The sequence below is a fragment of the Microbacterium sp. MMO-35 genome (assembly GCF_037147555.1).
Classification (GTDB): Bacteria; Actinomycetota; Actinomycetes; order Actinomycetales; family Microbacteriaceae; genus Microbacterium.
The window spans coordinates 56,482-114,152 of record NZ_JBBCVH010000004.1; the positions used below are offsets into that span (position 1 = coordinate 56,482).

General features: G+C 72.1%; 47 protein-coding genes (2 of these 47 only partly in view). 27 read left to right on the top strand and 20 right to left on the bottom strand.

Annotated elements, in window-relative coordinates; all coding sequences use genetic code 11:
• From WFJ01_RS10015 to WFJ01_RS10030, 4 genes are all read right to left on the bottom strand, one after another.
• Positions 1-329, bottom strand: the beginning of a protein-coding gene (locus WFJ01_RS10015) for a glycosyltransferase (RefSeq protein ID WP_336628933.1). It extends 1,039 nt beyond the left edge of the window; the window shows 329 of its 1,368 coding nt (coding positions 1-329); it begins with the start codon at positions 327-329; its stop codon lies off the left edge, out of view.
• On the bottom strand, positions 326-1,225 hold the full coding sequence (locus tag WFJ01_RS10020; RefSeq protein ID WP_336629079.1) for an ATP-grasp domain-containing protein: 900 nt from the start codon (positions 1,223-1,225) through the stop codon (positions 326-328). Before WFJ01_RS10020 ends, WFJ01_RS10015 begins: the two co-directional genes overlap by 4 nt.
• A gap of 2 nt (positions 1,226-1,227) precedes the next feature.
• Positions 1,228-2,157 (bottom strand): PIG-L deacetylase family protein, encoded by a 930-nt coding sequence (locus WFJ01_RS10025; RefSeq protein ID WP_336628934.1) that lies wholly within the window; start codon positions 2,155-2,157, stop codon positions 1,228-1,230.
• Positions 2,158-2,549: 392 nt separating this feature from the next.
• Complete coding sequence (locus tag WFJ01_RS10030; RefSeq protein ID WP_251445179.1) at positions 2,550-3,158, bottom strand: response regulator transcription factor; 609 nt, start codon at positions 3,156-3,158, stop codon at positions 2,550-2,552.
• A gap of 302 nt (positions 3,159-3,460) precedes the next feature.
• On the opposite strand from WFJ01_RS10030, the gene WFJ01_RS10035 reads away from it, so the two are divergent.
• From WFJ01_RS10035 to WFJ01_RS10045, 3 genes are all read left to right on the top strand, one after another.
• Positions 3,461-4,057, top strand: a complete 597-nt coding sequence (locus WFJ01_RS10035; protein ID WP_336628935.1) for a gamma carbonic anhydrase family protein — start codon at positions 3,461-3,463, stop codon at positions 4,055-4,057.
• A gap of 44 nt (positions 4,058-4,101) precedes the next feature.
• A complete protein-coding gene (locus WFJ01_RS10040; RefSeq protein ID WP_336628936.1) occupies positions 4,102-7,083 on the top strand; it encodes an aminotransferase in 2,982 nt (993 codons plus the stop codon).
• A gap of 197 nt (positions 7,084-7,280) precedes the next feature.
• Positions 7,281-8,753 (top strand): APC family permease, encoded by a 1,473-nt coding sequence (locus WFJ01_RS10045; protein ID WP_336628937.1) that lies wholly within the window; start codon positions 7,281-7,283, stop codon positions 8,751-8,753.
• A gap of 67 nt (positions 8,754-8,820) precedes the next feature.
• Here WFJ01_RS10045 and gdhA read toward each other — a convergent pair whose 3' ends face one another.
• Both gdhA and WFJ01_RS10055 read right to left on the bottom strand, forming a co-directional pair.
• Positions 8,821-10,191, bottom strand: coding sequence for an NADP-specific glutamate dehydrogenase (gene gdhA, locus WFJ01_RS10050; protein WP_292881907.1), 1,371 nt, complete (start codon positions 10,189-10,191; stop codon positions 8,821-8,823).
• A gap of 166 nt (positions 10,192-10,357) precedes the next feature.
• Complete coding sequence (locus WFJ01_RS10055; protein ID WP_336629080.1) at positions 10,358-13,027, bottom strand: phosphoenolpyruvate carboxylase; 2,670 nt, start codon at positions 13,025-13,027, stop codon at positions 10,358-10,360.
• Positions 13,028-13,190: 163 nt separating this feature from the next.
• Here WFJ01_RS10055 and nhaA point away from each other — a divergent pair, with 163 nt between their 5' ends.
• From nhaA to WFJ01_RS10075, 4 genes are all read left to right on the top strand, one after another.
• On the top strand, positions 13,191-14,405 hold the full coding sequence (gene nhaA, locus WFJ01_RS10060) for a Na+/H+ antiporter NhaA (protein WP_336628938.1): 1,215 nt from the start codon (positions 13,191-13,193) through the stop codon (positions 14,403-14,405).
• Between the two features lie 49 nt (positions 14,406-14,454).
• On the top strand, positions 14,455-15,126 hold the full coding sequence (locus tag WFJ01_RS10065) for a MazG family protein (RefSeq protein WP_336629081.1): 672 nt from the start codon (positions 14,455-14,457) through the stop codon (positions 15,124-15,126).
• Between the two features lie 48 nt (positions 15,127-15,174).
• On the top strand, positions 15,175-16,443 hold the full coding sequence (locus WFJ01_RS10070) for a histidine--tRNA ligase (protein WP_336629082.1): 1,269 nt from the start codon (positions 15,175-15,177) through the stop codon (positions 16,441-16,443).
• Between the two features lie 83 nt (positions 16,444-16,526).
• Positions 16,527-17,399 (top strand): SGNH/GDSL hydrolase family protein, encoded by an 873-nt coding sequence (locus WFJ01_RS10075; protein WP_336628939.1) that lies wholly within the window; start codon positions 16,527-16,529, stop codon positions 17,397-17,399.
• Here WFJ01_RS10075 and WFJ01_RS10080 read toward each other — a convergent pair.
• Positions 17,380-17,904 (bottom strand): VOC family protein, encoded by a 525-nt coding sequence (locus WFJ01_RS10080; protein ID WP_251445159.1) that lies wholly within the window; start codon positions 17,902-17,904, stop codon positions 17,380-17,382. The two genes, WFJ01_RS10075 and WFJ01_RS10080, sit on opposite strands and share 20 nt — an antisense overlap.
• 112 nt (positions 17,905-18,016) lie before the next feature.
• On the opposite strand from WFJ01_RS10080, the gene WFJ01_RS10085 reads away from it, so the two are divergent.
• Positions 18,017-18,805 carry a helix-turn-helix domain-containing protein gene (locus WFJ01_RS10085; RefSeq protein ID WP_336628940.1) on the top strand — a complete coding sequence of 263 codons (789 nt, stop codon included), beginning with the start codon at positions 18,017-18,019 and terminating at the stop codon, positions 18,803-18,805.
• Here WFJ01_RS10085 and WFJ01_RS10090 read toward each other — a convergent pair.
• The 5 genes from WFJ01_RS10090 to WFJ01_RS10110 are packed head-to-tail and all read right to left on the bottom strand — an operon-like array spanning position 18,759 to position 24,990.
• Positions 18,759-20,027 (bottom strand): APC family permease, encoded by a 1,269-nt coding sequence (locus tag WFJ01_RS10090; RefSeq protein WP_336628941.1) that lies wholly within the window; start codon positions 20,025-20,027, stop codon positions 18,759-18,761. The genes WFJ01_RS10085 and WFJ01_RS10090 overlap by 47 nt on opposite strands.
• 4 nt (positions 20,028-20,031) lie before the next feature.
• Positions 20,032-21,696: a CocE/NonD family hydrolase gene (locus WFJ01_RS10095; protein ID WP_336628942.1), complete on the bottom strand. Its 1,665-nt coding sequence runs from the start codon at positions 21,694-21,696 to the stop codon at positions 20,032-20,034.
• Positions 21,693-22,994: an MFS transporter gene (locus tag WFJ01_RS10100; protein WP_336628943.1), complete on the bottom strand. Its 1,302-nt coding sequence runs from the start codon at positions 22,992-22,994 to the stop codon at positions 21,693-21,695. Before WFJ01_RS10100 ends, WFJ01_RS10095 begins: the two co-directional genes overlap by 4 nt.
• Positions 22,991-23,992, bottom strand: a complete 1,002-nt coding sequence (locus WFJ01_RS10105) for an alpha/beta hydrolase fold domain-containing protein (protein WP_336628944.1) — start codon at positions 23,990-23,992, stop codon at positions 22,991-22,993. The genes WFJ01_RS10100 and WFJ01_RS10105 overlap by 4 nt, the downstream gene beginning before the upstream one ends.
• The gene (locus tag WFJ01_RS10110; protein ID WP_336628945.1) at positions 23,989-24,990 is read right to left on the bottom strand and encodes an alpha/beta hydrolase; all 1,002 of its coding nucleotides are present in this window, start codon (positions 24,988-24,990) and stop codon (positions 23,989-23,991) included. The genes WFJ01_RS10105 and WFJ01_RS10110 overlap by 4 nt, the downstream gene beginning before the upstream one ends.
• A gap of 73 nt (positions 24,991-25,063) precedes the next feature.
• Between WFJ01_RS10110 and WFJ01_RS10115 the strand changes: the two genes are divergently transcribed.
• Entirely contained in the window at positions 25,064-26,065 is a 1,002-nt protein-coding gene (locus tag WFJ01_RS10115; protein WP_336628946.1) for a LacI family DNA-binding transcriptional regulator, read from the top strand.
• Here WFJ01_RS10115 and WFJ01_RS10120 read toward each other — a convergent pair.
• Positions 26,046-26,516: a DUF4442 domain-containing protein gene (locus WFJ01_RS10120; protein WP_292881388.1), complete on the bottom strand. Its 471-nt coding sequence runs from the start codon at positions 26,514-26,516 to the stop codon at positions 26,046-26,048. The genes WFJ01_RS10115 and WFJ01_RS10120 overlap by 20 nt on opposite strands.
• Before the next feature lie 131 nt (positions 26,517-26,647).
• Between WFJ01_RS10120 and WFJ01_RS10125 the strand changes: the two genes are divergently transcribed.
• The 10 genes from WFJ01_RS10125 (at position 26,648) to WFJ01_RS10170 (ending at position 37,134) form a co-directional block, all read left to right on the top strand.
• Positions 26,648-27,013 (top strand): GntR family transcriptional regulator, encoded by a 366-nt coding sequence (locus WFJ01_RS10125; protein WP_251445135.1) that lies wholly within the window; start codon positions 26,648-26,650, stop codon positions 27,011-27,013.
• A 37-nt stretch (positions 27,014-27,050) separates the two neighbouring features.
• The gene (locus WFJ01_RS10130) at positions 27,051-28,121 is read left to right on the top strand and encodes a DUF1648 domain-containing protein (RefSeq protein ID WP_336628947.1); all 1,071 of its coding nucleotides are present in this window, start codon (positions 27,051-27,053) and stop codon (positions 28,119-28,121) included.
• 11 nt (positions 28,122-28,132) lie between these two features.
• Positions 28,133-29,194 (top strand): CPBP family intramembrane glutamic endopeptidase, encoded by a 1,062-nt coding sequence (locus WFJ01_RS10135; RefSeq protein WP_336628948.1) that lies wholly within the window; start codon positions 28,133-28,135, stop codon positions 29,192-29,194.
• A 31-nt stretch (positions 29,195-29,225) separates the two neighbouring features.
• The gene (locus tag WFJ01_RS10140; protein WP_292881376.1) at positions 29,226-29,894 is read left to right on the top strand and encodes an O-methyltransferase; all 669 of its coding nucleotides are present in this window, start codon (positions 29,226-29,228) and stop codon (positions 29,892-29,894) included.
• Between the two features lie 65 nt (positions 29,895-29,959).
• Positions 29,960-30,517, top strand: coding sequence for a PH domain-containing protein (locus WFJ01_RS10145; RefSeq protein ID WP_292881373.1), 558 nt, complete (start codon positions 29,960-29,962; stop codon positions 30,515-30,517).
• A 71-nt stretch (positions 30,518-30,588) separates the two neighbouring features.
• A complete protein-coding gene (locus WFJ01_RS10150) occupies positions 30,589-31,713 on the top strand; it encodes a 5-(carboxyamino)imidazole ribonucleotide synthase (protein ID WP_336628949.1) in 1,125 nt (374 codons plus the stop codon).
• A gap of 113 nt (positions 31,714-31,826) precedes the next feature.
• Complete coding sequence (gene purE, locus WFJ01_RS10155; protein WP_336629083.1) at positions 31,827-32,294, top strand: 5-(carboxyamino)imidazole ribonucleotide mutase; 468 nt, start codon at positions 31,827-31,829, stop codon at positions 32,292-32,294.
• Positions 32,291-33,748, top strand: coding sequence for an LCP family glycopolymer transferase (locus WFJ01_RS10160; protein WP_442928034.1), 1,458 nt, complete (start codon positions 32,291-32,293; stop codon positions 33,746-33,748). The genes purE and WFJ01_RS10160 overlap by 4 nt, the downstream gene beginning before the upstream one ends.
• Positions 33,749-33,807: 59 nt before the next feature.
• The gene (locus tag WFJ01_RS10165) at positions 33,808-34,878 is read left to right on the top strand and encodes a glycosyltransferase (protein ID WP_336628950.1); all 1,071 of its coding nucleotides are present in this window, start codon (positions 33,808-33,810) and stop codon (positions 34,876-34,878) included.
• Positions 34,879-34,959: 81 nt separating this feature from the next.
• Positions 34,960-37,134: a hypothetical protein gene (locus WFJ01_RS10170; protein ID WP_251445115.1), complete on the top strand. Its 2,175-nt coding sequence runs from the start codon at positions 34,960-34,962 to the stop codon at positions 37,132-37,134.
• Between the two features lie 90 nt (positions 37,135-37,224).
• Here WFJ01_RS10170 and WFJ01_RS10175 read toward each other — a convergent pair whose 3' ends face one another.
• Positions 37,225-38,637 (bottom strand): bifunctional dTDP-4-dehydrorhamnose 3,5-epimerase family protein/NAD(P)-dependent oxidoreductase, encoded by a 1,413-nt coding sequence (locus WFJ01_RS10175; protein ID WP_336628951.1) that lies wholly within the window; start codon positions 38,635-38,637, stop codon positions 37,225-37,227.
• Complete coding sequence (rfbB, locus tag WFJ01_RS10180) at positions 38,637-39,635, bottom strand: dTDP-glucose 4,6-dehydratase (protein ID WP_292881358.1); 999 nt, start codon at positions 39,633-39,635, stop codon at positions 38,637-38,639. The genes WFJ01_RS10175 and rfbB overlap by 1 nt, the downstream gene beginning before the upstream one ends.
• A gap of 92 nt (positions 39,636-39,727) precedes the next feature.
• Here rfbB and rfbA point away from each other — a divergent pair, with 92 nt between their 5' ends.
• From rfbA to WFJ01_RS10205, 5 genes are all read left to right on the top strand, one after another.
• On the top strand, positions 39,728-40,597 hold the full coding sequence (rfbA, locus tag WFJ01_RS10185) for a glucose-1-phosphate thymidylyltransferase RfbA (protein WP_251445107.1): 870 nt from the start codon (positions 39,728-39,730) through the stop codon (positions 40,595-40,597).
• An 87-nt stretch (positions 40,598-40,684) separates the two neighbouring features.
• Positions 40,685-42,616, top strand: a complete 1,932-nt coding sequence (locus tag WFJ01_RS10190; RefSeq protein ID WP_285814265.1) for a rhamnan synthesis F family protein — start codon at positions 40,685-40,687, stop codon at positions 42,614-42,616.
• Entirely contained in the window at positions 42,609-44,537 is a 1,929-nt protein-coding gene (locus WFJ01_RS10195) for a rhamnan synthesis F family protein (protein WP_336628952.1), read from the top strand. Before WFJ01_RS10190 ends, WFJ01_RS10195 begins: the two co-directional genes overlap by 8 nt.
• 52 nt (positions 44,538-44,589) lie before the next feature.
• The gene (locus WFJ01_RS10200) at positions 44,590-45,504 is read left to right on the top strand and encodes an ABC transporter permease (protein ID WP_251445098.1); all 915 of its coding nucleotides are present in this window, start codon (positions 44,590-44,592) and stop codon (positions 45,502-45,504) included.
• A complete protein-coding gene (locus tag WFJ01_RS10205) occupies positions 45,504-46,694 on the top strand; it encodes an ABC transporter ATP-binding protein (protein WP_336628953.1) in 1,191 nt (396 codons plus the stop codon). The genes WFJ01_RS10200 and WFJ01_RS10205 overlap by 1 nt, the downstream gene beginning before the upstream one ends.
• 9 nt (positions 46,695-46,703) lie before the next feature.
• Here the strand turns inward: WFJ01_RS10205 and galE are convergent, their stop codons facing one another.
• The 3 genes from galE to WFJ01_RS10220 form a co-directional block, all read right to left on the bottom strand.
• Positions 46,704-47,726 carry a UDP-glucose 4-epimerase GalE gene (gene galE / locus WFJ01_RS10210; protein WP_336628954.1) on the bottom strand — a complete coding sequence of 341 codons (1,023 nt, stop codon included), beginning with the start codon at positions 47,724-47,726 and terminating at the stop codon, positions 46,704-46,706.
• A gap of 90 nt (positions 47,727-47,816) precedes the next feature.
• Positions 47,817-49,949, bottom strand: a complete 2,133-nt coding sequence (locus WFJ01_RS10215; RefSeq protein WP_336628955.1) for a glycosyltransferase — start codon at positions 49,947-49,949, stop codon at positions 47,817-47,819.
• 9 nt (positions 49,950-49,958) lie between these two features.
• Positions 49,959-51,569, bottom strand: a complete 1,611-nt coding sequence (locus WFJ01_RS10220; protein ID WP_336628956.1) for a DUF2142 domain-containing protein — start codon at positions 51,567-51,569, stop codon at positions 49,959-49,961.
• 208 nt (positions 51,570-51,777) lie between these two features.
• Between WFJ01_RS10220 and WFJ01_RS10225 the strand changes: the two genes are divergently transcribed.
• Genes WFJ01_RS10225 through WFJ01_RS10235 form a run of 3 tightly spaced genes read left to right on the top strand, consistent with a single transcriptional unit; the run spans position 51,778 to position 55,720 of the window.
• A complete protein-coding gene (locus WFJ01_RS10225; protein WP_251445083.1) occupies positions 51,778-52,677 on the top strand; it encodes a glycosyltransferase family 2 protein in 900 nt (299 codons plus the stop codon).
• The gene (locus WFJ01_RS10230) at positions 52,674-54,500 is read left to right on the top strand and encodes a glycosyltransferase (RefSeq protein WP_336628957.1); all 1,827 of its coding nucleotides are present in this window, start codon (positions 52,674-52,676) and stop codon (positions 54,498-54,500) included. Before WFJ01_RS10225 ends, WFJ01_RS10230 begins: the two co-directional genes overlap by 4 nt.
• Positions 54,497-55,720: a lipopolysaccharide biosynthesis protein gene (locus WFJ01_RS10235; RefSeq protein ID WP_336628958.1), complete on the top strand. Its 1,224-nt coding sequence runs from the start codon at positions 54,497-54,499 to the stop codon at positions 55,718-55,720. Before WFJ01_RS10230 ends, WFJ01_RS10235 begins: the two co-directional genes overlap by 4 nt.
• Positions 55,721-55,756: 36 nt before the next feature.
• On the opposite strand, the gene WFJ01_RS10240 is transcribed toward WFJ01_RS10235, so the two are convergent.
• The gene (locus WFJ01_RS10240) at positions 55,757-56,887 is read right to left on the bottom strand and encodes a glycosyltransferase family 4 protein (protein ID WP_251445075.1); all 1,131 of its coding nucleotides are present in this window, start codon (positions 56,885-56,887) and stop codon (positions 55,757-55,759) included.
• Positions 56,888-56,978: 91 nt separating this feature from the next.
• Positions 56,979-57,671, bottom strand: partial view of an RCC1 domain-containing protein gene (locus WFJ01_RS10245; RefSeq protein WP_251445072.1) — the 3' portion only. It continues 498 nt past the right edge of the window; only the last 693 of its 1,191 coding nucleotides appear in the window; its start codon lies off the right edge, out of view; it ends in the stop codon at positions 56,979-56,981.

Consider the following 57,671-nt stretch of genomic DNA (forward strand, 5'->3'; position numbering starts at 1 on the left):
AGACGCGGGAATGCCGACCGGACGATCGAGGCGATGCAGGCGTCGAGCACGACCTCCTCGTTGTACGCGGGAACGATCACGCTGACGATCGCATCCCCGGGGTACACGAGGGTGCGGCGAGGGGCGGCCTCCGTGTCGCCGGCCCGGGCGATCCCGCGGAATCCGGGACGCGGGCCCGCCGCCAGGCGCGCTCGCCGCCCGGAGGTGAGACGGATGCGCAGTTCGAACCAGGAGGCGATCGGGACGTAGGCGAGCTTCGCCGTGGCGATCAGCAGCAGGCCGGATCCGATGACCTGCGCACCGAGCTCGAGCGCGCCGAGGCCGATCATCGCGCCCCCGCCAGGTGCGCGAGTTCGACCAGCGCCTCGCGGAGCAGCTCCGGCGCGGAGGCGCTGTTCGCCCCGAAGCGCGCATTGACCTCGAGGACGGCCGGAGTCCCGTCCGTCAGGAGTCGGACGTCGACGTCGACGGGGCCGGAGAGCCCCAGCGCGTGCGTCGCCGCCACGGCCAGGTCTCCGACCTCTGCGCTCTCGGGCGCGACCCGGGTGACCCCGACGGCGTTGCCGGTGCGCCCCTCTCGCAGCGCGAGTTTGCGCAGCACGACGCAGCGCGAGGAGCCGAGCGACGTCACGGGGGAGTACACCACGGGCGCGAACTCCGGGCCGGGTGCGAACCGCTGCACGACGAGCGCGTCGGTGGCGGTGCGCCACGCCTCGACGGCGTCGGCGCGTGCAGCGTGCTCCGCGTCGATCACCCGCACGCCGCGGCCGCCGCGCGAGATCCGCGGCTTCATGACGACGGATCCGCCCAGGCGCTCGACCGCCTCGGCGGCGCTGCCCGCCTGGGACGGCAGCAGGAAGCCGGGCACGGACACCCCGTGGGCGCGGAGCCGTTCGGCGGTCGCGTACTTGTCGTCGGCGATGCGGACGGCCGCCTCGTCGCCGAGGAGGAGGGGCACCGGGAACGCCGCCGCTACGCGGGCGAGCGGAACGAGCTCCTCGCTCACGCTGGGCACCACGGCATCGGCGCCCCACCGCCCGGCCAGCTCCGCCAGCTGCTCCGGGTACCCGGGATCGTCCGCCCGCAGCACCCGCTGGAACGCGTCCGCGGCGGGCGCGTCCAGCGCGCGGAGGTCCGTCCCGCCGACCCAGTGCCCGAGGCTGCGGAGCTGACGGCCCAGGGCGGCCCCTGCCGGTCCGCCGATGCCCGTGACGAGGATCCGCATGCTCACAGACCCTCCGTCGCGAAGCCCTGGAGGCGCACGACCTCGAAGCCCTCGGCGAATCGCGCCCGCGCCTGGGCGCCGCGGAAGGCGGCGACGGCGCGCACCCGTTCCGCCGCCATGTACGGCTTGCCGCGCTGGTCCTGATGCAGCTCGACGGCATCGACCTTGACCTCGAGATGCTCGGTCACGTCCACGTAGAGCACGGGGGCGAAGTCGCCCGTCGCCGAGGGGCTCTCGAAGCAGATCACCGAGCCGTGCCGACGTGCGGCCCGCAGGGTGGCGAAGTGCACCGCCTCGTGATCCTGGTGGTAGTCGTTCTTGGAATGGGTGAGGACGAGGTCCGGCGCGAAGTCCTCTATGGCGCGCTCGATGATCTGCACCATCGCGCGGTCGTCCCGCGCGAGCCGGGTGTCGCGCAGCTCGTGCACGTCGGTGGTCCCCGCTCCGAGGTGCCGCGAGCCGCGGTGGGCTTCGCGCAGCCGCGTCGGGGCGTCGCCCCCCGAGGATCCCGCGGTCATCACGACCGTCCGGATCTCGTGACCGCGATCGGCGAGCTTGGCGAGGGTCGCGCCGCAGGCGAGCTCGATGTCGTCCGGGTGCGCGCCGATGGCGAGGATCCTCCGCCGGCTCCGGGCCGGAGCGCCCTTTCGGCGCAGCTGCACGGCGGCGACGGAGGTGACCACGAGCAGCGCGACGATCGTGAGCGCGAAGAGGACGAGGACCGTTCCCCGGGTGCGCAGCGGCGGAGCGGTCACGATGACGCTCAGGACGAGCACGAGGGCGACCGCGAGCGTGCCGCGCAGGACGTGTCCCTTCCGGAAGCGGCGCTCGAACCACCGCGCGCTGCGCCGCGTGGCCAGCAGGAGCAGGCAGGCGCCGCCCGAGAGCGCGATCAGGACGAGGGAGGGGAGGTTGGTGAGAACGAAGTCCATGGTGGTGAAGAGTCAGGCCTCTGCGGATCGGAGGAACGTCGGATGGTGCCCCTGCAGCGGGGAGCGGGGCCGGCTCGGGGTGCGACCGGGGTGTCCCCGGTCGCTGCGATCGCAGGCCTCGGCGGACCCGGCGTCGGCGCGCGCGGCGGGCGCGATGGACGCGGACGGTCACGGGGCATGGGCATCTGACTCACCTCCCCCCGGATGGCGATGTGCATGCGCGGTGCCGGAGGGTGCGGAGCGGATCCGAGATCCCCGGCGACGCTCCCACCCTGGCAGGTCGCCGGGTGCCGGCACCGGGATTCGGCGCGGATCCCTCAACCGGGACGGTGTTTACCTCAACTTCGTGGATCGGGCCCGGACCGCGGGATCGCTGTCGGACGCGCGGAGCGCTACCGCCCCGCGATCACCCGGTCCTCGACGGCGCGATGGAACAGATCCACCTTCGACGGCGCCGGGCGCCCGACGACCGCGTACTTCCCCCGGATGCGCCGGATGTGGTCGTACACGGTCTCCCGGGAGATGAAGAGGCGTTCCGCCACGCGCGCGGCGGTGTCGCCCGCGGCGTACAGGGCCAGCACCTCGCGCTCCCGGCTGCTCAGACCGGCATCCCGGGGCGAGGCGTCGCCGTCCGGGCGAGCCGAGCCGGGGTGGTCCCGGTGCGCCGCCTGGCGGACGGCCCGGACGATGACCTCGGTCGTCGCGGCCTTCTGCACGACGCCGACGGCCCCCGCGCGCATCGCATCCCGGATCGTCTTCGGGCGGGCGTCCGTCGCGAAGGCGAGGACCTGGGCGCCGTCGTTCGAGAGCAGCCGGATGTTGCGGCGGAAGTCGGTGAGGTCCGCGAGCCCGAGATCCAGCAGGACGACGTCGAGCCACTGGCCGTAGGCCTGCAGGGCCTCGACCGTGGTCGCCGTCGCCGTGACGTAGATGTCGGGCTGGGTGTTCAGGACTGCGGCAGCGCCGAGACTGACGACGGGATGATCGTCGACGATGCCCACGTGAATGAGTGCGTGACCAGGCTGTGGTCGATCGTTGTGCATGCTGGCCCCCCAGAGCTGCCGCGTCGCGCCTCGGTGCGGCACTCTTATCGTGCCATCGGGGCGGTCGTTCCTCCGTGGCATGCCGTCGAGTCCTGTGGAAATCTCCCGATGATCCCCCGACCTCGGGGAGCGAACCCGGGTTCGCTCCCCGAGGTCGGGGGCTCGCCGGAGCCGGATGACGCGGGGTGCCGGGGCCGACTCCCGGCGCCGCCGCCCCGCGGGAGCCTGACGAAACCGGGGCGCGGCACTACGCTCGTCACATGATGTACGAGCACCTCGGGGCTCGGCCCCGTGTCCACGACACCGCCGTCGTGGCGCCGTCCGCCGTGATCTCCGGCGACGTCACGATCGGGCCGAACTGCCAGGTCCTGCACGGCGCGGTGATCACGGCCGAGGGCGGCCCGATCACCCTCGGCGAGCATGTGATCGTGATGGAGAACGCGCTCATCCGCGCCACGGCCGCGAACCCGGTGCACATCGCGGACCACGTGCTGGTGGGGCCGATGGCGAGCATCTCCGGCGCGACGATCGCCGAGGAGGTCTTCCTCGCCACCGGGACCAGGATCTTCAACGGGGCCGTGATCGGCGCACGCAGCGAAGTGCGCATCAACGCGGTCGTGCACCTGCGCACGACCCTGCCGCCGGAGAGCGTCGTGCCGATCGGCTGGGTCGCGGTCGGAGACCCGGTGCGGATCCTCTCGCCCGAGCAGCACGAGTCGATCTGGGAGGCGCAGCACGAGCTCGACTTCCCCGGCTACGTGTTCGGCGTCGACCGCTCGACCCCCGACCTGATGGTGCAGCTGACCGAGCGGTACGCGCGCTCCCTCGCCCGGCACAGCGACGACCGCGTGTTCTGAGCGATCCGCCCTCCGACCCTCCCACTCCGAACGAAGGGACCGCTGTGCCCGAACAGCCCGCCGGGGGTCTTGTGCGCCCCGACGTCACCGCATCCGACGCCGTCGCGATCGCCCTCGACCACTGGGGGATCGCGGTCACGGCGACCGAGCTCGGCAGCAACCAGGATCGCAACTTCCTGCTGACCGAGGGGGACGGCACCCGCAGCGTGCTCCGGGTCGACAATCCGGTGTTCGGCGACAGCGCCCGCGACGCCCAGCACGCCGCTCTCGACGCCTATCGTGCGGCGGGCGTCGCGGTCCCCGCGGCGCTGCCGGGGCTCGACGGTGTCCTCACGCAGCGCTGGCGAGGACTGTCGGTCCGCCGGAGCGCCTTCGCTGAGGGAGAGGCGATGGTCGACGCCGGCTACTTCGCCCCCGTCGTGCTGCGCGAGTTCGGCGCGCTCGCCGCGGCCTCGGTGAACGCCCTGTCCGCGCTCGGGCATCCCGGTCTCGACCGCCGGCACATGTGGGACATGCGGGTCGCCGCGGAGGAGGCCAGGCGCCTGCTGCCGTCGATCGGGGATCCGGCGCTGCGCGGAGAGGTGGAGATCGCGATCGCGGAGGCGGAGCGCGCCCTCGCGACCGTCGCGGCGGAGCTGCCCGTCCAGCCCGTCCACGGCGACCTCACCGACGACAACGTCATGGGCGAGCGGGGATCGGACTCCCGGCTGCATCCGCGCACGGTGCTGGATCTCGGCGACCTCGCGCTCGGCTGGCGGGTCGCGGAGCTCGCGGTGTGCGCCTCGTCGATGCTGCATCACGAGCCGGAGCGCCCTCTGCGCGTCCTCGAGACCATCGCGGCGTTCCACGCCGACGCGCCGCTCAGCGCGGCGGAGGGCCGCGCGGTGTGGCCGCTGATCGTGCTGCGGGCGGCGCTGCTCGTCGCGAGCGGCTGGCACCAGCTCGCGATCGACGGCGGCAACGACTACGCCAGGGAGCGCATCGCCGGCGAACAGGCGATCTTCGACGCCGCGACGGCGGTCCCGCTCGCCGAGGTCGTCGAGCTCGTCCTGGACCGCCTGGGATTCCCCCCGGCCGTGCCGGCCCCGGCGCCGGCGGACGCGGCGCCCGGACCGCTCGCCGCTCTCCTGCCCGACCTGGGCGGAGACGTCGCGATCATCGATCCGGGCGTCGAGTCCGAGGATCTCGCGGCCGGCGCCTGGCTCGATCCGGACGCCGAGGACGCCCTCGTGCGGGCCGCGTTCACCCGCGGCGCTGCGGCGGCGGTGATGCCCTACGGCGTCTACCGGCTCACCCGCACGCGCATCGACAGCGCGGATGCCGCGGCGACCTGGCCGATCGCCGCGGTGATCCACCTGCCGGCGGGGGAGGAGGTCGCCCTGCGGGCTCCGGCGTCCGGACGCGCGGTGCCGCTCGGCCCGACGGCGGTCCGGATCCTGCTGTCCGAGCACTGGGCGCTCGAGATCGCCGGGGCGGAGCTCCGAGGGCCGGGGACGACGGACGTCGTCGCCGGCGCCGCGCTCGGCGTGCTGGCCGCCAGCGCCCAGGTGCGCTCGCTCGTGGTCCGCGTGCTGTCGACGGAGGCTCCTGCGCCGCCCGCGGGTGCGGAGGGCGCCCACCTGGTCGAGCCCGATCGGGTGCCCGCCTGGCGCCGGTTCAGTGCCGACCCCGCGCCCTGGCTCGGTCTTCCGCGACTCGCGCAGGAGGACGAGGCATCCGCCGAGCTCGCCCGGCGCACGCGCATCTTCGCGAGCGCGCAGGAGCGCTACTACGAGCGGCCGCCCCAGATCGAGCGCGGCTGGCGGCACCACCTCGTCGACACGACCGGACGGGCCTATGTCGACATGGTCAACAACGTCACCGGCCTCGGGCACGGCCATCCCGGCGTGGCCGACGCCGTGAACCGGCAGATTCGGATCCTGAACACCAACTCGCGGTTCCTGTACCGGGAGCTCGCCGAGTACAGCGAGCGGCTGCTCGCGCTCCTGCCGGAGCAGGCCCGCCGCGGCGACGCCGACCGGGAGGCGCTGGACACCGTGCTGCTCGTGAACAGCGGCTCCGAGGCGGTCGATCTCGCGCTGCGGCTGGCGCAGGCGGCCACCGGGCGCCGGACCGTGGTGTCGCTGCGGGAGGCCTATCACGGCTGGACGATGGCCAGCGACGCGGTCACGACGAGCGCCTACGACAACCCCGATGCGCTCGCCACCCGTCCGGACTGGGTGCACGTCGCGGACGTGCCCAACCGGTTCCGCGGCACCTACCGGGGAGAGGGCACCGGCGCACGGTACGCGGCCGACCTCGGGGCGGATCTCGATCGGCTCGCCGCCGCCGGGCGCCCGGTCGCCGGGTTCATCTGCGAGTCTGTGCTCGGCAACGCGGGCGGCGTGCTGCTCCCGGACGGCTACCTCGCCGACGCCTACGCCCGCGTGCGGGCCGCCGGCGGACTCTGCATCGCGGACGAGGTGCAGGTCGGCTTCGGCCGGATGGGATCGACGTTCTGGGGGTTCGAGCAGTCCGCGGTCGTGCCCGACATCGTCACGATCGCGAAGCCGATGGGCAACGGCTTCCCGATCGGCGGGGTCATCACCTCGCAGCGGGTCGCCGATGCCCTCGCCACCCAGGGCCAGTTCTTCTCCTCCGCAGGGGGCAACCCGCTCAGCTGCCGCGTGGGCATTGCCGTGCTCGACGCGATGGCGCAGGAGGGACTGCAGGACAACGCCCGCGTCGTGGGCGCCCGGCTGGCGGACGGCTTCCGCGCGCTCGCCGAGCGCCACGCGCTGATCGGTCCGGTGCACGGCGAGGGCCTCTATCTCGGCGTCGAACTCGTCCGCGATCGCACCAGCATGGAGCCGGCCGCGAGCGAGGCGGCGGCGATCTGCGAGCGGCTGCGCGAGCTCGGCGTCATCGTGCTCACCACCTCCGAGCGCTCGAACGTCCTGAAGGTCAAGCCGCCGCTGTGCCTGACGCCCGGCAGCGCGGACCACGTCGTGGCGGCGCTCGACCGGGTCCTCGCCGAGGGCTGGTGAGCGGAGCCGACGACCCGATCTGCGGATATCGATGCGGATTTCAGGATCCGGTGCGGAATCCCTCGTGAGAATCGATGGTCGCGAGGGATCCGCTCGACCGGCATAATGTTCTCCAATCGATTGCGCAGCGCTGCGCAGCGAGCATCCGCCCGGCGCCCGAACGCCGCCGGCGGGTCCGCAGATCCAGAGGAGGATGCATGTCGATGAAGACCAAGCCGCTCGCGCAGGGCGGCGGGACGCTGAAGCGGAACCTCGGCCTCTGGGCCATCGTCGGCCTCGGCCTCGGGTACATGACCCCGACGGTCGTGTTCGACACCTTCGGCATGGTCGGCCGCGACACCGCGAACGCCGTGCCCGCGGCGTACCTGGTCGCCCTCGTCGTGATGGTGTTCACCGCGATCAGCTACGGCAAGATCGCGAGCGCGATCCCGAGCGCGGGATCCGCGTACACGTACGTCCGCGAGTCGATCCACCCGAACCTCGGCTTCATGGTCGGCTGGACGTCCCTCATCGACTACGTGCTGCTCCCGATGGTGAACTGCCTCATCATCCGGAGCTACCTCGAGGCGCTCTTCCCCGACATCCCCGGCTGGATCTGGGTCGTGATCTACTGCGTCCTGGTGACGGCGATCATCTACCTGACGATGCGCGGCACGTCGAACGCGAACATGGTCCTCCTGGTGTTCTCGATCATCGTCATGGCGGTGTTCGTGGTGATGGTCATCGCGCAGCTCGCGCAGGGGCACGGCGCCGGCACGGTCGCGTCCGTCGCCCCCTTCCTGCACGACGGCGTCACCCTGGGCGCCGTGCTCATGGGCGCGACGATCGTATGCTTCTCGTTCATCGGATTCGACGCCGTGACGATGTACGCCGAGGAGGCCAAGGACCCGAAGATCATGCCGAGGGCGATCCTGCTCACGGTGATCCTGGGAGGGGCGATCTTCCTCGTCGCCGCCTACTTCACGCAGCTGCGGTTCCCGGACTGGAACGAGTTCGCGCCGGGCGGCGACATGCAGTACGTCGAGGACTCCACGCTGCCGATCATCGGCCACCTCGTCGGCGGCGACGTGCTGCGCGCCGTCCTCACCGCGGCGGGCTTCTGCGCGACGCTCGCCTCGGGCCTCGCCTCGCACGCCTCGGTCTCGCGCATGCTGCTCGTCATGGGGCGCAACAACGTGCTGCCCAAGAAGGTGTTCGGCTACATCAACCCGCGCACGCACACCCCGACGTTCAACATCGTCCTCGTCGGCGCGATCTGCCTGCTCGCGATCCCGTTCACGCTGGAGCTCATCGCGGCCTGGATCAACTTCGGCGCGCTCATCGCGTTCACCTTCGTGAACGTGTCGGTGATCGCCTGGTTCGCGATCCGCAAGGGGCGGCGCAAGACTCCCGGCGACATCTTCCGCTACATCGTGATGCCCGCGATCGGCATGCTGCTCACCGGCCTGCTCTGGGCCAACCTGCACCAGGACGCCCTCATCGGAGGCACGGTCTGGGCGGTCATCGGACTGCTCTATCTGCTGGTGCTGACGCGCGGGTTCCGTCGCAAGGTCGCCTCCTTCGACGAGAACGAGGCGGTCACCGGGTTCAACAAGCTTCCCGTGCCGGCGCCGCAGCGCCCACTCGACGACGACCTCGACGACGAACGGGATCCGACCGGCGCGCGCTAGCCCCGGAATCGCGAAGCGCCGGCCCCGGGGAACGGGACCGGCGCTTCGGCGTGGGAGCGGATCCGGCTCAGATCACGCCCTGTGCGAGCATCGCGTTCGCGACCCGCTCGAAGCCGGCGATGTTGGCCCCCGCCACGTAGTCGCCCGGAACGCCGTAGCGCTCGGCGGCGTCGAACGCGGCGTGGTGGATGTCGGCCATGATGTCGCGCAGCTTCTGCTCGCTGTCGTCGAAGCCCCAGCGCTGGCGCGCCGCGTTCTGACTCATCTCGAGGGCGGAGGTCGCCACGCCGCCCGCGTTCGCCGCCTTGCCCGGGGCGAACAGCACGCCCGCGTCCTGGAACAGGGCCACGGCCTCCGGGGTGCTCGGCATGTTGGCGCCCTCGGAGACGGCGCGGACGCCGTTCGCGATGAGCGCGGCGGCGCTCGCGCCGTCCAGCTCGTTCTGGGTGGCCGACGGCACCGCGATGTCCACGGGCACCTCCCACACGGACCCGCCCTCGACGAAGCGGGCGCCGGGACGGCGCTTCGCGTACTCGACGATGCGGCCGCGCTCGACCTCCTTGATCCGGCGCAGCAGCTCCACGTCGATGCCGGCGTCGTCGACGACGTAGCCGGAGGAGTCGGACGCGGTCACGGCCAATGCTCCCAACTGGGCGGCCTTCTGGATCGCGTAGATGGCGACGTTGCCGGATCCGGAGACGCCGACGCGCTTCCCCTCGAGGGATTCGTCGTGCACGGCGAGCATCTCCTGCGCGAAGAAGACCGCGCCGTAGCCGGTGGCCTCGGTGCGCACCTGCGCGCCGCCCCAGCCGATGCCCTTGCCCGTGAACATGCCGGACTCGTGCCGGTTGGTGATCTTGCGGTACTGGCCGAACAGGTAGCCGATCTCGCGTCCGCCGACGCCGATGTCGCCGGCGGGGACGTCGGTGTGCTCGCCGAGGTGGCGGTACAGCTCGTTCATGAAGGACTGGCAGAACCGCATGATCTCGGCGTCGCTGCGGCCGTGCGGGTCGAAGTTCGATCCGCCTTTGCCGCCGCCGATGCCCTGGCCGGTGAGCGCGTTCTTGAAGATCTGCTCGAAGCCGAGGAACTTGATGATCGAGATGTTCACCGAGGGGTGGAAGCGCAGGCCGCCCTTGTACGGGCCGAGCACCGAGGAGTACTGAACGCGGTAGCCGCGGTTCACCTGCAGCCTGCCGGCGTCGTCCACCCACGGCACCCGGAAGATCACCTGACGCTCGGGCTCGACGAGGCGCTCCAGCACCCCGGCGTCGACGTACTCGGGGTGCCGCTCGAGCACGGGGCCGATCGAATGCAGCACCTCGTGCACGGCCTGATGGAACTCCGGCTCGTTCGGGTTCAGTGCGAGGACGCCGTCGAAGATCGGCTGAGCGAGAGGGGAGAGCGGATGGAAATCGGTGGTGGTCGGTTCGGTGATGATGTCGGTCACTCGGGATGCCTTCGGGAGGGGGATGCGGAGGGAGCGCGGGTGATCGTGTCGTGCGCAGACAGCCGGGTACGGCGGAAACCTCACTCTAATACAGCGGATTCCTCACCCCCGAGGTCATGACGGGAATGAGGAATCCGCAAGAAATCGCCTCTGATCAGCCTGTGTTCTGCAGACCGGCGGCGACGCCGCTGACCGAGAGCAGCAGCAGGCGCTGCAGTTCGGGGTCCGGTGCGGGCCCTTCGAGACCCTCAGCGGCCGTCTCGCCGGCGCGGAGGGCGCGCAGTGCGCGCAGCTGCAGCAGCGACAGCGCGTCGACATACGGGCTGCGCATGGCGACCGCGCGCTGCAGGATCGGCTTGTTCTCCAGCAGGCGCTCGCCGCCGGTGAGCCGGATCACCCAGGACCGGGTCAGCTCCATCTCCTCGAGCACGAGGGCGGCGAGATCGTCGCGGTCGCCGAGGCCGAGATAGCGCCGTGCGATGCGCGGATCCGTCTTCGCCAGGCTCATCGCGACGTTGTCGACCATCGTGCGCAGCAGCGGCCACTCCTGATAGGCCGTGCGCAGCAGGTCCTCGTCGCCCACCGCTTCGAGCGCCGTGCCGAGGCCGAACCAGCCGGCCAGGTTGATCCGCGCCTGGGTCCAGGCGAACACCCAAGGGATGGCGCGGAGATCCTCGAGCGATTCGACGGACAGCCCGCGGCGCGCCGGCCGGGATCCGAGCGCCAGCAGCCCGATCTCCTCCATCGGCGTGACCGTGGCGAACCAGGGGGCGAACCCCGGCGCCTTCACGAGGGAGAAGAAGCGCTCCCGGGAGGCGCGGTCCATCGTGGCGGCCACCTCGGCGAACCGGGCCGCGGCCGCGCTGTTGCGCTGCTCGACGCCCGGCGACGACGCCAGCAGCGTCGCGGCCGTCACCTGGTCGATGTGCCGCATCGCGATCGCCGGCTCACCGTAGCGCGCGAAGATGACCTCGCCCTGCTCGGTGAGCTTGAACCGGCCGTCGACCGAGTGCGGGGGCTGCGCGAGGATGGCGGAGTTCGCCGGCCCTCCGCCGCGTCCGAGCGCGCCGCCGCGGCCGTGGAACAGCGTGAGCTCGATTCCCTCGCGCTGCGCCCAGGCGGCGATCTCGGCCTGCGCCTCGTAGAGGGCGAGGTTCGCGGCGACCGGCCCGACGTCCTTCGACGAGTCGGAGTAGCCGAGCATGACCTCGAGGCGTCGGCCGGTCGCCGCCAGCCGTGCGGCGAAGGCCGGGTGCGCGACGATCTCGGCGAGGATCCCCGGGGCGGCCTGCAGATCGGCGAAGGTCTCGAACAGCGGGACCACGTCGAGCACCGGGAGGTCGTCGCCGCAGGCGTATGCGGCCAGGCGGTGCACGTTCGCGAGGTCGTCGGCCGACTGGGTGAACGACACGACGTAGCGTCCCGCGGCCCGCGGTCCGTAGGTGCGCTGGATCTCGCGGACCGTGCGGAAGACCGCGAGCACCTCCTCGGTCTGCGCGCTGATGGAACCGTCGGATCCGCCCGCCGCGGCGTCGAGCTCGGCGAGGGCCTTGGCGTGCACCTGGGAGTGCTGGCGCACCTCCAGCTCGGCGAGGTGGAAGCCGTAGGTCTGCACCTGCCAGATGAGGTGCTGCACGCCGCCGAACGCATGCCGGTGCGCGCCGGCGCCCTCCAGCGACGTCTGCACGACGCGCAGGTCGGCGAGCAGCTGCTCGGGATCCGTGTAGGCGCCCTCGTCGCCGAGGCGGGTGGCCTCCACGCGATGGGCGAGCAGCAGGAGGATCCGGCGATGCGGCTCGCCGGGGGAGCGGGTGGCGACCTCCCGGGCGACCTCGGGGTGCGCGTCCTGCAGCGCCTCCCACAGGACGGTCGCCTCGGCGGACGCGGGCGTGCCCTCGGCATCGAGCGTGAGGGTGCGGCCGATCCGCTCCAGAGAGCGCTCGAGACCGCGCAGCACGTGGTCCGCGGCGATGGCCGCCGCCTCACGGGTGACCGCGGCGGTCACGAACGGGTTGCCGTCGCGGTCGCCGCCGACCCACGTGCCGATGCGCACGAACGCGGGGACGATCGGCGCCGTCGAGCCCGACTCCTCGCCGCGGAGCACGTCGTCGATGCGGCGATACACGTGCGGCACCGTCGTGAACAGCGTCTCGTCGAACACGCTCATCACGGTGCGCACCTCGTCGGTGGGCTCCGGCTTCTGCGCGCGCAGCGGCGCCGTGCGCCAGAGCGTGTCGACCTCCTCGAGCATGCGCCGGCGGGCGCGGTGCGCATCGGCGCTTCCGGGGGCCGCGGCATCGTGCGCGCTGAGCAGGTCGGCGAGGCGCCGGATGCTCGACGACACCGCGCGGCGACGGGCCTCGGTCGGGTGGGCGGTGAACACCGGGTGGAAGCGCAGTGCGCCGAGGCGGCGGCGCGCCTCCTCCTCGCCGACCTCGGCGGTCAGCTGCGCGAAGGCGCCCGCCACCGTGTCGGTCCTCGCGCCGTTGCCCGAGCCCGTCGTGGGGTCGTCGCCGCGCTCGCGGAGCACGCGCACGCGCTGGTGCTCCTCGGCGAGGTTCACGAGGTGGAAGTAGGCGGTGAACGCGCGGGCGACCTCGTCGGCCCGCTGCACCGAGAACTCCTCGGCGATGCGCGTGGCGCGGTCGAAGGCTTCGGCCGACTCGTCGGTGTACGCCTCGATCGTCGCCTGGCGGAGGCGCTCGACGTCGTCGAACAGGTCGTCGCCGCCGGACTCGCGCAGGACCTGGCCGAGCAGTGCTCCGAGCATGCGCACGTCCGCGCGCATCACCTCGGGCAGCTCGCGCCCTGCCTCGAACCGCATGGCGATGCGGATGGCTTCGGTATGGGTTGTGTCGGGGGTCACGGTTCGAGCGTAAACCGACGCGGCGCGCCCGGAGACCAGCGTGACGGCGCGCGCGGAGAGGTATGCCATCCGTCTCCTCCCTCCCGCGTGACGGCACGGCGGGCGCGATACGGTGGAACGGATGAGTCGCTCGAGCCGCCTTCTGAGATCCGCCCAGTTCCCCGCGATCCTGCTGCTCGCGTCCGCGGGCCTCGGGCTGCTGCTGGCCAACCTCCCGACGCATGACACCGTCGCCGGGATCCTCGATGCGCACCTGGCCGTGCCCGGCACCGGGCTCGATCTGTCCGTCGCGCACTGGGTGTCCGACGGGGTGCTCGCGATCTTCTTCTTCGTCGTCGCGCTCGAGCTGCAGTACGAGCTCACCCGCGGCGAGCTCAACAGCCTGCGCGCCGCGATCCAGCCGGCGATCGCCGCGGCCGGCGGGATCCTCGTGCCCATCGCGCTGTACCTGCTCATCGCGGGCAGCGGGCCGAGCGCCACCGGGTGGCCCATCCCCACCGCGACCGACATCGCCTTCGCCCTCGGGGTGCTCGCCGTCTTCGGGCGAGGACTGCCGTCGGCCGTGCGGGCCTTCCTGCTCGCGCTCGCCATCCTCGACGACATCGTCGGGATCGTCTTCATCGCGGTGCTGTTCGCGCACGGCCTGGACCTCGTGCTGCTGGCGCTGGGGCTCGTCGCGGTCGTCGTGTTCGCGGTGCTGAGCCGCCTGCTGCGGCGGGACGGGTGGTCGCGGCCGGTGCTGATCGTCCTCATGGTGGTCGTCGGGATCGTCGCGTGGGGGCTGTTCGCCGCCTCCGGCGTGCACGCCACGATCGCCGGCGTCATGCTCGGCCTCGTGATGGCGCCCCGCGCCTCGGATCGCGCCCGGCACGTCCTGGAGCCGTGGGTGAACGGGCTCGTGCTGCCGCTGTTCGCGTTCGTGGCGGCGTTCGTGGTGATCCCGCAGGTCCCGGTGGAGGCGCTGTCCCCGGCGTTCTTCGCGATCCTGGTCGCGCTGCCGGTGGGCAAGCTGCTCGGCGTCTCGCTGTTCGGTCTCGTCGCCCAGCGGATCCGTCCGCCCGGGACCCCGCCCGCGATCCGCTTCCCGGATCTGCTCGCGGCCGGAGCGCTCGGCGGCATCGGGTTCACGGTCTCGCTGCTGCTCGCCAATCTCGCCTTCGCGGCGCACCCCGATGTGCGCGACGAGGCGATCCTCGCCGTGCTGCTCGGGTCCGTGATCGCGCTGGTGATCGCCGCGGTGCTGGTGTCGTGGCGCGCGAGGGCGCACCGGGCCGCCGGCGACGCCGAGGAGGAGCAGGACGAGGACGACGAAGAGGAGCCCTGGAGTGAGCGCTGACCCCGACTTCCCGCAGCAGGCCGATCCGCTCCGCGCCGCCGCCGAGGTCATGCGGCAGGTGCGGGAGAGGTGCGTCTGGTCGCAGGCCATGACGCACCGGGAGCTCGTGCCGTACCTCGTGGAGGAGTCGGCGGAGCTCATCGACGCCGTGGAACGGGACGACCGCGCGGAGCTCCGCGAGGAGCTCGGAGACCTGCTCTGGCAGGTGCTGTTCCATGCGGCGATCGCGGCGCAGGATCCGGAGGATCCGTTCGACATCGACGATGTGGCCGGGACGCTCGCCGAGAAGATGACCCGGCGTCACCCGCACGTGTTCGGCGACGCGATCGCGCGCACGCCGGAGGAGGTCCTCGTGCACTGGAACGCCGCGAAGGCCGCCGAGAAGCGCGATCGCCGCAGCGTGCTCGACGGGATCCCGCCGGGGATGCCCGCGCTGTCCCGTGCGCAGAAGATCCTGGGCCGCGCGGCGAAGGCGGGCGTGGAGGTCGCCGAAGAGCCGCCCGCGCCGGCTCACGAGGACCCGCCGCCGGCGATCGTCGGTCCGACGCCCGCGCCTCCTGCGGAGCCCGCTGCGCTCAGCGAAGCCGAGCTGGGCGACCAGCTGCTGGCCCTGGTCGTGGCGGCCCGCACGCACGGCTGGGACGCCGAGCGCGCCCTGCGGGAGCGGGTCAGGATCCTCGAGGACGAGGTGCGCGCCGCGGAGGGATCGGAGACGCCCTGACGGACCTGGAAGAATGGATCCGTGGCAACGGTCAATCCTCCGCGCGGGATGCGCGACTTCCTCCCCGCCGACAAGGCCCGTCGTGAGCGCGTGCTCGCCGTCATCCGCGAGCGCTACCGCGCGCACGGGTTCGACGAGATCGAGACGCCCGTCGTCGAGGAGTACGACCGTCTGCACGCCGGCATCGGCGGTGACAACGAGAAGCTCTCCTTCAACATCCTGCGCCGCGGTCTCGACGCCGAGGCCATCGCCGCCGCGGCGGAGGACCCGGCCGCGCTCAGCGATCTCGGTCTGCGCTACGACCTGACCGTGCCCCTCGCCCGCTTCTACGCGACGAACCGCGGCCAGCTGCCCGGGGTGTTCCGCTCGATCCAGATCGGTCCGGTGTGGCGCGCCGAGCGCCCGCAGAAGGGCCGGTACCGCCAGTTCGTGCAGTGCGACATCGACATCATCGGCGACGACTCGGCGCGCGCCGAGGCCGAGCTCATCGTCGCGTCGCTCGACACGATCGACGCCCTCGGCCTCATCGGGGGCATGGTGCGCGTGAACGACCGCCGTGCGCTGGACTGGATGCTGGACGCGTTCGGCTTCGCGGAGGACGAGCGCCCCGGCGTGCTCATCACGATCGACAAGCTCGACAAGATCGGCCCCGACGGCATCGTCGCCGAGCTGCGCGAGCGCGGCGCCACCGCCGCGGCGGTGGACGCCTTCGAGGCGTTCCTGCACCGTCCGCAGACGCTCGAGTACAACCCCTACGGCGAGCGGCAGATCCGCAAGGCGCTGCCGGAGAACGCCCCGGACGACCTCGTCGCGCACCTCGTGGGACTGGGCGAGGCGGTCGCCGCGGCGCGGCCCGCCGCGGAGGGGATCGACCCGATCCCGCTGCAGTTCGACCCGTTCCTCGTGCGCGGCATGGGCTACTACACGGGCACGATCATGGAGCTCGCGCACCCCTCCGTGTCCTATTCGCTGGGCGGCGGCGGTCGCTACGACGGCATGATCGGACGCTTCCTCGGCCAGCAGGTGCCCGCGGTCGGCTTCTCGATCGGCTTCGAGCGCATCGTCGACCTGCTCGAGTCGGCGGACGACGCGGCGGCGCAGGCGGTGGTGCTGGTGCACGACGCCGACGTCCCGGTGGCGGAGCTCGTCGCCCACAAGGCGGCCCTCATCGCCGGCGGAGCGCGGGTGCGGCTGGAACGGCGCACGAAGAACCTCAAGGCCCTGCTGGAGCGGGCCGCCGCCGACGGCTACACCGGGTTCGCTCCGGTGCGCGCGGGCGAGGCTCCGGACGCGCTCGAGGTCAAGCCGCTGAGCTGACCCGTCCGGCCGGTCGGCTCGCCGCCGCCGAGGATCCGCCGCGGCGTAACGCGGCGTTCACCCTGATGCGGTCTGATCGGCGTATGGACGCTGTCGACCGTCGTCGGATCCGGTCCCTGAGGCTCTCCACGGGCGTGCTCGGCGCGGCCGGGCTCGCGATCGCGGGCGCCGCCGTGGCGGCCCGTCTCGCGCTGGGCCGCCAGGCGCGCATCGCGCGGAGGCGGATCGGCAAGCCGCTCGGCGAGGACGCCGTCGATGCGGACCGGGTGTGGCGGCGCCGGCTGGCCGGCGAGCCCGTGGAGCTCCTCCTGCTCGGCGACTCCCTGGCGGCCGGACTCGGCGCACCGCGGCGCAAGGACACGCTCGGCGGCCGGCTGGCGAAGGGGCTCGCGCGACGACTGCGGCGCCCGGTGCGGCTGCGGACGGCGGCGATCGTCGGATCGGAGTCGACCGATCTGGACGCCCAGCTGGCCGCGCTCGAGACGGACTATCTGCCGCATGTCGCCGTCGTGGTGGTCGGCGGGAACGACGTGACGCACCGCATCCCGGTGTCGCTCTCGGTGCAGCACCTGGAGGACGCGATCGGCTGGCTGCACGCTCTCGGCGCCGGCGTCGTGGTGGGCACCTGCCCGGATCTGGGGGCGCTGCGTCCCGTGCCGCAGCCGCTGCGCTCGATCGCGTCGCGGATGTCGCGGCGCCTGGCCGCGGCGCAGGCGCAGGCGGCGATCGAGCACGGCGCGACCGCGGTGGATCTGCGACGGGCGGTCGGGGCGATGTTCTTCGACCAGCCGGAGGAGATGTTCAGCCTGGACCGCTTCCACCCGAGCGCCCTCGGCTACCGCCGCACCGCCGAGGCGCTGCTCCCGGCGGTGGTGGCGGCGGCCGAGGAGGCGCTGACCTCGGCCGCCCGGTTCCCCGACACGGTCGAGGAGCTGCTCAGCCCTCCGTTGCGCTGAACGACGCGGCCCACTCCGCCACGCGCGCGGCGCTCTCCTCCTCGGAGAGGTCCTCGACCCGGGTCATGATCGACCACCGCACCCCGAACGGGTCGCGGATGCTCGCGTAGCGGTCGCCCGAGACGAACGTCGACGGCGCCTCCCGCACGGTGGATCCCGCAGCCACGGCGCGTTCGACGACGGAGTCCACGTCGGAGACGTAGAGCCCCATCGAATAGCAGTCGGAGTCGCCGCCGGGTGCCGCGACGAGCCCGTACTCGGGGTTGGGATCGCCGAGCTGGAGCATCCCGAGCCCGAAGTCGAGGTCGGCGTGCGCGACCACGCCGCCGAACTCGGTCACATCGACGACGCGGGCGCCGAAGACGTCCCGGTAGAACGCGATCGCGCTGCGGGCGTCGGGGATCGCCAGGAAGGGGGTGAGGGACGTCGCCGAGTTCGGCCGTCCGTTCGTGGTGTAGCGGCCGGTGGCGCCGAGGGCGCCGGTGGGGGAGGTCTCTTCGCTCATGGGTCGAGGCTAGAACGGCGCTCCGCGACGGCGCTTGGAGATTCGCGCCACGGTGTCCGCCGCCCGATCCGGCCTCCGCCCGGATGTCGGCTCCGCCTCCTACGCTCGAGGAATGGTCGATCCGACGCGGGGCGTGCTCTATCCGGCGCGCCTGCCGCAGTTCCACCGGCTGCCGCCGCCGGCCGCCGCCGCGGAGCTCGTGCAGTGGTGCTGGATCCCGGAGTGGGACATCGAACCGGGGTGCTCGTCGCGGCAGGAGCTCGTCTCGTTCCCGGCGCTCAATCTCGTGGTCGAGGCGGGCGGCGCCGTGCTGTCGGGGGCGACGACGCGGGTCAGCTCCCGGGACCTGACCGGCCGGGGCTGGGCCGTCGGCGCACTGCTGCGGCCGGCCGCCGTGGCGGCGCTGACCGATGCGCCGTCCGCGCTGCTCGACCGGGTCGAGCGATTCCCCGCGCCGGGGCTGCCGGATGCGGTCGCCCGCGCGATGGCGACGGGGGAGGGGCATCGGGAGCGCGCGGTCGCGGTGCTGTGCACGTGGCTGCGGGAGCGCGTCGGGGAGGTCACGGCGCCCGCGCGGCACGCGAACGCGATGTCCGAGCTGCTCATGTCCGATGCGTCGGTGCGCACGCCGGAGCAGGCGGCTGCCCGGCTGGCCGTCTCCGTGCGCACGCTGCAGCGCATGGCCCACCGGCACGTCGGCCTCTCGCCGGCCGCGATCATCCGACGGCGCCGGCTGCAGGAGGCGGCGGAGCGGATCCGCACCGATCCTGACGCGGATCTGGCGACCGTCGCGGCCGAGCTCGGCTACGCCGACCAGGCCCACCTGGCGAACGACTTCCGGGCGGTGCTGGGCATCACGGCGTCGTCGTATCGCGCCGGCGCCGATCCCGGGCGATCCTGATCCCGCGGAGGGCGACGCCGGCCGCGACCACGGCGACGCCGATCAGGACGGAGAGCGGCGGGAGCGTCGCCGCGAGGGCGACGCAGCCGATGGCGCCCGCGACCGGGACGAGCCATGCGGCGCGCGGTGGTCGCGACGCCGGGGGCACCGCACGGGAGCGGGCAGCGGCGCTGAGGTTCGCGACGAGGTAGTACAGCAGCACGCCGAAGGAGGAGAAGCCGATCGCGCCGCGCAGGTCGGTGACGGCGACGACGGCGACCACGACAGCGCCCGCCGCCAGCTGGGCGCGGCGCGGGACGTGGTGACGGCGGTCGATCGCGGCCAGAGCGGACGGCAGATCGCGCTCCCGCGCCATCGCGAGCGACGTGCGGCCGATGCCCGACAGCAGGGCCAGCAGCGCGCCGGTCGCCGCCGCGGCCGCCGCGACCCGGATCGCGGGCGCGGCGGCGTGCCATCCGGCGACGTCGACCACCCCGACGAGCGGTGCGGCCGACGTCGTCGCGGCACCGCCCAGGGTCAGCACGACCGCCGCGCCGACCAGCACGTATACGACGAGCACGGCGGAGAGCGCGATCCCGATGGCGCGAGGAATGGTGCGCGCGGGGTCGCGCACCTCCTCGCCCATGGTCGCGATGCGCGCGTAGCCGGCGAACGCGAAGAAGAGCAGTCCCGCGGCCTGCAGGACGCCGTAGGCGGTGCCGACGGGGAGCGGCGCAGGAGCGCTCGAGGGCGGCGACGCCCCCGCCGCCGCGAGCACGACGACGAGTCCCAGCAGGGTCACGGCGACGAGCGCCTGGGTGAGGCGCGCGGTGCGCGTGACGCCGAAGCAGGTGACCGCGGTGAGCAGTGCGACCACGCCGATCGCGACAGGCCGCTGCCACGCGGTCGGCACGACGTAGGCGGCGACCGTCATCGCCATCGCCGCGCAGCTCGCGAGCTTGCCGATCACGAAGCACCAGCCGGCGACGAAGCCCCACCACGGCCCCAGCTCGGCGCGGCCGTAGGCGTAGGCGCCTCCCGAGACCGGATGCGCGGCGGCGAGACGCGCCGAGGACGTCGCGTTGCAGAACGCCACGACCCCGGCCAGCAGCAGTGCGACGAACAGGCCGGATCCGGCCGCCCCGACGGCGGGACCCCACACGGTGAACACCCCCGCGCCGATCATGGATCCGAGACCGATCGCGACCGCGTCGGCGAGCGTCAGGCGTCGGGCGAGGGGCATCCCGTCATCGTGGCACGCCCGGGTGAACGGCGGGTGCCGCGTCGTCGGGGAGCGGCAGGGCGAGCGCGGCGGGCGTCGCGCCGCCGAGGAAGAGCGTCTGCGTGCTGGCCACGAGGCGCGAGTGATCGCGCACGGGGTCCGACGTCCCCGGGTTGCGCAGATGCAGGGGGTGCGCGCCCCATGACACCTGCACGCGGAGGCGGCCGCCTGCGGCGAAGCGATGGGCGATCGGCGCGAGCACGATACGGACCTCGCGCGGCTCGCCTGCCGCTGCGGGCGGGGGGAGTCGCAGGTAGCCGTCGGTGACGGTGCGGGACCTGCCCCGCTCGTCGACCTCGCACAGGCGCACGAAGACGTCGACGCGCGGGTTCGTGGAGGCGAGCGTGAGCCCGATCTCGGGCGAGCCCATCACGAGCAGGGGCGCGGTGAGCGGTTCGCCCGTGAACAGCAGCACGTCGTCGCGGCCCTCGCGGCGACGCTGATCCCGGCGCCCGGCGCTGAACGGGTTGAGCGTGCGACCGCCGGCGTCGGGGGTGGGATCGGCGGGGTCGTAGCGGGAGGTCAGAGCGCCGGCCTCGTGGGCGGTCCCCGAGGCGACGAGCCGGCCGTCCGCCGTCAGCTCCAGAGGATGCGGCGTGCTCGCCGGCGGCCAGGCGGGCAGGTCCCTCCATCCGCCGCCCCCGCTGATCTCGACGCGCACCGAAGCCGTCTCCGGCTCGCCCCCGAGCGCCCGCAGCGCCTCGCGCACCCCGATCTCCGTGATCTCGGGAGCACCGTGGATCCAGTCGCCCACGATCAGCCGCGTGCGCACGCCGGCGCTCTGCAGCGCGGCGTGGTCCTGGAGCTGGCCGACGAGGAAGAGGTCCTGCCATCCGGCCAGCAGCGTCACGGGAGGCACCCCTGCGGGATCGGAGGCGAAGTGCAGCGGATCCCACCACGGGTCTCCGGGATCGCTGTGCTCGACCCAGTCGCGGAAGAACCGCGGGTCGTCGCCGAGAGCCGCGGGCACGGCCTCGGACGGCGGCACGGTCCGCGCTCCGCGTGCGAGGGCTTCGCGCGCCCGCAGCAGTCTCCACAGGCGCGCCGGCAACCGGCGTTCCTGGACCCCGAGCGCGTACGCCCAGGCGAGCGGGGTGTCGATCGAGAAGCCGCGACCGAGATAGAGGATCGCCTCGTCGAAGCGACGGGCCGACACCGCGATGCCCATGGCGTCGGGCTGCAGCTCGCCGTCGCAGTAGGCCCATTGCGTCACCCCGAAGTAGCTGCCGCCCCAGGAGTGCACGAGGCCGGTCGCCCAGGGCTGCGCGCGCAGCCAGCGCAGCGTCGCCTGGCCGTCGGCCACCTCGTCGTGCAGGGGCCGGAAGCGGCCCCCGGACCCGAAGGTGCCGCGACAGCTCTGCACCACCACGTGATGCCCGCGCTCGGCGAGGAAGCGCGCCACGGCGGCGACGCCGTCGCGGTCGTAGGGCGTGCGGATGAGCACCGTGTGCGGGCCCGCGTCCTCCGCGGCCCAGTGATCCGTGAGCAGCGCGACGCCGTCGTCCGCCGGCACCGCGATGCCGGAGACCCGTTGCACGCCGCTGCGGGTCTGCGGCGGCATGTCGGGGGCCGCGCACAGCCGGCGGTACTCGGCGCGTGCCGTCCAGGGGAGCCGATCGCCCGCGGTCATCGCACGGCCTTGACCCGGGTCACGGCGAAGGCGGCGAACAGCGCCATCACGACCGCGCCGGCGTAGAGCGCGACGAAGTTCTCCCTTGTGGGCGAGCCGATGCGCGTCACGAAGAACGCGAACACCGGTACCAGGATGCCCGGCAGCAGGTAGGCGAGCGCCACGATGCCGAGGTCCTTGCCCGCGTCCTCCATCGAGGGCAGGCACTCCGTCATGAGTGCGACGTCGGCGGCGATGTAGGCGCCCTGACCGGCGCCGACGATCCCGATCCCGATGAGGAAGACCGTGACGTCCCCGACCGAGACGGCGACGACGAGTCCGACCGCGCTCGCCAGCGCCCCGATCACGACCGTCGGCTTGCGGCGCCCCGTGCGATCGGAGATCACGCCGAAGACGAAGGCCAGCAGGAGGTTCATGATCGTGAACGCCGCGGTCGCCTGGGTCTGGACGGCGGCGATCTGCGCCGGGTCGTCGATGCCGAAACGACTGGAGATCGTGAGGTAGAGGTAGCTCGTCACCGACACGATCGAGGCGGTCATGAAGAAGCGGCAGACCCAGGCCCACGCGAAGTCCGGGTAGCGGCGCGGGCTCAGCCAGAAGGTCTCGATCACCGCGCGCCAGTCGAGCGGGGGAGCGGGAACCGTGCGGTGCAGATCGCGCAGCGCGAAGAAGAGGGTGATCGCGAGCACGACGGCGATGCCGCCGGGGATGAGGAACATGCCGACCTGTCCCGTGCCCGCGACGGCGCCGGCCAGGGCGACGCCGCCGAAGATGCCGACCGTGGTCGCGGCGCCCGTGACGGCCGACATGATCGCGCGGATGCGGCGCCGGATCTGGTCGGCGAAGAGCGTGTGGATCGTCATCGACACGGCGCCCCACCCGATCAGCACGAGCACGGCACCCGCACCCAGCAGGAGGAGCGAGGGCGCGAACGCCTGCAGGAGGTAGCCGATCGCGGCCAGGAGCACTCCGGCGGCGATCCACGGGCGCCGGATGCCGAGGCGGGAGAGGGAGCGGTCGCTGAGGCGTCCGAAGATCGGGGTGGTGACGAGGATCGCGGCGCCGCCCGCGGTCAGCACGATGCTGAGGTTCCCGGTCGCCTGGTCGGGGTCCCACTCCTTGAGGAGCTGCGGCACGGCGACGCCGGCGACACCCTGGGCGATGCCGGTCGCGAGCCAGGTGAGGACGAACGCGACCCAGAACCACCAGGTCTGGCGCTCGCCGGGCACGCCGTCGGCGGCGGGCGCCGGGGCGGGCGGGACGGGGATCACGGGTTCTGCGGCATGGGCGGACATCATCGTCTCCCTCTCGGGTCGGGGGTCGGGTGGTGCGGACGTTCGGACGCGTAGGCGGCGGCGATCTCGGCGACGAACACGTCGCGCCAGTCTCGGGCGCCCCGCCAGGCGGTGAGCCCGGGGGAGCCGTGGACGTGCCCGGCACCGACGCGGAGGGCCACCGGGACTCCGGCCTCCTCCAGAGTGCGGGCATAGGCGATCGCTCCGTCGCGGAGCGGATCGAGCTCGGCGGCGAGGATCAGCGCGGGGGCGAGGCCGCAATGGTCCGCGGCCTCGAGGGGAGAGCAGTCCGCCAGCGGCGCGCCCGCGCGGTAGATCTCGGCCAGGTGCTCCGCGCCGTCCATGCCGGAGGCGCGACGCCGCGGATCCGACGGACCGCCGAGCGGGCGCAGCGTGGCGGGCAGCACCTCGAGCGCCTGATGATGCAGCCGCCGGCCCGCGTCCCGCTCCCGGAGGGCGGCGGACGCCGCGATCGTGGCTCCGGCGGAGTTGCCGCCGATGCCGAGACGCTCCGGGTCGACCCCCAGCTCGCTCGCCCGCGCACGCAGGGCGGCGAGGGCGGCGACGGCGTCGTCGACGGGCGCCGGGAACGGGTGCTCCGGCGCGAGGCGGTACTCGAGCGCCACGATCTGCACGCCGGAGCGCAGGGCGCGGTCCGCGGTCGTGCGCTCGTTGAGCAGCTCGTCGATCGTGCCCGCCACCCAGCCGCCGCCGTGCAGCCAGAGCATGGTCGGGAGAGGCCCCGACGAGCCGGCCGGGCGGAACCGCCGGGCGCGGAGCGGTCCGTCGGGGCCGGCCAGCCGCAGTTCGTCCGCCTCGATCCCCGGAGGAGCGGGATCGGTGAACTCGGCGGCCAGCAGATCGCTCAGGATCCTGGCCGCCCGACGATGGGCAGCCGGGTCGGGCGAGCCGTGCTCGGGGAGGTCGGCGATGATCTCGTCGATCCGGCGGAGCCAGGTTCGCACGGGCGCGTCGAGCGCGAGCGGGTCGGCGGTGCTCATGAGTCCGCGCGCAGCCGGCGCAGCTCGGTCACGATCAGGCGGTGGGCGACGTCCGCGGAGGGGACGGAGCCGGTCGCGCCGAGGGAGCCGTGCGTCTGACCGACGAACCGCACGGCCGTGACGTCGACTCCGGCGTCGGAGAGCGCCCTGGCGTACGCCTCGCCGTCGCCGCGGAGCGGATCGAGCTCGGAGGTGATGATGAGCGCCGGGGGAAGGCCGGCGTGGGAGTCGGCGAGCAGCGGCGAGGCGTACGGGTTGCGGGCCGCCTTCGGGTCGTCGCCGACGTACTGGCGCACCAGCATCCGGCCGGCCTTGCGCACGATGACGCCGGGCATCCCTGCGCTGACGCCGCGCGCGTCGGCATGTCCGATGGTGAGGTCGAGGGCCGGGTTCTCCAGCAGTTGCAGCACGACCGGACGCGCCGCGCGGTCGCGGTTGAGGAGCGTCACCGCCGCGGCCAGATCGCCTCCCGAGGTTGCGCCGCCCACGGCGAGCCGGTCGGCGGAGCCCCCCAGGTCCTCCGCATGCGCGAACGCCCATTCGAAGGCGCTCCAGCACTGCTCGGGCTGCGCGGGGAAGCGCTGCTCGGGTGCGTGGGCGTAGTCCGCGGCCACGATGACGATCCCGGCGTCGTGCGCCCGCTCGCGGAACCGCGCGTCCCAGGAGACCCAGTCGATCCCGGCGATCGTGAAGCCTCCGCCGTAGAAGTACACCAGGATCGGCAGCCCTGAGCCCGGCGGAGTCGGCTCGGGCCCGGGCCAGTAGACGCGCACCCGCACGTCGGGGTGGTCCGAGACGGGCACGGTGTGCTCCGCCGTGGCGCTGTCCCGGGGCGAGACCCCGAGGGCCGCGCTGACCGCGGTGTCGTTCTCCCCGGCGACGCGGCGTCGCCCCGCGGGGTCGCTCGGCTCGGGAGCGAGGAAGGGCGCGATCCTCTCCTCGTGCGCCGCGACGGCGCGGTCGAGCATCGGACGGCGGTAGCGGGAGCCTCGCGGCATCGGTCATCTCCTTCGACGGGCTGCGGACTAGTCTGAGCAATCGAAGAACTTCGATGAAGAGGGGATCTGAGTCATGCGCGCACGTCCCGGACGGGTCACGATCTACGACGTCGCCGCGCGCGCGGGGGTGAGCATCTCGACGGTCTCGCTGGCGGTGAGCGCACCGCACCGGGTGCGCCCGGAGACGCGCGAGCGCATCGTCGCGGCCGCTACGGCGCTCGGCTACCGGATGATGCAGGGGCGCCGCGTGGGGGCCGCACGCATCGCGGTCGCGGCGCCCTTCACGAGCTACCCGTCCTACCTGCGCCGACTCGCCGGGATGCTGAGGCTTGCGCGCGATGTCGCAGTCGACATCATCCCCTACGACCTCGACTCGGCGGCCGCCGCCGACGAACCGCTGCTCGATGTGCTGCCGGCGCGCACCGACGCGTCGGGCCTCATCGTGATGGGCGTGCCCCTCGGCGGAGCGGCCCGCCGCGCGAGCAGGGCGGCGAGGATCCCCGTCGTCCATGTCGACGTCGTCCCCGCGAAGGGCCACGTCAGCGGCCCGGTCGTCCTCGTCGACGATCGGGACGGAGGCGAGCAGATCGGCCGTCACCTCGTCGAGCTCGGCCATCGCACGGCGCTGTTCGTGCATGAGCCGCAGCGCTCGCCGGCCTATGTCTCGGCGGGGATGCTGCGGATCGAAGGGCTGCAGCGGCACGTCGGGGTGGTGTCGGCGGCGGTGGACGGGCCGTCCGGGATCGACCAGCGGATCCTGCGTGCCGCGCGGGACGCCGGCGCCACCGCGATCGTGGCGAATCACGACCGGTTCGCGGCGGCCCTGCTCGACCTCCAGCGCGCCCGGCCGGAGGGCGAGAGGATGCCCGTGATCGGCTACGACGACGGGGAGCTGGCCGAGGGGCTCGGTCTCACGACCGTGCGGCAGCCGTTCGAGGAGAGCGGGCGCGCCGCGCTGGAGCTCGCGCTCGGCCTGGTCTCCGGCACGTCCCTTTCGCGGGACACCGTGCGCCTCGCGCCGACCCTGGTCGAGCGCGCCTCGAGCCTGCGCGGGGTCACGCCCGGGCGGCGGTGACGCGCTTCTTCTCCCGCACGTACACCTCGCGCCGCACCCGGGCCACCACGGCGCCCGAGCGGTCGGTGATCTCGGTCTCGAACCATTCGAGCACCTTCGCGCCGCCCTCGGCGCGGGCGCGGATGTCGTCGACCCGGTGCGCCGGCACGTCGAAGCGCGCCGTGAGCACGCCGCGTCCCGGCTTGACGAACTCAATCTCGCCGCGGGTGTCCCACACCACGTAGTCGCGGCCGAGCTGATGCATCACGAGCATGAAGAAGTACGGATCGGTCATCGCCTGCATCGATCCGCCGAACGCGGTCTTCACGTAGTTGCGGGTGAAGAGGTTCACGTGCAGCTCGACGGTGGCGCCGGTCCAGTCCGGGCTGAAGCGGCGGACCCTGATGCCGCTGAAGAGGTTGGGGATCCACAGGCTCATGCCGATGGCCAGGCGACGGGGTGTGATGCGCATGCCTCCAGTCTCACCGCGCGGTCGCGTCAACGGGGAATCGCCTGGATCTCTTCCACAATTGCTTCCACAATTGATCTAGTTGCCATAGAATAATGCCAATAGGCGAGGACGGGCAGGCGAGGGAGGGTGACATGCTGATCCGGATGGATTCGGACAGCGGGCGCCCGCTGTTCGAGCAGATCGCCGCCTCGGTGCGCTCCGAGGTCCTCGCCGGAAGGCTGCGCCCGGGCGACCGGCTTCCCGCTGCACGCGACGTGGCCTCGGCGATCGACGTGAACGTGCACACGGTGCTGCGCGCCTATCAGGAGCTGCGCGACGAGGGGCTGGTGGACCTCCGCCGCGGTCGCGGCGCCGTGCTGTCGGCCACGGCGGCCCCGCTCGCGGAGATCGCCGACGACATCGCGGCGCTGGTCCGGCGCGGTGCCGCGCTCGGCCTCACCCCGGCTACCCTCGCGGCGCTGATCGCAGCTCAGGGATCCGCGGCCGCGGACCGGTAGCGGCGGACGAATCGCAGCGGCAGGAAGGAAAGACGACATGACGAACGATCGCTCGAGACCCACGGAGCGCGAGGTGACGGCGATCCCCGCGCGGGACCTGCGCCGGGCGCGGCTGATCGCCCTCGTCGTGGGCGTCGCGGTGCCCCTGGTCCTCTCGGGGGTCGTGCTCGCACTCGTGCTGTCGTGGCTGCCCGAACTGCCCTCGCCCGCGGTCACGCACTGGGGACCGTCCGGTGCCGACGGCTTCGGCCCCCCGGCGACGTTCGCGTGGATGAGCGTGCTGCTGGGCTTCGTCCTGCCCGCCGTCCTCACGATCGTGACGGTGCTCGGCGTGCGCGACCACTGGGGCGGTGCGGCACGGCTGCTCGCCGCCCTGGGGCTGGGGATCTCCGGCCTCAGCGCCGTCATCAGCCTCAGCGCCGTCGGGGTGCAGCGCGGCGTCGCGGATGCCTCGCAGGTGCCGGACGTCGGCTGGCACATGGTCGTCGCCTTCGCGGTGTTCGTCGTGCTCATCGGGGTCGGCTGGCTGGTGCAGCCGCACATCCACCCGGCTCCTGCCGCCCCGCTCCAGCCTGCGCACATCGACGGGATCGCCGGCGGAGAACGGGTCGTCTGGCTCGCCACGGCGAGTCTGTCCCGGCTGGCGGTGATCCTCATCTCGGCCCTGATGGTGGTCGTGGTCGGGGTCACCGCGTTCATGGCGCTGCGCTTCACCGACCGGATGTGGGTGCCGCTGCTCACCCTGTTGCTCATCGGCGGCGCCTTCGCGTCCTCCGCATCGTTCCGGGTGCGCGTGGGACCGGACGGACTTTCGGTGCGTTCGCAGATCGGGTTCCCGCGCGTGCACGTCCCGCTGGACGAGATCGTCTCGGTGCGTGCGGTGGAGTGCAACCCGTTCGGCGAGTTCGGCGGCTTCGGATGGCGCCTCGGCCTCGACGGGCGCACCGGCATCGTGCTGCGCCGGGGCCCGGCGATCGAGGTCGAACGCCGTGACAAGCGGCCCCTGGTCGTGACGGTCGACGGCGCCGCCGTCGGTACGGCGGTGCTGCAGGCGTACCTGGGGCGGGCTCCGGCGCCGGCGGGTCGCGAGGGGAGCGCAGGATCGTGACGGAGGAACGCATGACGACGGGCGACGGAGCGCAGAGCACGGTCGAGCAGCCGGTGCGCCTCGGCGCAGGCGCGATCGTCGCCTACATCGTGCTGGCGTGCGGGCTGGCCTGGCTGGTCGTGCTGCCGCTCTGGCTCGGCGACGGACTGCGCGAGCCGTACGCCGTGCCGCTCATGACCGTCATGATGTACACGCCCGCGGCCGCCGCGCTGATCGTCCTGGCGGTGTTCCGCCCGGTTCCGAAGGGCCGCAGGCTCCGGTTCCTCGGACTCTGGCCGCTGCGGCCCGCGGGACGCGTCGTCGGGATGGTCGTGATCGGCCTGCTCGTGCCGCCGCTGCTGGTCCTGGCGTCGACGGCGGTGGCGGTGCTCTGCGGATGGCTGACGGTCGATCTCGTCGGCTTCTCGGGGTTCGCCGCTCTCATCGCCGAGAAGGTCCCCGCCGGCACGCCGCTGCCGCCCACGGCCGTCCTGATCGCCGCGCAGGCGGCGAGCATCCCGATCGCCGCGGCCACCGTCAACGCGATCGCCGCGTTCGGCGAGGAGCTCGGCTGGCGCGGGTTCCTCGTTCCCGCGCTGCGGCGCTGGGGCACGTGGCCCGCGCTCCTGATCAGCGGCGTGATCTGGGGGCTCTGGCACGCGCCGATCATCCTGCTCGGCTACAACTTCGGTCGTGTCGACCTCGGCGGCGTGCTGCTGATGACCGGCGGCTGCATCGTGCTCGGCGTGCTGTTCGGCTGGCTGCGGCTGCGCTCCGCGTCGATCTGGCCGGCGGTGTTCGCGCACGGCTCCTTCAACGCGTCGGCGGGGATGTACCTCTGGTTCTTCGCGGCGGGCTCGAAGCCGGATCCGGCTCTCGTGCTCCCTCTCGGCGTCTCGGGCTGGATCGTGGGCGCGGCGGTCATCGTCGTGCTGATCCTCGCCGGGCAGTTCCGCCGGCAGCCGGCGCTCGCCGCGGACCGGCCGCGGACTCTGCCTTCGACCCTTCCGCCGATCGACGCGGATCCCTCCGCGCCGGCCCCGCCGGAGGCAGGCGGAGCACCGGGGGAGCCGCCCGCCGGTCCGCGCCCTTGATCCGCGCGCCGGAAGCGGAGAAGCTGGGCGCATGGCCGAACCGACTCCCGTGAACTGGCGCGCCGCCGACGACTACCTCGCCGACACCCTGGTCGGCCATGACCCCGCTCTCGAGGCGGCGCTCGCCGCGCAGCAGCACGCCGGGATGCCGGCGATCGAGGTCGCCCCGGTGAGCGGCAAGCTGCTGAACCTGCTGGTGCGGATCAGCGGGGCGCGCCGAGTCCTGGAGATCGGCACGCTGGGCGGCTACTCCACGATCTGGATGGCGAACGCGGTCGGCGACGGCGGAAGGGTCGTCACGATCGAGGCCGAGCCCGCGAACGCCGCGGTCGCGCGGGCGAGCATCGACGCGGCGGGCGTCGGCGACCGCGTCGAGATCCTGGTCGGCAGGGCGGCGGACGTGCTGCCGTCCCTCGCGGATCCGGGTCCGTTCGATCTCGTCTTCATCGACGCGGACAAGGAGTCGAACACCCTCTACCTGGACTGGGCGGCGCGCCTCGGGCGTGCCGGCACGGTGGTCGTCCTGGACAACATCGGCCGGGACGGCGACATCGTGGACCCCGGCTCCTCGGACTCGAAGGTGCGGGGCACCCGCGCGGGGCTCGAGATGCTCGGGCGGGATCCGCGCTTCGACGCGACCGCGCTGCAGACGGTCGGCGTCAAGGGGTGGGACGGCGTCGCGATCGCCCTGGTGGTGTAGGGCCCGGTCCGGACACACCCTCCGCGGGCCGCGCGGATGGGGGCGGCACGGGTCAGAATGGACGCGTGACGCAACCGGTGAGTCTGAGCGGGCGGCCCCTGACGCCGCCGCCCGGCGTGCCGGCGGAGGAGCGGCTGATCGCGCGGTTCCATCCGCACGCGCGGCACCTGTTCTGGTCCGCCCTCGTGCTCATCGCGGTCGCCGGCGCCACGGGGTACTTCACCGGGAACCTGCCGGCGCCGGTCGCCGGCTGGGCCAAGGACTGGATGCTGTGGGCGGCCGCGGGGGCGGTGGTGCTGCTGCTCGTCCTGGTGCCGTTCTTCGTCTGGCTCTCCCGTCGGGTCTCGATCACGACGCGGCGGGTCATCGTGCGCGACGGCATCGGATCCCGCAACAGCACCGAGATGTCGCACGCCCGCGGCTACACGATCACGGTGCGCCGGGGGCCGCTGCAGCGCCTGGTGGGCGCCGGGACGATCCTGCTCTCGAACGGCGTGGACGCCCCGCTGCGTCTGCGCGACGTTCCGAACGTCGCGCTCGTGCAGGAGACGCTGGCCGACCAGGTCGAGGTCGGGCAGATCCTCGCGCACCGCGACGCCCAGGCCGCGAGCTTCGGCGCCTGACCCGGGGCCCAGGCAGCGAGGGATCCTGCTCCGCGCGTACGGAAGAATGGATCCCGAGGAATGGAGAACCGATGGCGTTGCGTGTGGGTGTGATCGGCGGCGGACAGCTGGCGCGGATGATGATCGCTCCGGCGGTCGAGCTGGGTATCGAGATCAGCGTGCTCGCGGAGGACGAGGGCATGTCCGCGCAGCTGGCGGCGACCGCGGTGGGGGACTACCGCGACCTCGAGACGGTGCGCCGCTTCGCCCGCGACGTGGACGTCATCACCTTCGACCACGAGCACGTGCCGCAGGACGTGCTGCGCGCGCTCGTCGCCGACGGCGTGGCCGTGCATCCCGGGCCCGACGCCCTGCGCTTCGCCCAGGACAAGCTCGACATGCGCGCGCGCCTCGCCGAGCTCGGGGCCCCGCAGCCGGACTGGGCGCGGGTGGCCGACACGGCGCAGCTGCAGGAGTTCCTGGACGCGCACGGCGGGCGCGGTGTCGTGAAGACCCCGCGCGGAGGCTACGATGGCAAGGGCGTGCGGGTGGTGTCCGCGGCCGAGGAGGCGGCGGACTGGTTCGCCGCTCTCGGTGACGGCGACGCGCTGCTCGTCGAGGAGCTCGTGCCGTTCGTGCGCGAGCTCGCCCAGCAGGTCGCCCGCCGTCCCGGTGGCGCGTCGGTGTCGTATCCGGTCGTGGAGACCGTGCAGAAGGGCGGGGTCTGCGCCGAGGTGATCGCACCGGCTCCCGGTGTCGACGCCGAGCACCTCGCCGAGGCGGCGCGCATCGGCCGCGAGATCGCCGAAGGGCTCGACGTCACCGGCATGCTCGCGGTCGAGCTGTTCCAGACCGGCGACGGCCGCATCCTCGTGAACGAGCTCGCGATGCGACCGCACAACAGCGGCCACTGGAGTCAGGACGGCGCCGTCACCGGTCAGTTCGAGCAGCACCTGCGCGCGGTCGCCGATCTTCCGCTCGGAGACACGACCCCGCACGCGGACTGGTCTGTGATGATCAACATCCTCGGCGGTCCCGCCGATGCCGGGATGCTCGATCGCGTCCCCGCCGCCCTCGCGGCGAGCCCGAACGCGAAGGTGCACACCTACGGCAAGGCGCCGCGTCCCGGCCGCAAGGTCGGGCACGTGAACGCGAACGGAGCCGATCTCGACGCCGTGCTCGCCGAGGCGCGCGCCGCCGCCGCCGCATTCGCCTGAGCGCAGTCCGCCCTCGGGGCGCGCCGCAGCGGGGTTCTCCCAGCCGTCGCCCGTAGCCTGTACGGGTGACTGGGACACTGCACGCATCGGCCGCGCCCCTCGTCGGCGTCGTGATGGGCTCCGACTCCGACTGGCGCGTGATGAGCGCCGCCTCCGAAGCGCTGACCGAGTTCGGCATCCCGCATGAGGTCGAGGTCGTGTCCGCGCACCGCACGCCGGAGAAGCTGCACCGCTACGGCACCGCGGCGCGCGAGCGCGGGCTGAAGGTCATCATCGCCGGCGCCGGGGGAGCGGCCCATCTCCCGGGCATGCTCGCCTCCGTGACGGCGCTGCCCGTGATCGGCGTCCCCGTCCCGCTCGCCTATCTCGACGGCATGGACTCGCTCCTCTCGATCGTGCAGATGCCCGCGGGGATCCCCGTCGCCACCGTCTCGATCGGCGGTGCGCGCAACGCCGGCATCCTCGCGGCCCGGATCCTCGGCACCGCGGATCCGGCCCTCGCCGATCGGATCGAGTCCTACGCCCGCGACCTCGAGGCGCAGGTCGAGGAGAAGAACCGGCGGCTGAAGGACAGCCTGTGACCCAGCTCCTGTCCCGGCCCGGCGCCGTCTCCGCGTCGAGCGCCGGACTGATCCGCACGCGGCCGATGCGCGACCCCGACTTCGGCTCGCCCGAGGTCATGACCCGCCGGGGCTGGTGGCTCGTGGCGCTCAACGTGCTGGTCCCCGGCTCCGCGCAGGTGCTCGCCGGCAACCGGCGCCTGGGCCGGTTCGGTCTCGGCGCCACGCTGCTCATGTGGACGCTCGTCGTCGTGGCCGCGCTGACCGCCCTGCTCTGGCGTCAGGCCCTGTTGTGGCTGACGGTGGGCGGAGGCTGGGTGAGCTGGCTCGTGCTGACCCTCATCCAGGTCCTCTGCTTCGCGTACATCGTGCTGTGGGTGGTGCTGACCTTCGACGCCCTGCGTCTGGTCCGGCTCGTGCGCACCAAGAACTACGCGAGGATCGCGATCCCGCTCGTGGCGGTGCTCGTCCTGGCCCTGTGCGGGAGCGCCACCGCCACTGCCGCGAACATCGTCGGCTCCAGCCGCAACGCGATCAGCACCCTGTTCGGATCGGGCGGCCCGAGCCTGCCGCCCAGCGACGGCTACTACAACGTCCTGCTGCTCGGCGCGGACAGCGGGCTGGGGCGCGACTCCATGCGCTACGACAGCATCTCCGTGGTATCCGTGAACGCCGAGACGGGCAAGACCACCATCTTCGGCATCCCCCGCGACATGCCGCACGTGCCGTTCGCGCCGGGCCCGATGCACGATCTGTACCCCGACGGACTGCAGGCGCACGACGATGAGGAGTGCGGCTGGGGGAGCGGCATCAACCAGCTCACCAACGCCGTCGAGACGTGCCACACCGGTCCCTCGCTGTATCCCGAGGCGACCAAGCACGGGTCCCGTCCTGCGGTCGAGGCCACGAAGGACGCGGCCGAGGGCGTGCTGGGGATCAAGATCCCGTACTACGTGTTCCTCGACATGAACGACTTCGCGAAGCTCATCGATGCGCTCGGCGGCGTCGACATCGACGTCAAGGAGCGGCTCCCCGAGGGCAACGTCCCGGAGTGGGGCAACTCCGACAACGCCGAGGAGTGGGCGACGGGCTGGATCGAGGCCGGTCAGCAGCACATGAACGGCGACACCGCGCAGTGGTACGCCCGTTCCCGGTACACGACCAGCGACTTCGACCGGATGCGCCGTCAGCGCGAGCTGCAGGACGCGCTGCTGAAGCAGTTCACCCCGCAGAACGTGCTCACGCACTTCAACGAGATCGCGGCGGCCGGCACCTCGGCGGTCGACACCGACCTGCCCCAGGACAAGCTGCCCGAGTTCTTCGACCTGATGATGAAGGCGAAGCAGCAGAAGCTCACCACGATCGATCTCACGCCGGCGAACGGCGTGGACGAGTTCGACCCCGACTGGAACGACATCCACGCGAAGGTGAAGGCGGCTCTGCACCCGGAGCCGTCGCCGACCCCGACGAGCTGATCGGGCGGGCCGTGGAGCGCCTCGGACGAGGTCCGGCCACGGCTGGATAGGGTCGAAGCATGGCTGTGCTCAGGGTGGTCCTCGACCAGGTGAACGACGTCGTGGACGCCGATCAGGCCGAGGCGTCGCGCTCCCTGATGCACGCGCTCGCCAGGACCGCCCCGCCCCGCTGCGAGATCGAGGCGATCGTGCCGTCCGGCGGCGACGCCGGGTCCGACGGCGTAGGCGCCGTGTACCGGCTCGGGCTCGCCCGTCGAGAGCTCGCCGCCGCCTGGCAGCTCGGCATGGTCGCCGGAGTCGGCGGCGGCATGATCCATGCGCCGACCCTGTTCGCCCCGCTCGTGAAGCACGACAGGGCCAACGACTACGACCAGACCGTGGCGACCGTCTGGGACCTCCGCGCGTGGACGTCGCCGGAGCAGGTGCCGCGGGCGAGCGCGCTGTGGCAGCGCGGCATGCTGAAACGTGCCGTCCGCCACGCCGACGCCATCGTCGTGCCCACGCACGCGATGGCCGCGCGGATCGCCGACCTGGGACGCTTCGCGGACCGGATCCGGGTGATCCCCGGCGCGGCCGCCGAGGACTTCTCGATCCCCCTCGACGCGGCCGAGCGCCGGGCGGCGCTCGGGGCTCCGGCGCGCTATCTCGTGGCGACGGGGAGGGCGGAGGGACTGACACCGGTGTTCGCCGCGGCGGTCGCCGCCGATGCCGACGTGTTCGTCTGGGACGCCCCCGAGGGGACCGCGCCCGCCGTCGCCGAGGCCGCCGCGTCCGCCGGGCTCCCCGCTCCCCGCGTGCACGTCTCCCCGCGTCTCGAGGCGCCCGACCGGGCCGCGCTGCTCGCGGGCGCGCTGGCGTTCACGGCCGCCGACGAGGTCGCGGCCTGGCCGTGGCGGATGGTCGAGGCGCTGGCCCTCGGCGTGCCGGTGATCGCCGCCGACGGCGGGGTGCATCGCGACGTGCTCGCCGAGGGGGGCGTGCTCGTCGGCCCCGACGGATTCGCCGACGCGGTGCACGACGCGGCGGGGGACGGAGCACGACGGCTCTCCGTGCTCGCGGCGGATCGATCGCGCGCCTATGCGTGGGACAGCTCCGCGGAGCGCGTCTGGACGCTGCACGCCGAGCTCTGACGATCGGCTCGGCCCGCGCTCTTGCGCGGATCTGTGCGTGTCCCGCCGGGAAAACCGGAGGAGGGGCCGCAGAATATCACCATGACTGGACATGTCCCGGGTCCCGTGCGCGCTCATGCGCCCCGACGCTGGACGACCGGCATGCTCGTCATCGCCGCCGTCGTCCTCGCCCTGCTGACGCCCGCGGTCGCCGGTGCCGCACCCGCCTCGGCCGCCCCCGCCGCCGTCGCTCCGGCCGCCGCGAGCTCGGTCCGTCCGATGACCCTCGACGGGTGGAACGCGGGCAACATCATCAGCGATGCGGTCTTCACGAGCAAGTCGACGATGTCGGCGGACCAGATCCAGAACTTCTTCAACGCGAAGGTGCCGAGCTGCCAGAGCGGCTACACCTGTCTCAAGGACTTCCGCGTCACGTCCCAGAACCGGCCGGCCGACGCGTACTGCAGCGGATACTCCGGAACGGCGAACGAGAGCGCGGCGAGCATCATCTACCGCGTCTCGCAGTCGTGCAACATCAACCCCCAGGTGCTCATCGTCATGCTCCAGAAGGAGCAGGGCCTCGTCACGCACACCTGGCCGAGCGGCTGGCGCTACGACAGCGCCCTGGGGCAGGGCTGCCCCGACGACGCGCCCTGCGACCCGAGCTACGTGGGCTTCTTCCAGCAGATCTACGGCGCGGCGCGCCAGATGCAGATCTACATGGAGGGCCGCTGGTTCACCTGGTACGCGCCCGGCAACACCTGGAACATCCTCTACAACCCGAACCAGGGCTGCGGCTCGGGTCCGGTCTACATCGCCAACAAGGCGACGGCGGCGCTCTACTACTACACGCCCTATCAGCCGAACCCCGCCGCTCTGCGGGCCGGGTACGGCGAGGGCGACGGCTGCTCCGCGTACGGCAACCGGAACTTCTACAACTACTTCACCGACTGGTTCGGATCGACGCAGAGCAACCCCGCGGCGGACAACCCGTTCGGCAACATCGAGCTGCTGCAGGCCAAGCCGGGGCAGATCGCGGTCGCGGGCTGGGCGCTCGATCCCAATACGACCTCGTCGATCGCGGTGCACGTCTACGTGGGCGCGACCGGCGTCCCGGTCACGGCGGACGCGAATCGCCCCGATGTCGCGGCGGCCTATCCCGGCCGAGGAGCGGCGCACGGCTACTCCGCGACGGTGCCGGTCACCACGTCCGGCGACCAGAACGTCTGCGTCTATGCGATCAACCAGGGTCCGGGCAGCAACGTGCTCCTCGGATGCCGCACGGTCACCCCGCTCGTGGGCAGCCCGGTCGGCGCCGTGGACGAGATCAAGCAGGCGAACGGCTCCCTCCAGATCAGCGGCTGGGCCCTCGATCCCGATGTCGTGGATCCGATCCCCGTGCACGTGTACGTCGACGGCGTCGGCAAGCCGATCACCGCGGACCAGACGCGCAGCGGGATCCCCGCGGCCTATGCGGTGTACGGGACGAAGCACGGCTTCTCGACCACGGTGGCGGTCGGCCCGGGAAGCCATTCGGTGTGCGTCTACGGGATCAACACCGGTGTGGGCGGCAACGTGCAGTTCGCGTGCAGCACCGTGACGGTGACTGCGGGCGGCAACGTGGACCAGGGTCGTCCGCCGTTCGGGAACTTCGAGGCCGCCTCCGCGACCGTCGGCAAGATCACCGCGGCGGGCTGGGCGATCGATCCCGACACCGCCGACCCGATCGCGGTGCATGTCTACGTCGATGCCGCGGGAGCGGCGTACACCGCCAATCAGCCGCGGAGCGACGTCGGAGCCGCGTATCCGGCCTCAGGCTCGAACCACGGATTCACCGCCAGCGTCTCCGCGACCCCGGGCGTGCACAACGTCTGCGCCTACGCGATCAACAACGGCGCCGGCGGGAACGTCCTGCTCGGCTGCCGTTCGGTCACGGTGCCGTCGGCGCCGACGGTGGATGCCGGTCGCGTGCCGTTCGGCAACGTCGAGGCGGTCACGAGTTCCTCGGGCACGATCACGGTGAGCGGCTGGGCGCTGGATCCTGACACGACGTCGCCGATCGCCGTGCACATGTACGTGGACTCCGTCGGCGCCGCGTTCACGGCCGACATACCGCGCCCCGATGTCGCCGCCGCCTACCCGGGGACCGGCACGAACCACGGCTTCACCGCGAAGATGACCGCGACGCCCGGCACGCACAATGTGTGCATCTACGGGATCAACAACGGCGCCGGCGGGAACGTCGAGATCCGCTGCCTCTCCGTCACGGTGGGCTGACCCCTCCGCGCTCCGCCCTCGGACGCCGCCGGCGCCGCACGCTCCTGGTGAGCGGCGGCGCCGGCGCGGTCTCGGGTGCCCGGCGCGGTCTCAGGCGCTCAGGTATCGAGCGAGCGCCGCGTCCTGATCGCTCGGCGAGAAGCCGGTGCCGGTGATCCGCGTCAGATCGAGGACGCTGTTGCGCGGCCGGGGCGAGACGGGGGCGCTCGCGGAGGCGAAGTACTCCTCCGTGCTCACGCCGGTGATCCGCGCGGGGTCGTGCCCGGTCGCGGAGAACACGCTGCGCGCGATGTCCGCCCAGGTGGCGGGCTCGCCGGACCCGGTGACGTTGTAGACGCCGTACGGCGCCTCCGTGCGCAGCAGGTGCGCGATGGCCCGGGCGATGTCGTCCGTGAACGTCAGGCGGCCGGTCTGGTCGTCGACGACCTTCGGGTCGATGCCGCGCTCGGCGAGCGAGGCCATCGTGCGGACGAAGTTCTTGCCCTCGCCGATGACCCACGACGTGCGCAGGATGTAGTGCCGCGGGGCGGTCGCCGCGGCGATGTCGCCGGCGGCCTTGGACTGGCCGTAGACCCCGAGCGGCGCCAGGGCGTCGTCCTCCCGATAGGGCCGGTCGGCCGTGCCGTCGAAGACGTAGTCGCTCGACACGTGCACGAGCGTGATGCCGTTCTCGGCCGCGATGCGGGCAAGGCGCGCAGGGCCCTCGGCGTTGGCGGTCCATGCGTCGCGACGACCCTCGGGGGTCTCCGCGAGGTCGACGGCCGTGTAGGCGCCGGCGTTGATGATCGTGCCGTAGTCGCGCCAGCGGCGCGCCGTGCCGAGCTGCGCGTCCGCCAGGTCGAGATCCGCGCGCGTCGCGTACTCGATGTGCGCCGCCACGCCGAGCTCGGCGCGCAGGGCGAGGCCGAGCTGACCGTTCGCGCCGACCACGAGGATCTTGCGCGGCGCGATCGGGGTGACGTCCTCGAGACGCGGATGGTTCTTGTCCTTCTCGGAGATCTCGACGTCGGCGAGCGGGATCGGCCAGTCGATCGCGGCCGTCTCATCGGCGAGGTTCAGGAACGAGTAGCTCGCGTCCGGCGACCAGTGGTCGTTCACGAGGTAGGTGTACGCCGTGTCCGGTTCGAGGGTCTGGTACGAGTTGCCGACCCCGCGCGGCACGAAGATCGCACGCGACGGATCCAGCTCGATCGTGAAGACGGTGCCGAAGCTCTCGCCCTCGCGCAGATCCACCCAGGCGCCGAAGATGCGTCCGGTCGCGACCGAGACCCACTTGTCCCAGGGCTCCGCATGGATGCCGCGCGTCGTGCCGACGGCGTCGTTGAACGAGATGTTGTTCTGCACCGGGCCGAAGTCCGCGAGGCCGAGCGCGGTCATCTTCTCGCGCTGCCAGTTCTCCTTGAACCATCCGCGCGCATCGCCGTGCACCGGCAGCTCGAGGACGATCATGCCCGGGATGGGCGTCTCGACGACCTGGAGCTGCTTGCCGAACTCGACGGTCATCACTGTCCCTTGGTGGCGTAGAAGGCCTCGGTGGCGTCCTTCGAGGGCGCCCACCAGGCCTCGTTGGCCCGGTACCAGTCGATGGTCGCGGCGAGCCCGGACTCGAAGTCGGCGTACTGCGGGGCCCAGCCGAGCTCGGTGCGGAGCTTGGTCGAGTCGATCGCGTAGCGCAGGTCGTGCCCGGCGCGATCGGTGACGTGGTCATAGGCGTCGCGGGGCTGGCCCATCTGCTCGAGGATGAGCTCGACGACGTCCTTGTTGTTCCGCTCGCCGTCGGCGCCGATCAGGTAGGTCTCGCCGATGGCGCCCTTCTCCAGGATCGTCATCACGGCGGAGGAGTGATCGTTCGCGTGGATCCAGTCGCGCACGTTCTCGCCGGCGCCGTAGAGCTTGGGCCGGATGCCGCGGATCACGTTGGTGATCTGACGCGGGATGAACTTCTCCACGTGCTGGTAGGGGCCGTAGTTGTTCGAGCAGTTCGAGATCGTCGCACGCACGCCGAACGAGCGCACCCAGGCGCGCACGAGCAGATCGGATCCGGCCTTCGTCGACGAGTACGGGGAGGAGGGGTTGTACGGGGTGCTCTCGGTGAACCGCTCCGGGTCGTCGAGCTCGAGGTCGCCGTAGACCTCGTCCGTGGAGATGTGGTGGAACCGGCGGTCGTGCTTGCGGGCCGCTTCGAGCAGCGTGTACGTGCCGACGATGTTCGTGTCCAGGAACGGACGGGGGCTGTGCAGCGAGTTGTCGTTGTGCGACTCGGCCGCGTAGTGGACGACGGCGTCGGCGTCGGCGAACAGCGTGTCCACGAGCTCGGCATCGGTGATGTCGCCGTGCACGAAGGTCACCCGGTCGGCGGGGAGACCGTCGAGGGAGGCGCGGTTGCCGGCGTAGGTGAGCGCATCCAGCACGGTGACGTGGTGTTCGGTGTTCTCCACGACGTGGTGGACGAAGTTCGAACCGATGAAGCCGGCCCCGCCGGTGACGAGCAGTCTCTGCATGACTTCCAGGGTAGTGGGGCGTCGGGGCCGCACCGGTGCGGCAGCGGGGGCGAATTCCCAGGATGACGGGGCGGATGGGGGAGAATGGCTCCATGCGTGGAATCATCCTGGCCGGTGGCACCGGCTCCCGGCTGCACCCGATCACCCTCGGCACGTCGAAGCAGCTCGTCCCTGTCTACGACAAGCCGATGATCTACTACCCGCTGTCGACGCTCATCCTGGCGGGGATCCGCGACATCCTGCTGATCACCACGCCCCACGATGCAGAGGCGTTCGAGCGCCTCCTCGGCGACGGCTCGCGCTTCGGCGTCTCCATCACGTACAAGACGCAGCCCTCTCCGGACGGACTCGCGCAGGCGTTCATCCTCGGGGAGGAGCACGTCGGATCCGACTCGGCGGCCCTCGTGCTCGGCGACAACATCTTCTACGGCCAGGGGATGGGCACGCAGCTGCGTCAGTACACCGAGCTCGACGGCGGCGTCGTGTTCGGCTACTGGGTGGACGACGCGACCGCCTATGGCGTGGTCGAGTTCGACGATGCGGGACGGGTGGTCTCCCTCGAGGAGAAGCCGGCCCAGCCCAAGAGCAACTACGCCGTGCCGGGTCTCTACTTCTACGACAACGACGTGATCGAGATCGCGAAGAACCTGAAGCCCTCTCCGCGCGGCGAGCTCGAGATCACCGACGTGAACCGCGAGTACCTCGATCGCGGCAAGCTGCAGGTGCAGCTGCTCACCCGCGGCACGGCCTGGCTGGACACGGGGACCTTCGACTCCCTCGCCGAGGCGACCGACTTCATCCGCACCGTGGAGAAGCGACAGGGGCTCTCGATCGGCTGCCCGGAGGAGGTCGCCTGGCGCATGGGCTTCCTCACCGACGACGAGCTGCGCGAGCGTGCGGAGCCCCTCATCAAGAGCGGCTACGGCGCGTACCTGCTCAAGGCCCTCGCCCAGGGTCGCTGAACCGCCACGATCTAGGATGATCCGCGGTCGTCGTGCAGGACACGACGACCGGACGACCCGTGTTCTTATCCGGAGCTGATGCGCCTCATGACTTCCCTTCCCGTGCCGGTGGTTTTTCCTGTGGGTGGTCGTCGGTTGGTCGTGTATGTGGTGTGGGATCGGCGTGGGGGTGTGGAGGATTTCGTTCCTTTTGCTCTGGCGGGGTTGCGGGAGCAGGGGTCGCGGGTTCTGGTGGTGGTGAACGGTTCTCTGTCGGAGGAGGGTCGGGCCAAGCTGGAGCCGGTGTCGGATGAGATCCTGGTGCGTTCGAATGCGGGGTTCGACATCTGGGCGCACAAGGAGGCTCTGGATCATGTGGGGGAGTCGATCGCGGAGTTCGATGAGGTTCTGCTGACGAATGACACGTGGTTCGGTCCGGTGGGGTCGTTCGGTCCGGTGTTGGATCGGATGGCGGGGCGGCCGGTTCATTTCTGGGGCATGACGGATCATGTGCGGCAGGAGCCGAATCCGTTCACGGGGAAGGGTGTTCTTCCGTATCATCTGCAGTCGTTCTGGATCGCGGTGCGGCGGGAGATGTTCCTGTCGGAGGCGTGGCGGCGGTATTGGGCGGAGCTGCCGGAGATGCCGACGTATTTCGATGCGGTGCTCAAGCATGAGGCGGTGTTCACGGAGGTGTTCGCCGACGCCGGCTTCACCCACGACGTCGCCTACCCGGAGAGCGACTACCCGACCGAGCACCCTGCGCTGTTCAACGCCGATCTCCTCGTCGACGACGGCTGCCCGCTCGTCAAGCGCCGTCCGCTCTTCCACTATCCGCCGTTCCTCAACCGCCACGCGGTGAGCGGGCGCCGGGTGGTCTCGGCGATGGCCCGGCACGGCTACCCGGTCGACCTCGTCTGGCGCAACCTGGCGCGCAACGTCCAGCCCAAGGTGCTCAACACCGATGCCGGCATGCTCGAGGTCCTCTCCGACGAGGCGCGGGAGCCCGATCCGGAGCACCCGCCCCGCCTCGCCGCGGTGGCGCACCTGACCAAGACCGACGACGTCCCCCGCGTCATCGGCGCCCTGCGGGCGATCCCGCATCCGTTCGACCTGTACGTCACCCTGACCGACGCCGGAGCCGTCGAGGAGGTCGGCGCAGCCGTGGCAGGGCTCGGCCTGACCGGGCTGGCCGCCGTCGATGTCCGCGTGGTCCCGCCGGAGGGGCGCGACATGAGCGCGCTGCTCATCGGCTGCCGGGACGTGCTCGCCGAAGACCGCTACGACCTGATCGTCAAGGTGCATGGTCGCACCCCGAGGCAGCGGTCCGCGAACGCGCGGCGCTACTTCTCCCGCTACCAGCTGGAGAACCTGCTGAACTCGCCCGGCTACGTCCGCAACGTGCTCGCGCTGTTCGCCAAGGAGCCGGGACTCGGCGTGGTCTACCCGCCGATGATGCACGTCGGCTACACGCTCCCGGGGCGTGCCTGGTCGTTCTACCTGCCCCGGGCGAAGCAGATCTGCGAGAGCCTCGGGATCCAGGTTCCGCTCGACGGCATCTCGCCCCTCGCGCCGTACGGCGGCATGTGGATCGGGCGGCCGCAGGCGATCCGGCGCCTGGTGGAGGCCGGATTCCGTCCCGCCGACTACGCGAAGCCGACCTCGAAGGCCGTACCGGCGCTCGCGAAGGTCATGGAGCGGCTCGTCTCCTATGCGGCCGGGGAGGACGGCTTCCACACCCGGACGGTGATCACCGGCGAGCACGCGGCGATCAGCCACACCTCGATGGAGTACAAGGTCGATCAGCTCGCCTCCACCACTCCCGGCTACCCGCTGGAGCAGATCCAGTTCCTGCACCGGGCCGGCTGGTTCGGGACGGGCGGTGCGGTGGCGATGCTGCGGATGTACATGAACATCAATCACCGTGACGTGGTGCTCCGTCTGCACCCGGTGCTGCACCCGATCGGGCGGTTCGCCCGATTCGGGCTGCGTACGGCCAAGGCCGCGGTGCGGACGGTCAAGGGGGGTCGCGATGACTGAGGCAGCCGTGCCGGTGGTTTTTCCTGTGGGTGGTCGTCGGTTGGTCGTGTATGTGGTGTGGGATCGGCGTGGGGGTGTGGAGGATTTCGTTCCTTTTGCTCTGGCGGGGTTGCGGGAGCAGGGGTCGCGGGTTCTGGTGGTGGTGAACGGTTCTCTGTCGGAGGAGGGTCGGGCCAAGCTGGAGCCGGTGTCGGATGAGATCCTGGTGCGTTCGAATGCGGGGTTCGACATCTGGGCGCACAAGGAGGCTCTGGATCATGTGGGGGAGTCGATCGCGGAGTTCGATGAGGTTCTGCTGACGAATGACACGTGGTTCGGTCCGGTGGGGTCGTTCGGTCCGGTGTTGGATCGGATGGCGGGGCGGCCGGTTCATTTCTGGGGCATGACGGATCATGTGCGGCAGGAGCCGAATCCGTTCACGGGGAAGGGTGTTCTTCCGTATCATCTGCAGTCGTTCTGGATCGCGGTGCGGCGGGAGATGTTCCTGTCGGAGGCGTGGCGGCGGTATTGGGCGGAGCTGCCGGAGATGCCGACGTATTTCGATGCGGTGCTCAAGCATGAGGCGGTGTTCACGGAGGTGTTCGCCGACGCCGGCTTCACCCACGACGTCGCCTACCCGGCCGCCGAGATCGGCACCAAGAACCCCTCGCTCTATCGGGCAGAGGCGCTGCTGGACGCCGGGTGCCCGATCCTGAAGCGGCGGCCCTTCCTGCAGTGGCCGCCCTACCTGGACCGCCATGCGGTCGTCGGCCGGTGGACGCTGGAGAAGGCGGCTGAGCTGGGGTATCCGATGGAGCTGTTCTGGCAGCACGCCGCGCGGACCATCCCCCCGAAGGATCTGAACACGGACGCGGCTGCGCTCGAGGTGCTGCCGGACGCCGACGTGTCCTACGACCCGGCGCACCCGCTGCGCACGGTCGTGCTCGCGCACATCTTCTACGTCGAGATGACGGACGAGATGCTCGATCGCGCCGATACGCTCCCCGGCGGCTACGACCTCGTCGTGACCACCCCCGATCCCGATCGCGCCGAGGGCGTCCGCGAGGCGATCCGCCGCCGCGGGCACGCCAAGGGCGAGGTCGAGGTCCGGGTGCTGGAGTCGAACGACGGCCGTGACCAGAGCGCGTTCCTCATCGCCTGCCGCGACGTGCTGCTCTCGGGCCGCTACGACCTCTTCGTGAAGATCCACTCGAAGAAGACACCGCAGGACGGGTTCAACATCGGGCGCCACTTCAAGGAGCAGCAGTTCCTCAACCTCCTCGACGGGCCGGGCTACACCGCCAACCTCGTCGCGCTGTTCCAGCGCGAGCCCGGGCTCGGGCTCGTCTTCCCCCCGATGATCCACATCGGCTACCCCACGCTGGGCCGGGGCTGGTCCGTGAACAAGGAGGGCGCCCAGGCTCTCTGCGATGAACTCGGCATCCGCGTCCCGCTGGACGACGTGTCGCCGCTCGCGCCGTTCGGATCCATGTACATCGGTCGTCCCGAGGCTCTGCGGATCCTGCTCGAGCACGATTGGACCTTCGCCGACTTCGGCGGGGCGGAGGCGTATCGCGACGGCGGCCTCGCGCACATCCTCGAGCGGCTGCCGGTGTACGCGGCGGGGGAGCTCGGGTATCACGTGCGCACGGTCGCGACGGCGGAGTACATGGCGCTCAGCCACACGACGATGGACTTCCTGCTGGACGAGCTCTCGGCGACCACGCCCGGCTACGCCTACGAGCAGATCGAGCTCATCCGCAAGGCCGGGTTCGTCGGTACCGGATCGGCGCGCGACTTTGCGAGAATGTACATGCGCGTCAACTTTCCCGGAACCGGCGCGCGGTTGCGCAGCGTCATGGCCTCACCGAGCATCGTCGGCAAGGTCGCCCGAGCGGTCAGGAGACCGCGGACGGCCCTGCGGCGGGTCCTCGGTCGATGATGACCGTGCCGGATCCGCAACCGCAGCCCTCTGAGACGGGAATCACGGAAGTATGAGCACATTGGACACGACGGAAAGATTCGCGCGCGTCGCCGCCGAGCCGTTCTCCACGATCGACGCCCGCGGGCTGCGCGTCCGCGGCGGCAAGATCCGCGAGATCATCTCGCGCCGCCAGCTGCTGTTCCTCCTGGTCCGTCGCGACCTCCAGGCGCGCTACCGGGACAGCGTGCTCGGATTCCTCTGGACGGTGATCCGCCCGCTGATCCAGTTCCTGATGTACTACCTCGTGCTCGGGCAGTTCCTGCGCGCGGCGGAGGGGGTCCCGAACTTCGCGATCTACCTCTTCTCCGGACTCACGATCTTCGGCTTCTTCAGCGACATGGTGTTCGGCGCGACCGGATCCATCGTCGGCAACGCCGGGCTGGTGAAGAAGATCTACGTCCCGCGGGAGGTGTTCCCGCTCGCCAGCATCGGCGCGGCGGGATTCATGTTCCTCGTCCAGCTGCTCGTGCTGCTGGTCGCCGCGATCGGCTTCCGAGCGCTTCCGGCACCCGTGGAGATGCTCTGGTTCTTCCCGTCGCTGTTCGTGGTGATCGTCTACGGGGTCGCGATCGGCCTGCTGCTCGCCGCGCTGAACGTGTACCTGCGCGACATCCAGTACCTCACGGAGGTCGTGATGATGCTCGCGATGTGGGCGTCCCCGATCGTGTACTCGTACTCCATGGTCCGCAGCGCCCTGGAGCGCTTCCACCTGCCGACCTGGATCCTCGAGGTGTACGCGGCCAATCCCCTCACGATCGGCGTGCTGGGCTTCCACCGCGCCTTCTGGGGCGCGGGCACCGACGCCGACTATCCGGCGAACCTCGGACTCCGCATGCTGATCGCTGCCGTGATCGGCGTCGTCCTGCTCTGGGGGGCGCACCGTGCGTTCACCCGGATGCAGGGGAACTTCGCGCAGGAGCTGTGATGACCGACAACGACAACCGTCCCGACATCGTCCGCCTGAACGGCGTGGTGAAGGAGTTCCGCGTCCGCAAGGACAACAGCCTCAAGGACAGGATCGTCCACTTCGGCAGGCTCGGCGAGGAGCACCGCTCGACGTTCACGGCCGTCAGCGACGTGACGCTCGCGATCGAGGCCGGGACGACCGTGGGTCTGCTGGGTGCGAACGGATCCGGCAAGTCCACCCTGCTCAAGCTCATCGGCGGCATCGTCTCGCCGACCCGCGGCACCGTGCAGACCCGCGGGCGGATGGCGGCCCTGCTCGAACTCGGAGCCGGATTCCACCCCGACCTGAGCGGGCGGGAGAACGTCTACCTCAACGCCTCGCTGCTCGGGCTCAACCGGGAGCAGATCACCGCGCGCTTCGACGACATCCTCGCCTTCAGCGGCATCGGCGAGTTCATCGACACCGCGGTCAAGTTCTATTCGTCCGGCATGTACGTCCGCCTCGCCTTCGCGGTCGCGGTGCACACGGATCCCGACATCCTCCTCGTCGACGAGGTCCTCGCCGTGGGCGACGAGGCCTTCCAGCGCAAGTGCATGGAGCGCATCGCGCAGTTCCGTCAGGAGGGACGCACCATCATCCTGGTCAGCCACGCCGCCAACCAGGTGCAGGAGCTCTGCGACCGCGGCATCGTCCTGAGCCACGGCGAGGTCGTCTTCGACGGGGACACCAACGAGGCGGTGCGGGCGCTGCGCAATGTGCTGGAGGGGCGCCGTGCGGACGAGGCCGCGCCGGACGAGACGCAGCACCCCATCCAGGTCAAGAGCATCGAGCTCCTCGACGCCGCCGGCGAGCCCACCTCCGAGATCGGGATCGATGATGCGCTCACCATCCGCATCAACGTCGACGGACTCCACCGGATCGAACGCTGGGAGGTCGGGTTCAGCATCGACACCCCGCTGGGGCAGATGGTGCTCGCCAGCAACACCGAGATGATCGGGGTCACCCTCGATCCGATCGACGGACCGCAGTCCGTCGACCTCACCATCGAGAGCGTGCACCTCGGCGAGGGGCAGTACTACGTGAACGCCAACGCGGCGGGCGTCAGCGAGCCGAGCTCGCACGGCCTGTCGCAGGGCATCATGTTCTCGGTGCGCGGCGGGGGTTCCAGCGTGGGCAGTGTCTCCGCCCGCGTCGCCCTCGCCGGCTGACCCCGGGGCTCAGCTCGCGGCGTCGTAGCCGTTCGGATTCGCGGACTGCCAGCGCCAGGCGTCCCGCGCCATCTCGGCGACGCCGCGGGACGCGCGCCAGCCGAGCTCCTCCGCCGCGCGCGTCGTGTCGGCCCAGGCCTGCGCGAGGTCGCCGTCGCGGCGGGGCAGCACGCGCGAGGGGATCGGACGCCCGGAGGCGGCCTCGAAGGCCGCGATGAGCTCGAGCACCGAGGTGGCCCGGCCCGTGCCCAGGTTCCAGGCGCGGACGCCCTCGTGGTCGCGCAGGTGCTCGAGCGCGGCGACGTGCCCCTCGGCGAGGTCGACGACATGGATGTAATCGCGCTCCCCGGTGCCGTCCGCGGTGGCGTAGTCGTCGCCGAACACGCCCACCTCCGCGAGCCGGCCGACCGCGACCTGGGCGACGTAGGGCGCGAGATTGTTGGGGATCCCCCGGGGATCCTCCCCGATGAGGCCGCTCTCATGCGCGCCGATGGGGTTGAAGTAGCGCAGCAGGGCGATGCGCCAGCGCGGATCGGCCTGTGCGACGTCCGTGAGGACGCGCTCCAGCATCACCTTGGTCTCGCCGTAGGGGTTGGTGGAGCCGAGCAGGCCGCCGTCCTCCCGATACGGCGCCGGCTGGTGGTCGCCGTACACCGTCGCGGACGAGGAGAACACGAGGGTGCGCACATCGTGCCGGTCCATCGCCGCCAGGAGCGAGAACGTCGTCCCGAGGTTCTCGGAGTAGTAGCGCAGCGGCTGCGTCACGCTCTCGCCGACCGCCTTGAGCCCCGCGAAGTGGATCACGGCGTCGGGACGCTCGGCGGCGAAGACGGCGTCCAGCGCCTCGCGGTCTGCGACGTCCAGACGGTGCACCGTCGCGTGCCGCCCCGTGATGCGGGCCACGCGCTCGAGGGATTCCGGGGAGCTGTTCGCGAAGTTGTCCACGACGATGACATCGTCGCCCCGCTCGAGGAGGGTGAGGACCGTGTGGGATCCGATGTAGCCGGCTCCGCCGGTGACGAGTACGCGCACAGATGCTCCCTGAAACTGGACGGCCCTGAAGCGGGACAGGTCCTTCGATGCTACTGGCTCGCGTCGCGGGACACGGAACGACCGATCGGGTCAGATGCGGGCAGCGGCGGCCATCACATCGTCGAGGAGCGTGCGCGCCCGCGCGTCGAAGGAGTGCTCGGCGCGGATCCGCTCGGATCGTTCCGCGATCTCCGCGTCCGTCCCGAAATGCGTGTCGAGCGGCGCCGCGGTGAGCTCGAGCAACGCCGGCACGTCGGCGTAGGTGCGCACCGCGGATCCGAACAGCTCGGCGATCCCGTCGACCTCGTCGCTGATCGCCCTGCCTCCCGCCGCGACCACGTCGAAGAGGCGGTTCGAGACGAACCCCTCGCGCTGCATGGCGGGCCAGTGGTCGTTGAGGACGGCGCCGGCTGCCTCGTAGACAGCCGGGAGACGGTCGTTGGCGATGTGCGTCGCGGCGATCGCCGAGCCGGGGATGTAACCGCGCCAGTCCGGGCCGTATACGCGGACCGGGCGGCCCGCCCGCACCGGTTCGACGACCGAGGGGCGGGCGATCCCCCGTGCCGTGCCGACGAAGACGAGGTCCGCGGTGCGCGGCAGCCCCTGCGGACGGAACCGGTGCGCGTCGGTGCACTGCAGAAGCGGCCGCACGGCAACGCCGAATCGCTCGGTCGCCCGGCGCGCCCACGGCGCCGAAGCCGCGTAGACCGTGTCGGCGTCGCGGACCTCCTCGGCGGTGACCTCGTCGGGGTGGCTGATGATCCACAGGAGGCGATGGGCGGCAGGCGGAAGCGCCAGCTCGTGCGGGCCCCGCAGGGACAGCACGACGTCGTCGAGGTCTCCCGTCGCCCGCGCAAGGGCGGGGCGCGCGTCCACGGCCGCGTACTGACCGAGCCGTTTCAGAGCGGCGCCGAGCGAGCGGGCGAAGTGCGTCTCGCCCCAGGACTCGCCACGCGGTCCGGCCGGCGCCCCGGTCTTGATGGCCCAGCGCAGCCGAGGCACCACGGTCCCGTCGGGGAGAGCGAAGGACTCGGGATGGCGGAGCATCCGCGGCACATCGCCGGGGGGCGACAGGACGAGCCCGCGCCGGGCAGCCGGTGCGGGGGAGTCCTCGGCGTCCGCGGGCATCAGCGGGGGACGTGACGGCGCCCGGCCGCGCACCGCCGCCGCCGTGAGGGTGCGGGGCTCTCCGTCCCGTCCTGCCGTGTAGGCGCGCACCGGTGCGTCGAGGGCCGCGACGGCGATCTCCGCCGCGGCGCCTTCGACGTCTTCGCGGGGGTGCCCGGACCAGGCGCGCCAGGGGCGCCCGTCGCGGACGAGGATGCCGGCGGACACGAGAGTGCCGTCGGGTCCGAGCCAGATCGGCGCGACCGGGCCGCCGGAGGCCGAGACGAGTGTGTGCAGCGACGCGGCGTCGAGGATCCCACCGGGGTCGCGTTCGATCACCCGGACCCCGGCGGCGACGGCGCCGGGGGAGTCGGAGATGCGCTCGGTCAGCACGATCCGAGGGTCGCCGAGCGCGAGTTGCGCGGCGAGGAGGCGCACGTCGGCGGGGGCGTCGCCGACCGCCAGCACGAGCCGCCGCGAGTCCCGGTCTGCGCCCTCCGCGTCGAGCACCTCGAGGGGGGCGCGCAGCGCCGCCGCATCCGCGTCGGCGGCGTCGAGGGTCCATCGCAGCACGAGGGATGCGCCGGTGAGGTCGACCGGCGACGCGTCGGCCGAGCCCTCCAGCACGGACCGTGCGGCTGCGTGCAGGTCGGCCAGATCGACCCGTGCTCCGCCGCGGAGCGGGACGGACGCGCCCGCCTCCAGCGCGCGCCATGCCGATGCGAGCGGGGAGCCGGGGACGGCTGCGGAATCCGCGCGCGCGGCGTGCGCGGGGGCGTCCCAGGCGAGCGATGTGTCGATGCGTGCGGGGTCGGTCACCAGGTACGCGTACAGCGCGGGCACCCGCGCCGAGTCCGGGAGCTGCTCTGAGACGAGGCGCTCGGAGAACAGCGGATTCGGGCTCAGTCCCCGTCGGAAGCCGCCGGTGACATAGGCGCGGACCGCGCCGCGCGGCGAGACGGCCCTGCCCAGCTGCAGTGCGACGTACGCGACGTCGACGACCCGGGCGCGACGGATCGTCCGCGCCCACCAGAGCCGATCCGCCGCGCCGAGCAGCGGGCGCAGCACGGGCAGGGAGCGCGCGGCGCGCCAGAGTCGTCGCAGGCGGGTCAGCACCCCTGGAGTCTAGGCGGTCCGCGGCGACGGCTCGGGCGACGCCGTGGCGGAGGCGGTGCCGGTCGCGTCGCGCGAGGCGCCGGGGGCGTCATCCGCAGAGGGGACGACGGGGATCCTCCCGCCCGCGGAGCCCGAGGGCCCTGCGGGGGCGTCCGAGCGGGCGCGCAGCGCGGCGGAGCGCGCGAACACGGCCATGGTCACGGCGAAGGCGCCCGCGCCGATCACCCAGGTGATCAGCGGCGTGGGAGCCGAATGCCACCACCAGGCGACCTGGCCGCTCAGCCGCATCGTCCCCTGACCGGTGTAGCGGTGCATGTTGCCGTAGAGGGCCACCGCGTTCGCGACGCTGAGCAGCCCCGCGATCAACCAGACCTGGGGACCGGAGAGCAGGATGCCCGTGCGCTCCCGGCCGCCCGGCGCCTCGGAGGGCGCGAGGACCGTCGCGATGAGCAGGGTGAGCAGCGGGAGGATGTAGCGCGGCTGCACCTCGTAGCCGACCACCACATTGCTCGAGACGAGGATGTAGAGCGGCACGATGAGGGCTGCGGCAGCGACGCCGAGGACGGCGACGAGCTTGCGCCAGCCCTGCCAGCGGAAGGCGACGAAGAGCACGCCGCACACGCTGAGCAGCGCCCCCGCCCAGACGACGGGCTGGAGCAGCGTGTCGAGCCAGCCCAGGCCCCAGCCGAGTCCGTAGATGCCCGCCCAGAGGTTGGGCATCGCGAGCAGGTTGGCGAGGATCAGGGCGGCCCGCGAGCTCGTCGCCGGCGTGTGCCCCATCCCGCCGATGGCGAGTCCGGTCTGGCCGGCTCCGAGGAAGGCCACCACGGCCAGCACGACCAGGGCGACGGGCAGAAGAGCGCGCAGGAAGAAGTCCCGCTCGCGGCGGAAGGAGAGCACCAGGGCCGCGCACACCGCCACCACGACATATGCCGCGCTGTCGCCCCGGGCGCCGAGTCCGAGCAGGGCGGACAGGACCGTGATCCCGCCGAGGGCGACCGCACGCCAGCCGCGGGCTGCCAGGTAGCCGAGCATCGCGGGGAACATGATCGCCATCGAGATGATCGACCAGCTGCTCGGGTTGGCCGACGGGATGAGGAACATCGCCAGGGGCACGGCGGTCAGCGCCGCACCGGCGGAGAGGGTGAAGCGGAACCGACGGGGGAGCAGACGCCAGGTGCCGACCATGAGCACGGAGAACAGGGCGGCGTTCACGAGCCGGATCGCGATCGTGGACGCCGCGACATTGTCACCCGCCAGGTGCGACATCCACCAGTAGAACCCCTGCGGGTACTGGTGGGAACCCGCATTGAGGCGATCCGTCTCCGCGAGGCGGAAGCCCTCGTCCAGGTATCCGGGACCCTGGCAGGACGCGTTGACCTCGGGATGGAACGCATAGCAGGTCGACTGGATGATCTTGTTCGGGACCTGCCAGTGCTTCGCGTCGGAGCCCGGCTCGCACAGTCCCTCCCGGACGCCGTCACCGCACCAGATGCTGGCGAGGTGGAAGTCGTCGTCGGGTGCGGCCCCGACCGGAGAGCTCAGCGACCAGGCGCCGAGGGAGAGGAACAGGGCGAGCCCGGCGAGGACGGTGGTCAGCAGTCGGGCGATAGGTGTCATGGTTCTTCTCGTTCCGGGAGGGCTCGGGCGGGAGAGCTGTGACGGACGAGTCATGGCGAGAGCGATGCCGATCACGGTGAGGGGTGCGCCTCCGCGACGATGATACCCGGCCCTCCGCCGCGGGTCTGGGAGGTTCTCGCTCGGAGTGCGCTGATACCCTCGGCTGGGGCTTCCCGCAGGCGTGGGACTTCCCGCAGGAGAGGTGAGCATGGATCCGACCGAGGCGCGCGTGGGGATCGTCGTCCGCACCAAGAACCGCCCGCAGCTCCTCGCCCGGGCGCTCGCGGACATCGCGGACCAGACCTATCAGGACTGGCGGGTCGAGGTGGTCGACGACGGCGGGGACGCGGCCGCCGTGGACCGGGTGCTCTCGGCTTTGCCGGACGCCGTGCGCGCGCGCGTCGGCGTCGTCCACCACGATGTCTCCCAGGGTCGTTCCGCTGCGGCCAACGCCGGGATCCGCCGGCTCGACACCGAGTACGCGGTGCTGCACGACGACGACGACCGCTGGGCACCGGGCTTCCTGGCGCGGACCGTCCGCTGGCTCGACGCCCACCCGGGTCATGTCGGCGTGGCGGTCCGGACGGAGATCGTCTACGAGGCCGAACGCGACGGGGCCTTCGTCGAGGTGGGCCGCGCGCCGTTCTGGCCGGGACTGCACCGCATCACCTATTCCGAGCTGCTCCGGGTCAACCGCTTCGTGCCGATCGCGTACCTCTACCGGCGCGCGGTGCACGACGAGGTCGGCTTCTACCGCGAGGACGTGCACGCGGCGGAGGACTGGGAGTTCAATCTCCGGGTGGCGGCGCTGCACCCGATCGGCTTCCTCGGCGAGGAGCCCCTGGCTTTCTGGCACCAGCGCGCGGGCGTCGAGGGGGAGCTCGGCAACAGCATGTTCGCGCTCGCCCAGGACCACGACGACTACGACATGATGGTGCGCGACGAGGCCCTTCGTGCGTACGTCGCCGAGCACGGCGCAGGTCTGCCGCTGTATCTCACACGATTCCTCCAGGATGAGATCGCCCGTCAGCTCGACGAGCGCCGCTCGCTGGGCGAGCGCGCGACGGACATGGTTCGTCGCTGGCGTCGCGAACGGCGGATGCGATGACCGCCGGGAGGACCGTCCAGCGCGTCCTCTTCCCCTCGGCGGGCGAGCAGGGCGACGTCCTCCCGCTGTACCTCGATGCGGGATCATCGCACGGCGTCGAGGTGCTCTCGCGGGAGTCGGTGCGCGTGCAGGCCGGGGGAGGTCTCTCGCTCGCGTCCTACTTCGGCGCGCTTCCGATCGGCGTCTGGGCCTCGGCCACCCCCGTGCGCCGGTTCCGTCTCGACCTCGTCGTGGAGGGGATCGCCGACGTACGCCTGATCCGCACGGACTCCCGTGCCGAAAGGACCGTGGTGCAGACGATCGCCGGCGCGACCGGCGAAGTCGCCCTCCACGTCGAGATCCCGGAGGGGCAGGACCTCGGCTGGGCCTGGGCGGAGGTCGACGCCACCGAGGCCGTCATCGTGCGGGACGCGCGCTGGAGCGCGCCGGCGCCCGAGACCCCGGCCACCGGCGCCGTCTGCATCACGACGGTCAATCGCGAGCACGACTGCATCCAGGTGCTGCGCCGGCTCGCGGACGACGCCGAGGTCCGTGCCCGGCTCTCGGCGATCATCGTCGTCGATCAGGGATCCCGTCGCCTCCGCGACGCCGCGGGCTATGCGGAGGCCGCAGCCGCCCTGGACGGGCTCCTCGTCCTCATCGAGCAGGCCAATCTCGGGGGATCCGGCGGATTCAGCCGGGGCATGCTCGAGGCGCGGGAGCGCGCCACGCATGCGATCCTGCTCGACGACGACGTGCGCCTGGAGACCGACAGCATCCTGCGCATGCTCTCGCTGGCGGAGCAGTCTCCCGCCGAGATCGTGGTCGGCGGGCAGATGCTGAGCCTCACCGAGCCCACCCTGCTGCACACGATGGGCGAGCGCGTCGACCGCGGGGCGTTCTGGTGGACGCCCGTGGACCCGGCCCTCGCGCCCGTCGACCTCGCGACCCATCCGCTCGCGACGACGCCCGCCCTGCACCGGGTGCACGAGGTCGATTTCAACGGCTGGTGGATGTGCGCCATCCCGACCGGGCTGATCCGTCGTGCGGGGGCCTCGCTGCCGCTGTTCCTGAAGTGGGACGATGCGGAGTACGGGCTGCGCAGCGCCGACGCAGGCGTTCGGACCGTCACGCTTCCCGGCGCCGCGCTCTGGCACATGCCGTGGACCGCGAAGGACGACGGACTGGACTGGCAGGCGTACTTCCAGCTCCGCGGGCGTCTGGTGACCGGGCTCGTGCACGGTGCCCGACGCCGCGGCAGCGGGATGCTGCTGTCGTCGCTCGCGCAGGACCTCAACCACGTGCTCTGCCTGCAGTACGGCTCGACCGCGGTCCGCAGTCGAGCGCTGCTCGACGTGCTGCAGGGGCCGGCGCACCTCGAGCACACCCTGCGCGCCGGCCCGCGGCGCTCCCAGGAGATCCTCGAGCGGTTCGGTCAGACCGTCGTGACCGAGGCGGGAGCCCGGGGGCGTCCGGGAACGGGGCTCCCCGCCCGCCCGGTCGGCCGGGCCGCGACGGTCGGCCGTCTCGCCGCCGTGCTCCTGCACCAGCTGCGCCGTCCTCGACCCGATGCCCCCGTCGCCCTCACCCGGGCGGAAGGACGATGGTGGATGCTCGGGCGGCTCGACGCCGCCACGGTCGACAGCGCCACGGGCACCGGCGTCTTCGTCGCCCGACGGGACCGCGGGATCGCGGGCCGCGCCGTGCGCCGGGCGATCGGACTCCGTGTGCGGCTCTGGCTCGCCTGGCCCTCCCTCTCGCGCGAGTATCGTGCAGCGGCGCCCCGGCTCGCGTCGGCTGCGGCATGGCGCGCCCGCTTCGAGGACGCGGACGCCGCCTCGTGACCGCCGAGATCCCCGCGCCGACCGGAACCCGCGTCGCGCACGCGACCGGCTACCTCCTGGCGGCCAACGTCCTGCGCTACGTCGGTCCGCTGGGCATGCTGGTGCTCCTCGCCCAGTTCACGACGCCCGACACGGTCGGCGCCTACACGCTCTCGCTCGCGATCGTGACGCCGATGTTCGTCTTCGCGCAGCTGAGCCTGCGCACCGTCTACCTCACGATCAGGCCGCCGGTCCGGATCGCCGTGCTGCTCGGCGTCCAGGCGGCCGCGCTGCTGTTCGCCGCGATCGTGACCGGCATCATCGGCGGAGTCTTCCAGGCCGCGCTGCTGCCGCTGCTCGCCGCCGCGGCGCTCGGCAAGATCATGGACGCCTACGTCGACCTGCTCTCCGGCCCGCTGCAGGCGGCGGGCCGGGAGCGGCGGATCTTCTGGGCCAGCCTGGCGGTGGGGGCGGGATCGCTCGCGTTCGCGGCGGCGGGGCTGCTGGCGACGGGGTCGGTGGTGGTGAGCCTCGTCGCTCTCGCCGCGGGGACGCTCTGCGCCGCGCTTCCGTTCCTCTATCTGCCGGTGCGCCGCGCGGAGCGGGAGGCGGGCACCTGGTCGTGGCGCGCCGACGCGGACACCCGCGCCAGGGTGGTCCGCGCCGGTGTGCCGATGGGGGTCGCGATCGCGATCATGTCGCTCATGTCGGTCCTGCCGCAGTACGTCCTCGCGGGTGTGATCGGCCAGGCCGTCGCCGGACGGTTCGCGGTCATGCTGTACATGTACGCCGTGGCCGACATCGCGGGCATGAGCCTCGCACAGGCATGGATCCCCACCGGGCGGCGCTCGTACGAGACGGGCGAGCCCCGACGCTGGCTGGCGCGTCCGGTGCTGCTGTGGACGGCGCTCTTCCTCCCCGCGACGGTGTTCGGCCTCTGGCTGGGCGCGATGCTGCTGCCCCTCCTCTTCGGCCCGGCCTTCGGGTTCGGCATCGCCGAGGCGGTCCCGCTCGGGTGTGCGATCGTGCTCCTGCCGTTCGCGCACTTCACCGCGATCACCGTGAGCATTCAGAACCGCTACACGCACGTGCTGGCGCTGAGCGCGGCGGCGGTCGTCGTCTCGGCGACCCTCTGCGCGGTCCTGATCCCGATCTGGGGGCTCGCCGGAGGCTTCTGGGCGCTCGCCGCCGCGATCGGAGTGCGCGGCATCGTGGCGCTCGTGTTCGTCCTGCGCCACTGACGAGGCGATGCCCACGCCCGGCGCGCGCTGCGCGGCTCAGAGCCGGTCGAGCTCCTGCACGTAGCGATCGGCCAGGCGGTCCCAGTCCCATGCGGCGAACTGCTCGTATCGGGGCTGGGGCGCCGGCCGTCCGAGCTCCTGCCGCGCGGCTGCGATGAGTGCCCCGGCGTCGCCCGAGGGGACGACCGCGACGCGCGCGTCGGGGATGGCGGCGAGCGCCGAAGCGATCCCGACCTCGTAGGTCACGAGGGCGGCGCCGGCCGCCAGTGCCTCGAGCTGGGTGAGCTGGAAGCCCTCGGCGGCGACGGAGGGGTTCACGTAGACCGCGCCGCGCAGCTTCTCCCGCACCGCGTCGGAGTCCCATCGTCCCGGCGTGTGCAGATCCTCCACGCCGCGCTCGGCGGCGTACGCCTGGGCGGCGTCCCGCTCGCCCGGGCCGATGAGCCACGCCTCGCCGCGCCAGCCGTCCGCGCGGCAGGCCGCGACGACATCGACGAAGGTGCGCCAGCCCTTCTCCTCGACGACGCGCCCGACGAAGACGAGGCGCCGTTCGTCTCCGACCGCCGGTGGCTGGCCCTCGTCCGGGAGCCACTGCCGCAGCGCGATGCCGTTGCCGAAGACGCCGGCGTCCACGCCGGACAGCTCCCGGACGAACTCCGCCGCCGCATCCGAGACGCCGAGGACGCGGTCCGCTCGGCGGAGCACCCTTCGTCCCATGGTCCGGTCGACGAGGCGGCTCGCCACGCGGACCAGCGGGGACGAGGTGACCACGAAACCGCCGCCGTGCTCGGTGTGGATGCTGGGCACCCCCTGCCGCCGCGCGAGCCGGATCCCCAGCCAGCTGAGCGGGAAGAAGCGGGTGTGGGTGGCGACATGCGTGATCGGCGTCTGTGCGCCTGCCGCCGAGCGGACGAAGGCGCGCCAGTCGCGGGCCGAGGGGAGGGCCATGATCGAGCGGAAGTCGTACGTGCGCGGCACCGGGACGACGCGCACGCCGGACGGCTCCGTCCATGCCTCGCGATCGCTGCCGAGATAGACGACCGTGACGGCCACACCGCGCGCGACCAGGAGAGGAAGGAGCGAGCGCAGATGCATCTCGACCCCGCCCTCGGTCTCGGCGTAGTTCGTCGTGACGACGAGGAGGTGTCGCTCGGGTACTTCGGGCACTCTGCTGGCGCCTTTCATCCAGGTCGGCATCGGGCTTCTCGACTCTATCGGAGCCCGATGCCGGGCCCGGGGCGGCCGCGGAGGGCCGACGTCAGTCGATCGACACCGAGACGGGCTCGCGTCGATCCGTCGTGCTGCCGTCGCCGAGCTGTCCGGTGGTGTTGACGCCCCAGCAGGACACCCGATCCCGGGAGGAGAGCGTGCACACATGGAACCTGCCGACGGCGACGCCGGAGACCGGAGCGGGAATCTGCGGAACGGGAACGGGTCGCGGGGCGTCGATGTCGTCGGCGCCGGCGTCGCCCCAGCAGAGAACGCTCTGTTCGGAGGTCGTCGCGCATGTGCGGGCATGACCCGCGGAGACGCTCTCAGCGCCGGTCAGCCCCGCGACGCGATTCGGTGCGGGGGAGGGGATGCGCGTGCCGTCGCCGCGTTCCCCGCCGGCGTTCGCGCCCCAGCAGAAGACGTCGCCGCGGGTCAGGGCGCAGGCATGGGTGTCGCCGGCCGTGATGGCGTCGAAACGCGCATCGGGCACGGGCACCTGCACGGGAACGGCCGACGAGGCGACGCCCGGGCCGCCCAGCTGGCCGTCGCCGTTCTCGCCCCAGCAGAACGCGCGTCCGCGATCGGTCACCGCGCAGGTGAATCCTGTGCCCGCGGATGCCGCCACCACGCCGCCGGGCAGGCCCTGCACGCGTCGGGGCTGCAGGACGGGATCCGTCGACGCGCGCGCCCCCAGTTCGCCCGCGGTGTTCGATCCCCAGCAGTAGAGGTCGGCGCCGAC

Bases quoted from the DNA above. Each gene is read 5' to 3' on its own strand.
- WFJ01_RS10020 (WP_336629079.1), bottom strand. From the start codon at position 1,225: ATGCGGATCCTCGTCACGGGCATCGGCGGACCGGCAGGGGCCGCCCTG.
- WFJ01_RS10025 (WP_336628934.1), bottom strand. From the start codon at position 2,157: ATGGACTTCGTTCTCACCAACCTCCCCTCCCTCGTCCTGATCGCGCTC.
- WFJ01_RS10035 (WP_336628935.1), top strand. From the start codon at position 3,461: ATGATGTACGAGCACCTCGGGGCTCGGCCCCGTGTCCACGACACCGCC.
- WFJ01_RS10045 (WP_336628937.1), top strand. From the start codon at position 7,281: ATGTCGATGAAGACCAAGCCGCTCGCGCAGGGCGGCGGGACGCTGAAG.
- WFJ01_RS10055 (WP_336629080.1), bottom strand. From the start codon at position 13,027: ATGCGGTTCGAGGCAGGGCGCGAGCTGCCCGAGGTGATGCGCGCGGAC.
- nhaA (WP_336628938.1), top strand. From the start codon at position 13,191: ATGAGTCGCTCGAGCCGCCTTCTGAGATCCGCCCAGTTCCCCGCGATC.
- WFJ01_RS10065 (WP_336629081.1), top strand. From the start codon at position 14,455: ATGCGGCAGGTGCGGGAGAGGTGCGTCTGGTCGCAGGCCATGACGCAC.
- WFJ01_RS10070 (WP_336629082.1), top strand. From the start codon at position 15,175: ATGCGCGACTTCCTCCCCGCCGACAAGGCCCGTCGTGAGCGCGTGCTC.
- WFJ01_RS10075 (WP_336628939.1), top strand. From the start codon at position 16,527: ATGGACGCTGTCGACCGTCGTCGGATCCGGTCCCTGAGGCTCTCCACG.
- WFJ01_RS10080 (WP_251445159.1), bottom strand. From the start codon at position 17,904: ATGAGCGAAGAGACCTCCCCCACCGGCGCCCTCGGCGCCACCGGCCGC.
- WFJ01_RS10085 (WP_336628940.1), top strand. From the start codon at position 18,017: ATGGTCGATCCGACGCGGGGCGTGCTCTATCCGGCGCGCCTGCCGCAG.
- WFJ01_RS10090 (WP_336628941.1), bottom strand. From the start codon at position 20,027: ATGCCCCTCGCCCGACGCCTGACGCTCGCCGACGCGGTCGCGATCGGT.
- WFJ01_RS10095 (WP_336628942.1), bottom strand. From the start codon at position 21,696: ATGACCGCGGGCGATCGGCTCCCCTGGACGGCACGCGCCGAGTACCGC.
- WFJ01_RS10100 (WP_336628943.1), bottom strand. From the start codon at position 22,994: ATGATGTCCGCCCATGCCGCAGAACCCGTGATCCCCGTCCCGCCCGCC.
- WFJ01_RS10105 (WP_336628944.1), bottom strand. From the start codon at position 23,992: ATGAGCACCGCCGACCCGCTCGCGCTCGACGCGCCCGTGCGAACCTGG.
- WFJ01_RS10110 (WP_336628945.1), bottom strand. From the start codon at position 24,990: ATGCCGCGAGGCTCCCGCTACCGCCGTCCGATGCTCGACCGCGCCGTC.
- WFJ01_RS10115 (WP_336628946.1), top strand. From the start codon at position 25,064: ATGCGCGCACGTCCCGGACGGGTCACGATCTACGACGTCGCCGCGCGC.
- WFJ01_RS10120 (WP_292881388.1), bottom strand. From the start codon at position 26,516: ATGCGCATCACACCCCGTCGCCTGGCCATCGGCATGAGCCTGTGGATC.
- WFJ01_RS10125 (WP_251445135.1), top strand. From the start codon at position 26,648: ATGCTGATCCGGATGGATTCGGACAGCGGGCGCCCGCTGTTCGAGCAG.
- WFJ01_RS10130 (WP_336628947.1), top strand. From the start codon at position 27,051: ATGACGAACGATCGCTCGAGACCCACGGAGCGCGAGGTGACGGCGATC.
- WFJ01_RS10135 (WP_336628948.1), top strand. From the start codon at position 28,133: ATGACGACGGGCGACGGAGCGCAGAGCACGGTCGAGCAGCCGGTGCGC.
- WFJ01_RS10140 (WP_292881376.1), top strand. From the start codon at position 29,226: ATGGCCGAACCGACTCCCGTGAACTGGCGCGCCGCCGACGACTACCTC.
- WFJ01_RS10150 (WP_336628949.1), top strand. From the start codon at position 30,589: ATGGCGTTGCGTGTGGGTGTGATCGGCGGCGGACAGCTGGCGCGGATG.
- purE (WP_336629083.1), top strand. From the start codon at position 31,827: ATGGGCTCCGACTCCGACTGGCGCGTGATGAGCGCCGCCTCCGAAGCG.
- WFJ01_RS10165 (WP_336628950.1), top strand. From the start codon at position 33,808: ATGGCTGTGCTCAGGGTGGTCCTCGACCAGGTGAACGACGTCGTGGAC.
- WFJ01_RS10170 (WP_251445115.1), top strand. From the start codon at position 34,960: ATGACTGGACATGTCCCGGGTCCCGTGCGCGCTCATGCGCCCCGACGC.
- WFJ01_RS10175 (WP_336628951.1), bottom strand. From the start codon at position 38,637: ATGACCGTCGAGTTCGGCAAGCAGCTCCAGGTCGTCGAGACGCCCATC.
- rfbB (WP_292881358.1), bottom strand. From the start codon at position 39,635: ATGCAGAGACTGCTCGTCACCGGCGGGGCCGGCTTCATCGGTTCGAAC.
- rfbA (WP_251445107.1), top strand. From the start codon at position 39,728: ATGCGTGGAATCATCCTGGCCGGTGGCACCGGCTCCCGGCTGCACCCG.
- WFJ01_RS10190 (WP_285814265.1), top strand. From the start codon at position 40,685: ATGACTTCCCTTCCCGTGCCGGTGGTTTTTCCTGTGGGTGGTCGTCGG.
- WFJ01_RS10195 (WP_336628952.1), top strand. From the start codon at position 42,609: ATGACTGAGGCAGCCGTGCCGGTGGTTTTTCCTGTGGGTGGTCGTCGG.
- WFJ01_RS10200 (WP_251445098.1), top strand. From the start codon at position 44,590: ATGAGCACATTGGACACGACGGAAAGATTCGCGCGCGTCGCCGCCGAG.
- WFJ01_RS10205 (WP_336628953.1), top strand. From the start codon at position 45,504: ATGACCGACAACGACAACCGTCCCGACATCGTCCGCCTGAACGGCGTG.
- WFJ01_RS10220 (WP_336628956.1), bottom strand. From the start codon at position 51,569: ATGACACCTATCGCCCGACTGCTGACCACCGTCCTCGCCGGGCTCGCC.
- WFJ01_RS10225 (WP_251445083.1), top strand. From the start codon at position 51,778: ATGGATCCGACCGAGGCGCGCGTGGGGATCGTCGTCCGCACCAAGAAC.
- WFJ01_RS10230 (WP_336628957.1), top strand. From the start codon at position 52,674: ATGACCGCCGGGAGGACCGTCCAGCGCGTCCTCTTCCCCTCGGCGGGC.